Origin of the sequence: Pseudodesulfovibrio cashew, from assembly GCF_009762795.1 — a bacterium.
Lineage (GTDB): Bacteria > Desulfobacterota > Desulfovibrionia > Desulfovibrionales > Desulfovibrionaceae > Pseudodesulfovibrio > Pseudodesulfovibrio cashew.
In genome coordinates, this window is sequence record NZ_CP046400.1 from 2,079,517 (window position 1) to 2,137,187 (window position 57,671).

General features: G+C 61.9%; 48 protein-coding genes (2 of these 48 only partly in view). 29 read left to right on the top strand and 19 right to left on the bottom strand.

Features of this window, described 5'->3' with window-relative positions; all coding sequences use genetic code 11:
* The 3 genes in view from GM415_RS09275 to GM415_RS09285 are tightly spaced (at most 33 nt apart) and all read right to left on the bottom strand, a layout consistent with a single transcriptional unit that may run on beyond the window.
* On the bottom strand, positions 1-1,235 hold the 5' portion of the coding sequence (locus GM415_RS09275) for an SLC13 family permease (protein WP_158947528.1). It extends 616 nt beyond the left edge of the window; only the first 1,235 of its 1,851 coding nucleotides appear in the window; its start codon is at positions 1,233-1,235; its stop codon lies off the left edge, out of view.
* A 33-nt stretch (positions 1,236-1,268) separates the two neighbouring features.
* A complete protein-coding gene (locus GM415_RS09280; RefSeq protein WP_158947529.1) occupies positions 1,269-2,168 on the bottom strand; it encodes a response regulator in 900 nt (299 codons plus the stop codon).
* Positions 2,169-2,186: 18 nt separating this feature from the next.
* Positions 2,187-2,624, bottom strand: a complete 438-nt coding sequence (locus GM415_RS09285) for a response regulator (RefSeq protein WP_158947530.1) — start codon at positions 2,622-2,624, stop codon at positions 2,187-2,189.
* Between the two features lie 346 nt (positions 2,625-2,970).
* Here GM415_RS09285 and GM415_RS09290 point away from each other — a divergent pair, with 346 nt between their 5' ends.
* Positions 2,971-6,000, top strand: coding sequence for a hypothetical protein (locus GM415_RS09290; RefSeq protein ID WP_158947531.1), 3,030 nt, complete (start codon positions 2,971-2,973; stop codon positions 5,998-6,000).
* A 4-nt stretch (positions 6,001-6,004) separates the two neighbouring features.
* Here the strand turns inward: GM415_RS09290 and GM415_RS09295 are convergent, their stop codons facing one another.
* Positions 6,005-7,696, bottom strand: a complete 1,692-nt coding sequence (locus tag GM415_RS09295) for a sensor histidine kinase (protein ID WP_158947532.1) — start codon at positions 7,694-7,696, stop codon at positions 6,005-6,007.
* A 227-nt stretch (positions 7,697-7,923) separates the two neighbouring features.
* Here GM415_RS09295 and GM415_RS09300 point away from each other — a divergent pair, with 227 nt between their 5' ends.
* Complete coding sequence (locus GM415_RS09300) at positions 7,924-10,446, top strand: sigma 54-interacting transcriptional regulator (protein WP_158947533.1); 2,523 nt, start codon at positions 7,924-7,926, stop codon at positions 10,444-10,446.
* Between the two features lie 21 nt (positions 10,447-10,467).
* Here the strand turns inward: GM415_RS09300 and GM415_RS09305 are convergent, their stop codons facing one another.
* Together GM415_RS09305 and GM415_RS09310 are read right to left on the bottom strand one after the other, a co-directional pair.
* The gene (locus tag GM415_RS09305) at positions 10,468-12,252 is read right to left on the bottom strand and encodes a HAMP domain-containing sensor histidine kinase (protein WP_158947534.1); all 1,785 of its coding nucleotides are present in this window, start codon (positions 12,250-12,252) and stop codon (positions 10,468-10,470) included.
* 4 nt (positions 12,253-12,256) lie between these two features.
* On the bottom strand, positions 12,257-13,324 hold the full coding sequence (locus GM415_RS09310) for an ABC transporter substrate-binding protein (RefSeq protein WP_158947535.1): 1,068 nt from the start codon (positions 13,322-13,324) through the stop codon (positions 12,257-12,259).
* Positions 13,325-13,539: 215 nt separating this feature from the next.
* Here GM415_RS09310 and ybaK point away from each other — a divergent pair, with 215 nt between their 5' ends.
* Both ybaK and GM415_RS09320 read left to right on the top strand, forming a co-directional pair.
* Positions 13,540-14,007: a Cys-tRNA(Pro) deacylase gene (gene ybaK, locus GM415_RS09315; protein ID WP_158947536.1), complete on the top strand. Its 468-nt coding sequence runs from the start codon at positions 13,540-13,542 to the stop codon at positions 14,005-14,007.
* 126 nt (positions 14,008-14,133) lie between these two features.
* Positions 14,134-14,439: a TIGR03905 family TSCPD domain-containing protein gene (locus GM415_RS09320; RefSeq protein ID WP_158947537.1), complete on the top strand. Its 306-nt coding sequence runs from the start codon at positions 14,134-14,136 to the stop codon at positions 14,437-14,439.
* Positions 14,440-14,528: 89 nt separating this feature from the next.
* Here GM415_RS09320 and GM415_RS09325 read toward each other — a convergent pair whose 3' ends face one another.
* The 3 genes from GM415_RS09325 to GM415_RS09335 all read right to left on the bottom strand — a co-directional run bounded on the left by GM415_RS09325 (position 14,529) and on the right by GM415_RS09335 (position 18,032).
* Positions 14,529-15,413: an Lcl C-terminal domain-containing protein gene (locus tag GM415_RS09325; protein WP_158947538.1), complete on the bottom strand. Its 885-nt coding sequence runs from the start codon at positions 15,411-15,413 to the stop codon at positions 14,529-14,531.
* 85 nt (positions 15,414-15,498) lie between these two features.
* Entirely contained in the window at positions 15,499-16,374 is an 876-nt protein-coding gene (locus tag GM415_RS09330; RefSeq protein ID WP_158947539.1) for an alpha/beta hydrolase, read from the bottom strand.
* Between the two features lie 143 nt (positions 16,375-16,517).
* Positions 16,518-18,032, bottom strand: coding sequence for a catalase (locus GM415_RS09335; RefSeq protein WP_158947540.1), 1,515 nt, complete (start codon positions 18,030-18,032; stop codon positions 16,518-16,520).
* A 199-nt stretch (positions 18,033-18,231) separates the two neighbouring features.
* On the opposite strand from GM415_RS09335, the gene GM415_RS09340 reads away from it, so the two are divergent.
* Positions 18,232-19,293, top strand: coding sequence for a mechanosensitive ion channel family protein (locus GM415_RS09340; protein WP_158947541.1), 1,062 nt, complete (start codon positions 18,232-18,234; stop codon positions 19,291-19,293).
* Here the strand turns inward: GM415_RS09340 and GM415_RS09345 are convergent.
* Positions 19,277-20,305, bottom strand: coding sequence for a TIGR00341 family protein (locus GM415_RS09345; protein WP_158947542.1), 1,029 nt, complete (start codon positions 20,303-20,305; stop codon positions 19,277-19,279). The two genes, GM415_RS09340 and GM415_RS09345, sit on opposite strands and share 17 nt — an antisense overlap.
* A gap of 156 nt (positions 20,306-20,461) precedes the next feature.
* On the opposite strand from GM415_RS09345, the gene GM415_RS09350 reads away from it, so the two are divergent.
* The 5 genes from GM415_RS09350 (at position 20,462) to GM415_RS09370 (ending at position 27,800) form a co-directional block, all read left to right on the top strand.
* Positions 20,462-21,757: a glycosyltransferase family 9 protein gene (locus GM415_RS09350; RefSeq protein ID WP_158947543.1), complete on the top strand. Its 1,296-nt coding sequence runs from the start codon at positions 20,462-20,464 to the stop codon at positions 21,755-21,757.
* Positions 21,754-22,683: a glycosyltransferase family 2 protein gene (locus GM415_RS09355; RefSeq protein WP_158947544.1), complete on the top strand. Its 930-nt coding sequence runs from the start codon at positions 21,754-21,756 to the stop codon at positions 22,681-22,683. The genes GM415_RS09350 and GM415_RS09355 overlap by 4 nt, the downstream gene beginning before the upstream one ends.
* Positions 22,684-22,933: 250 nt before the next feature.
* Complete coding sequence (locus GM415_RS09360) at positions 22,934-23,617, top strand: CerR family C-terminal domain-containing protein (RefSeq protein WP_242012218.1); 684 nt, start codon at positions 22,934-22,936, stop codon at positions 23,615-23,617.
* Positions 23,617-24,705 carry an efflux RND transporter periplasmic adaptor subunit gene (locus GM415_RS09365; RefSeq protein ID WP_158947546.1) on the top strand — a complete coding sequence of 363 codons (1,089 nt, stop codon included), beginning with the start codon at positions 23,617-23,619 and terminating at the stop codon, positions 24,703-24,705. The genes GM415_RS09360 and GM415_RS09365 overlap by 1 nt, the downstream gene beginning before the upstream one ends.
* A 2-nt stretch (positions 24,706-24,707) precedes the next feature.
* Positions 24,708-27,800, top strand: a complete 3,093-nt coding sequence (locus GM415_RS09370) for an efflux RND transporter permease subunit (protein ID WP_158947547.1) — start codon at positions 24,708-24,710, stop codon at positions 27,798-27,800.
* 388 nt (positions 27,801-28,188) lie between these two features.
* On the opposite strand, the gene GM415_RS09375 is transcribed toward GM415_RS09370, so the two are convergent.
* Genes GM415_RS09375 through GM415_RS09385 form a run of 3 tightly spaced genes read right to left on the bottom strand, consistent with a single transcriptional unit; the run spans position 28,189 to position 30,368 of the window.
* Positions 28,189-29,043 carry a hypothetical protein gene (locus GM415_RS09375; RefSeq protein WP_158947548.1) on the bottom strand — a complete coding sequence of 285 codons (855 nt, stop codon included), beginning with the start codon at positions 29,041-29,043 and terminating at the stop codon, positions 28,189-28,191.
* A gap of 15 nt (positions 29,044-29,058) precedes the next feature.
* Positions 29,059-29,256 (bottom strand): hypothetical protein, encoded by a 198-nt coding sequence (locus GM415_RS09380; RefSeq protein WP_158947549.1) that lies wholly within the window; start codon positions 29,254-29,256, stop codon positions 29,059-29,061.
* Between the two features lie 14 nt (positions 29,257-29,270).
* Complete coding sequence (locus tag GM415_RS09385; protein ID WP_158947550.1) at positions 29,271-30,368, bottom strand: LeuA family protein; 1,098 nt, start codon at positions 30,366-30,368, stop codon at positions 29,271-29,273.
* A gap of 321 nt (positions 30,369-30,689) precedes the next feature.
* Between GM415_RS09385 and nifH the strand changes: the two genes are divergently transcribed.
* From nifH to GM415_RS09440, 11 genes are all read left to right on the top strand, one after another.
* Positions 30,690-31,517 (top strand): nitrogenase iron protein, encoded by an 828-nt coding sequence (gene nifH / locus GM415_RS09390; protein WP_158947551.1) that lies wholly within the window; start codon positions 30,690-30,692, stop codon positions 31,515-31,517.
* Positions 31,518-31,565: 48 nt separating this feature from the next.
* A complete protein-coding gene (locus GM415_RS09395) occupies positions 31,566-31,919 on the top strand; it encodes a P-II family nitrogen regulator (protein WP_158947552.1) in 354 nt (117 codons plus the stop codon).
* Positions 31,919-32,293, top strand: a complete 375-nt coding sequence (locus tag GM415_RS09400) for a P-II family nitrogen regulator (RefSeq protein WP_158947553.1) — start codon at positions 31,919-31,921, stop codon at positions 32,291-32,293. The genes GM415_RS09395 and GM415_RS09400 overlap by 1 nt, the downstream gene beginning before the upstream one ends.
* 25 nt (positions 32,294-32,318) lie before the next feature.
* Positions 32,319-33,956, top strand: a complete 1,638-nt coding sequence (gene nifD, locus GM415_RS09405; protein WP_158947554.1) for a nitrogenase molybdenum-iron protein alpha chain — start codon at positions 32,319-32,321, stop codon at positions 33,954-33,956.
* Positions 33,957-33,975: 19 nt separating this feature from the next.
* Positions 33,976-35,349 carry a nitrogenase molybdenum-iron protein subunit beta gene (nifK, locus tag GM415_RS09410; RefSeq protein WP_158947555.1) on the top strand — a complete coding sequence of 458 codons (1,374 nt, stop codon included), beginning with the start codon at positions 33,976-33,978 and terminating at the stop codon, positions 35,347-35,349.
* A gap of 73 nt (positions 35,350-35,422) precedes the next feature.
* Positions 35,423-36,598 (top strand): radical SAM protein, encoded by a 1,176-nt coding sequence (locus tag GM415_RS09415; protein ID WP_158947556.1) that lies wholly within the window; start codon positions 35,423-35,425, stop codon positions 36,596-36,598.
* Positions 36,599-36,628: 30 nt separating this feature from the next.
* The gene (locus tag GM415_RS09420; RefSeq protein WP_158947557.1) at positions 36,629-36,928 is read left to right on the top strand and encodes a (2Fe-2S) ferredoxin domain-containing protein; all 300 of its coding nucleotides are present in this window, start codon (positions 36,629-36,631) and stop codon (positions 36,926-36,928) included.
* A gap of 409 nt (positions 36,929-37,337) precedes the next feature.
* Positions 37,338-38,723, top strand: coding sequence for a nitrogenase iron-molybdenum cofactor biosynthesis protein NifE (gene nifE / locus GM415_RS09425; RefSeq protein ID WP_158947558.1), 1,386 nt, complete (start codon positions 37,338-37,340; stop codon positions 38,721-38,723).
* Complete coding sequence (locus tag GM415_RS09430; RefSeq protein ID WP_158947559.1) at positions 38,716-40,092, top strand: nitrogenase component 1; 1,377 nt, start codon at positions 38,716-38,718, stop codon at positions 40,090-40,092. Before nifE ends, GM415_RS09430 begins: the two co-directional genes overlap by 8 nt.
* Before the next feature lie 41 nt (positions 40,093-40,133).
* Positions 40,134-41,408 carry a radical SAM protein gene (locus tag GM415_RS09435; RefSeq protein ID WP_158947560.1) on the top strand — a complete coding sequence of 425 codons (1,275 nt, stop codon included), beginning with the start codon at positions 40,134-40,136 and terminating at the stop codon, positions 41,406-41,408.
* Positions 41,409-41,560: 152 nt separating this feature from the next.
* Positions 41,561-41,806, top strand: coding sequence for a hypothetical protein (locus tag GM415_RS09440; protein ID WP_158947561.1), 246 nt, complete (start codon positions 41,561-41,563; stop codon positions 41,804-41,806).
* A 73-nt stretch (positions 41,807-41,879) separates the two neighbouring features.
* On the opposite strand, the gene GM415_RS09445 is transcribed toward GM415_RS09440, so the two are convergent.
* Positions 41,880-42,113 (bottom strand): hypothetical protein, encoded by a 234-nt coding sequence (locus tag GM415_RS09445; protein ID WP_158947562.1) that lies wholly within the window; start codon positions 42,111-42,113, stop codon positions 41,880-41,882.
* Positions 42,114-42,303: 190 nt separating this feature from the next.
* Entirely contained in the window at positions 42,304-44,385 is a 2,082-nt protein-coding gene (locus GM415_RS09450; protein ID WP_158947563.1) for a molybdopterin-dependent oxidoreductase, read from the bottom strand.
* A 264-nt stretch (positions 44,386-44,649) separates the two neighbouring features.
* Between GM415_RS09450 and GM415_RS09455 the strand changes: the two genes are divergently transcribed.
* The 3 genes from GM415_RS09455 (at position 44,650) to GM415_RS09465 (ending at position 46,966) form a co-directional block, all read left to right on the top strand.
* Complete coding sequence (locus tag GM415_RS09455) at positions 44,650-45,099, top strand: 4Fe-4S dicluster domain-containing protein (protein ID WP_158947564.1); 450 nt, start codon at positions 44,650-44,652, stop codon at positions 45,097-45,099.
* A gap of 74 nt (positions 45,100-45,173) precedes the next feature.
* A complete protein-coding gene (locus tag GM415_RS09460) occupies positions 45,174-46,301 on the top strand; it encodes a sulfite exporter TauE/SafE family protein (RefSeq protein WP_158947565.1) in 1,128 nt (375 codons plus the stop codon).
* A gap of 71 nt (positions 46,302-46,372) precedes the next feature.
* Entirely contained in the window at positions 46,373-46,966 is a 594-nt protein-coding gene (locus GM415_RS09465; RefSeq protein WP_158947566.1) for a hypothetical protein, read from the top strand.
* 332 nt (positions 46,967-47,298) lie between these two features.
* On the opposite strand, the gene GM415_RS09470 is transcribed toward GM415_RS09465, so the two are convergent.
* Positions 47,299-47,811 carry a PH domain-containing protein gene (locus tag GM415_RS09470; RefSeq protein ID WP_158947567.1) on the bottom strand — a complete coding sequence of 171 codons (513 nt, stop codon included), beginning with the start codon at positions 47,809-47,811 and terminating at the stop codon, positions 47,299-47,301.
* A gap of 150 nt (positions 47,812-47,961) precedes the next feature.
* On the opposite strand from GM415_RS09470, the gene GM415_RS09475 reads away from it, so the two are divergent.
* Genes GM415_RS09475 through GM415_RS09495 form a run of 5 tightly spaced genes read left to right on the top strand, consistent with a single transcriptional unit; the run spans position 47,962 to position 54,945 of the window.
* Entirely contained in the window at positions 47,962-48,912 is a 951-nt protein-coding gene (locus GM415_RS09475; protein ID WP_158947568.1) for a phosphate/phosphite/phosphonate ABC transporter substrate-binding protein, read from the top strand.
* A gap of 8 nt (positions 48,913-48,920) precedes the next feature.
* Positions 48,921-51,014 (top strand): ATP-binding protein, encoded by a 2,094-nt coding sequence (locus GM415_RS09480; RefSeq protein ID WP_158947569.1) that lies wholly within the window; start codon positions 48,921-48,923, stop codon positions 51,012-51,014.
* A 9-nt stretch (positions 51,015-51,023) separates the two neighbouring features.
* Positions 51,024-51,383: a response regulator gene (locus tag GM415_RS09485; protein ID WP_158947570.1), complete on the top strand. Its 360-nt coding sequence runs from the start codon at positions 51,024-51,026 to the stop codon at positions 51,381-51,383.
* A gap of 39 nt (positions 51,384-51,422) precedes the next feature.
* A complete protein-coding gene (locus GM415_RS09490) occupies positions 51,423-53,885 on the top strand; it encodes a PEP/pyruvate-binding domain-containing protein (protein WP_158947572.1) in 2,463 nt (820 codons plus the stop codon).
* Positions 53,863-54,945 (top strand): protein-tyrosine phosphatase family protein, encoded by a 1,083-nt coding sequence (locus GM415_RS09495; protein ID WP_158947574.1) that lies wholly within the window; start codon positions 53,863-53,865, stop codon positions 54,943-54,945. The genes GM415_RS09490 and GM415_RS09495 overlap by 23 nt, the downstream gene beginning before the upstream one ends.
* A 36-nt stretch (positions 54,946-54,981) precedes the next feature.
* On the opposite strand, the gene GM415_RS09500 is transcribed toward GM415_RS09495, so the two are convergent.
* From GM415_RS09500 to GM415_RS09510, 3 genes are all read right to left on the bottom strand, one after another.
* The gene (locus tag GM415_RS09500; RefSeq protein WP_158947576.1) at positions 54,982-56,331 is read right to left on the bottom strand and encodes a glycerate kinase type-2 family protein; all 1,350 of its coding nucleotides are present in this window, start codon (positions 56,329-56,331) and stop codon (positions 54,982-54,984) included.
* Between the two features lie 120 nt (positions 56,332-56,451).
* A complete protein-coding gene (locus GM415_RS09505) occupies positions 56,452-57,435 on the bottom strand; it encodes a 2-hydroxyacid dehydrogenase (RefSeq protein WP_158947578.1) in 984 nt (327 codons plus the stop codon).
* 4 nt (positions 57,436-57,439) lie between these two features.
* A protein-coding gene (locus GM415_RS09510) for an MGMT family protein (RefSeq protein WP_158947580.1) crosses the window boundary here: on the bottom strand, positions 57,440-57,671 show its 3' portion. It continues 119 nt past the right edge of the window; 232 of the gene's 351 nt are visible here — the last part of the coding sequence; the start codon falls outside the window, past its right edge; its stop codon occupies positions 57,440-57,442.

Below are 57,671 nucleotides of genomic sequence, written 5' to 3' on the forward strand. Positions count from 1 at the left end.
CAGCCGAAGACCATGACGACGAAGATGATCATGGCCCAGATCTGGTGCTTGTTCCACTTGCCCATCTTGCCGATCTCCCCTTCCAGGTGGCGCATTGCCGGGGCCAGGGAGGTGATTTTCGGCTTGAAGATCATGTTGGTGACCACCCAGGTCAGGGGGATCATCATGATGACGAAGGGCATGCAGTAGCCGATCCACTGGGCGTAGCCGATGTCCATGCCGAACATGTCGCTTAGGTAGGTCATCATGATGACGTTGCGCGCGCCGCCCGAGGGAGCGCCCGGTCCGCCGATGTTGCAGGCCATGGCGATGGTGATCATCAGCATCTTGGCCAGCTCCTTGTCCTCGGGCACCTCGTTGGTCAGGCTGTTCTGGTAGAGCAGCATGCCGATGGGCAGGAACATGGCGGCCAGGGCGTGGTCGGAGATGAACGCGGCCAGCGGGCTGATGACGATGAAGAAGATCAGGGTGATCCAGCGCACGTTGGGCACGGCCAGTTTCTTGAACATGAGCAGACACATGCGCTTGTCCACGCCGGTCTTGACGAAGGCGGCGGCGAACATGAGCGAACCCATGATGAACCAGCAGGCGTCGGACCAGTATAGCCCGGCCACTTCGGTCCGGCCGACCACGCCGCTGAAGACGAGGATCAGGCCGATGGAGAAGGCCACGCCGGGCAGGGGCATGCATTCGGTCATGAAGCAGAAGACCACGAAGACCACCAGGGCGATGGCCACCTTGATCTTCCACATGCCCGCGTCGGCGCTCTTCTGGTCGCCCTTGGACAGGTCGTCATACCGGAGCCCCTTCATCCGCAGGTCGAAGGCGCTCTTCATGGTCTTCAGGTAGGTCTCTGCCGAGACGTTGTCCCTGATGTTGTCGTAAGCCCGCTGGAAGTTGGCTGAATCCACCGGGATCTTATATTTTTTCGCCCACTTGGCGTTACGCTTCATGAAGCGTTCCTTGGTCAGGGCGCCCATGCGCATGTTCTGTTCCATCATGCGCGCGGTCAGGATCTGCCACTGGTCGCAATCGGCGCTCTTCTTGGCGAAGAGCTCCTGGCACAGGTAGTTGATGACGATCTTGGGTCCCACCGAATACTGCATGCCCACGGTCTTCATGCCCTGGGGCGTGGGCAGCATCAGGATCACCGTGAATATTACCACCGGGATGATGAGCAGTTTCCAGTTGACGAACTTGTCGTAACCGGTCGCTTTCTTTTTTTCTTGAGCCATGTGTAACCTCTGCGTGTTGGACTTCCGTTAAATTCAGCTGGCCGAGATGATCTTGGCGATCTCGTAGAAGAGTTCCTGTTCCCGCACGATGCCGACGTCCGTGCCGTTGGCGCGGACGAGCATGCGCCTGGCCGGGAGCGTGACCATGGTGTTGGCCGCGTCCATGAGGTTGGCGTTGGCGTCGATCTCGTGGATGGTGTCGGACATGAGGTCCCTGACGGGCTTGCGCATGATTTCCTTGACCCGGGAGGTGAACAGCCCCTGCCAGAACATGGCGGAGTATTGGAGGCTGTCGGCCATGGACGGCTTGGGTGCGGAGAGGTAGTCGGGCCGGACCGCGTCGATGAGGTCCAGGGGGCTGAGCAGGCCCGCCACGCTGCCGTCGGTGCGGGTGACCACCACCGAGCGGTGCCCGGTGTCCATGAGCCTGTCCGTGGCCAGCAGGTGACGCATGGCCTTTTCCAGGGCCTTGATGGCGTCCTTGACCGTGCTGTCCAGGGGGATCTGGGTGTACCGCTCCAGCGGAATCATGATGTCGGCCACCAGCTTCTCGACGTAGGCGGCCTTGGTGGCGTAGTCGTGGGCGTCCTGTATCTTGGCGCCGAGCAGGTCCACGTCGCACGGCTTGGCGAGGTAGTCGAACGCGCCTGTCTCGTAGGCTTTCTTCGCGCCGGGGACGTCGCCGTGCCCGGTCAGCATGATCACCGGCAGGTCCGGGTGCTTGGCCTTGATGAGCTTGAGGGTGTCGTGCCCGTCCAGTCCGCCCATCTTGACGTCAAGGATGACGACGTCCGGCCCTTCGCCCAGTTTGTCCAGCGCCTCTTCCCCGCTGGCCGCCAGGATCGTGTCGAATCCCTTTCTGGCCAGTATTTTCGCGGTAGTGGTGCGGAAGCGTTCCTCATCGTCTACCATGAGGACCTTGATTTTAACCATTTCAACCTCCTTGAGTTGCTATCGCTGTTGTCTCCGTCCGCCGGCGGCTTCGGCCATGCGTGCAGAGCGGATCTTTTGTTTCTGGAGCGTGACCTTGGCAAAGGCCTCTTCCGCCTTGCCCAGGAAATCCTTCATGCTCACGGGCTTGATGAGATAGTCCAGTGCGCCGAGCTTGAGCCCTTCCACTGCCGTCTCCATGGTCGCGTGTCCGGTGAGGATGATGACTTCGATGAGCGGGTAGGTTTTCTTGATGCGCTGGAGTGTCTCCATGCCGTCCATGCCGGGCATCTTGAGATCCAGGAAAACCACGTGCACCTCGTTGGCATCGAGCACCTCCAGAGCTTCCCGCCCCGATGAGGCCGTCAGCGCCTGAATGCCGATCTTTTCGAAGAGTTTTTTCGTGGTGCTGAGCAACCGCTCCTCATCGTCCACCAGAAGTATTTTCAACTGTTCCATGGTCTCACCGTTTGTTGGATCTGCGGTTTATCGATCTGTTGTCGAACTCGACTTAGCAACCGGTGTGCCAAAGTTAATTCATTGATTTAATGGGATATATTCTTGCAAATTGCTATGCGTGATCTGTTTGCCAGATTCAATATCGGGCAAAGGAAGCGCCTCGAAGCGACGTTCGGGGGGCGTGTGTAGCGGGCGACCTCAAGGCGGAACTGATTGGTGGCAAAGGGTTTATGGGCCGGAGCGCGGGAAAGGCATGCGGGCGCATGATACGGGGCATGCTTGTTGCTTGACGTTCATACACTTGGGTCCAATTGCGCGAATGCGCACAGCATTGAGGAGAAATGCCTTGTCCCTGCCATCCCTTTATTACGACGAGAATGATTACAGGCTGCTCGAGATTCTGGGCGATGTCTTCAACCGGGGAGTGGACCGCTCCCATTTCAAGACCATCCTGATGCCGTACCTGCGGCCCCACGGGATCAAGGAACTGGCCGCGGATCGTGGTCTGCGCATGGCCTATGCCATCCTCCAGCTGCTGGAGTCGCTGAAGTCGAATCAGGCCTCGGATAGACTCAAGGCGCTCATCTCCCTGCGTGACGAGACCCTGACCGCGGCGCGCGGGGCGATGCGCAACAATCGGGCAAGGGTGCTGGTCCAGATAATGAAGGAATTGATCCGGGCCGAGGGCGACAGCCGCAGGCAACTGGAGCTGGCCCACGACTTTCGCCGGGCCGCAGCCGGAAAGGTGGGATTCCTGCGGAAGCAACTCGAGAAATATCACCTGCTCGAGATGCCCGAGGAGTGGAACCAGGTCACCTTCGACGACAGGGTGCACGACGCCAACAGCAAGGGGCGGAAGACGCCGGCACATCTGGTCATGGACGCGTGGATCAAGGGTATCCGCTTTCTCACGGTGGTCTATTATGATGTCATGGACCCGGCAGTGGCCGGGGAGTTGTTCGCGGCGGGCCGGATTCTCGGCGTGACCGTCAGGCTGGGTATCGAATACCGTGCCTTGTTCCGGGGACGGTTCGTGAAGGTCGTCTGGTGTCCCGGAGGGTTGCGGGATGAAAGCGACGTGGAGGCCTTCTTTCGGCAGCAGGGGGTCAGCCGATTGATGAAGTTGGGCAGGGAGGTCCGCGCCTACCGCAGCCGGTACGTGCACGCCGTCATCGCCAACTTCAATGGTCGTCACCGGGAGGCCGTGCTCCGGGAATTCGGGGTCGAATTACCGCCCGTGGACCGCGCGGCCTTTGCCCGGTCGGCTGGGGAGGGTGAGCCTACCCTGCAGCAACTGGGTGATTATATTCACCGTTCGGCAATGCCTCTCTTCCGCAAACGGGTGGAGGAGCTACGGCGGGAGTATGCTCAGGCTGATGTGTCGGCACGTGAGGGCATCGCCATGATGGTGGAGTCTTTGGACGCACTGGACGCGGACGCCCTCATCGAACGTTATCTCGCTCCGGCTGAGAACCGGAATATGCCTGATCCTGACGCGCCGCACGGGGGCGATGATCCCGAACTGCTGAGGCTGTCGCCTTCGGAGTTGACCGCCAGGCTGCGTTCGGCCTGCCACTCCAGCCAACTGACGCTCATCCTCTCCGGGCTTCAGTTGGAAGACGTGCTGGAAATCCTGCTCGAATGCGAGGGACGGATCACCCATCTCGAGGTCTTTAACATCAAGAATTTTACCCGGCTTCAGGCGCAGCGGCGCAGGCCGTTCAGCGTCCTGCAACAGGCGCTGAACGAACAGAACGCGGTGTTGCTCAAGCGTCTGATCCGGCAATGCATGGACCGTCTGCGCAGGGAGGAAACTCCCGGGCATTTCGAACGGTTGCGTTCCCTTGAACGGGTCCTCGTCCGGTTCGACGACCTGCTAGGCCATTACAAGCGAGTGACGCTCAGGACGCGGATCGGCAGCGGGTCCACAGGACGGGCCTCGCGCACCCACGGCATGGGATTCGCCGTGGTCGACACGCTGCCCCCGCGCGCCCAGCGGGAGGTCCGGCTGGAGCGGGCCGAGGACCGAGTTCCGGTGGAGGGCGTTGTGGTCAGGTCCCTGGAATTCGGCCCTTTGAGGGCGGGAACCGGACTGGCCGGGGCCGCATCGCGGCTGTTCTGCCGCCTGCCCTGGGGGCGCAACCTGGCGTGTCGCCCGCGCACGCGCTGGCATGTGGGCGGCTACCGGGTGACCGGCGAAGAGGGCGGCAACGTCGTCGCGCTGGGCGGCGTGAGCCGGGACGGCAACGGGTTTCGCCTTGCCGGGAACGGCACTGCGCGCCGTACGCGTCCGTCGCCGGAGCGGATCAATTCGAGCCTGAAAAACGCGTTCAAGGTGGCCTGCGGCTTCGTTCCTGCCTTTCTGACCTTCTACTTCACCAAGGAGTGGTGGGTGCTGGCCTATCTCGGTGGGGTCATCTGGTTTGCCATAACCGGTCTTCGCAACGTCATTCAGTCCGTGCTCGGTGGCGGGGGGTTGCGACGGTCGCCCTATCTGGCCTGGAACGACTACGTCAACTGGGAGCGCATCGCCGATTCATTGCTGTACACCGGCTTCTCCGTGCCCCTGCTCGACTGGCTATGCAAATCGGTGTTGCTGGACTCGACGCTGGGCGTCACCGTGGCCACCAGCCCGCTGTTGCTTTATACGGTCATGGCCCTGACCAACGGGGTCTACATCTCGAGCCACAATCTGTTTCGGGGGTTGCCCCGGGAAGTTGCGGCGGGGAATTTCTTCCGCAGCGTCCTCTCCATTCCCGTGGCCATGCTTTTGAGCGCACTGCTGGGAACGGTCCTGGGAGCCGCCGGTGTGGCGGACGTGGCCGCCGTGCTCCAGCTCTGGGCCGCGGTCATTTCCAAGCTTTCGTCGGACTGCGTTGCGGGCGTCATCGAGGGGCTGGCCGACCGGCGGTACAACATCGCCATGCGCCGCTGGGACTATGCCGAAAAGATCAAGCAGGTCTTCGAGGTCTTTTCCCGTCTGGAAATAGCCTTCCCGACCATGGACATGGTCTGTGTCCTGAACAAGCCGCAAAAGTTTCTTGACCTGTCGCGTGAGTGCGGTGTGGACCTCGTGCCCGAGGTCATCGCCAACGCCCTGGATCTCTTGTATATCAGAACCTACAAGCCCCGCGCCCGCGAGGCCCTGCGTCAGGCCCTGGCCGCCATGACCGGCGACGAGGCGGCGGTGTTTGTCGCCTCGCAGCAGATCCTCGCCCGGGAGCGGCGCGTGGCTACCTTGTTCGTGAACGGGTTGGTGGGCCGCAATTTCTCCGGCGCGCTTTCATTCTATCTTCTGAACTATCGAACCTACCTCAAGGATCTCGAGAAGATGGCCATGGTTGCCGACCGGGAGCGGTTGGAGGAAGTCGTTTAGCGCTCTAGCCTTCTGCCGTCCGGGTGCGCAGCCCGGGGATGAGAATGGTGAACGTGCTGCCTTCCCCCTTGCGGCTCTCAACCGAGAGCTCGCCGCCCAGGGAGTCGATGATGCTGTGGCAGACGGAGAGCCCCAGTCCGGTTCCCTTTCCCGGCGCCTTGGTGGTGAAGAAGGGCAGGAATATCTTGCTCATGCTCTCCCTGCTCATGCCGCTTCCGTTGTCGGTTACAGTGATGACCGCGTTGTCGCGTTCGTCCCGTCCGGCGGCGACGCTGATGACCCCACCGCTTGCTCCATGGCGGTCCACCACTGCGTGGATGGCGTTGTTCAGGAGATTGATCATGACCTGCTGCAACTGGCCCGGGTCCGCCTCGACCATGGGCGTCGCCGCGTCCACCTCGCAGCGCAGGTCGATGCCGTGCACCGTGGCCTTGTTTTCCACCATGGCGCCCACCTTGGGCAGGTATCCCGCGAGGTCGATGGGTTGCAGCTGCGGAGCGTCCTGACGGCCGAAGCGGAGTATCTCCCGAGTGATGGCGGCGCACCGGCTTATTTGCAGCTGGAGCTGTTCCGCTATCTCGTTCAGTTCGGTAAATGATGCTTCGTCACCTTTGCCTTCGCCGATATCCCGGACCGTCAGCTCGAGAAGGGCCAGTTCGGTCTTCATGATCTGGAGCGGGTTGTTGATCTCATGGGCGAATCCAGCGGCCATCTCCCCGAGTTCGGCCAGCCGGGCGGCCTGGAGCAACTGCGCTTCAAGCTTGCCCACGGTTTCGGCCTGTTCGTGGAGAGTATCGGACAGCTTGCGGCTGACCACGAAGGCGAGGACCAGGATGACGCCCCCGCCACAGAGCAGGACCAGCAGCACCGTGTAGGCGGCCAGGGCCGTGGAGTGAAAGGCCTCTTCTTCCTTCTGGCGGACAATGAGCCGCCACTTGCCGTCGTTGAGCAAGTTGGAGGCATAGAGATAGCTGTTTTCACCGTCCTGGCCGGTGAAGGTCATGAGTCCTCCGGATTGTGTCGGGTAATGCTTCGTATCCCGTTCCAGCAGTGCGCCGCCGGACCTCCGCCGGGTCTGGAACCGTCCCTCGGTGTTGATGATGTATGCCTCGCCCGAGTCGCCTATGCTCACGTCGTCCACCATGGCTCCGAACACGTCGGAGTCGATGGTGGCCCGCAGGACCCAGGCCTGTGAACCGACGCGCCGGGCCACGGCCACCACCAGATGCGGGATGTTGCGGTAGCCGAGGAAAACGTCGCTGACGAAATAGCCGTTTTTCAGGGTTTCCCGATACCATTCGGCGGTGGCGTAGTCCCTGCCTGCCAGGGCGTAGGGCCCGTTGTAGGCGGCCTGTTTGCCTGACGGGGCGATGAGTCCCGCGTCCTTGAAGACGCCGCCGTCCCCGGGAAGCATGGCTTGGAGCGTCTTCTTGGAGGTGTTCTCGGTCAGCAGCTCCGCCGGGATTCGGTTCAGGACTGCTTCCAGATCGCTCTGCCGTTCCCGGAGAAAGGCGTGAATGAGCTTCTTGTGGTCCACGGCCACGCGGGAAATGGCCGACACCGCCGAGCGTCTGGCCGTATCCGCGAAGAAATAGAACCCGAGAGCGGCAGAGAGTATCAGCGGCACCGCAGGGACCAGGAGCATGCTCGAAAAGAGCAGACGGTGGATCTTGCGAAACAGGGTTGCCTTGTCCATGGAGGCTCTGCCAGATTCTTTTGCGCGGTTTGTCATAATAAATTCTTTTTTTATAATATTTTATAAAATCACGCAAAACTTATGTGCAAGACTGCGTGTCCGTGTTGTGTTTAGCAAGCCGCATGCCGGAAAAGGTTTGACAAAGGGGTTGCGCGGCGATAACCGCACAATATGGGCGGGTTTTCGGAGCGCCTCGTTCCGGTCCCGGTCCGCATAAGGAGAATGCCATGGCCGCTACGATCCCGCCGGAAGAATCCAAACGCTCCGAAAGGTTCCGTGCCGTTCCTACGCTAATGCGTAAACTTGGTCTGCGGGGCCGGTTCCTGTTAGCTCTCCTGCCGTCCATCGTGGCCGTTTTGCTGCTGACCGGCTATGCTTCCTATACTGTTTCCGAGGAATATCTCGACATCGCCCTGCGCCGCTCCGTGTCCGCGAACACCTTGGCCGTGGCCCATGAGATGGAAGGGTTTCTGGAGGACTGCCGGACGGAGCTGCTGTTCTTCGCCCAGGGGACAATGGATCGGGCGTCGCTGCGCGCTCGCTTCAGTAAGCGCCTGGCCGCCGGAAATACCTCCTGCTTCGAACTGGGGTTTGTCCCGGCCTCGGGCGGAGAGGCGGTCCTGCTTGTCCGGCAGGGTGAAATCGTCCGCGAGGTTGCCGGAAGCGATCTGGGCAAGGTTCGGCCTTCCCCCTTTGCCGAACTCGACCGGCTTGGCTCTGTCAAGGCGGGACAGGTGACCGTGTCCGAAGTGCAGGAGGTCTCCTACCCCATGCCTTCGGACTCTGCGGCCAACCGGTATGAGGACGCCCGCATCATTCGTTTCTACACCGCGTTTCCCGGAGACGGGCAGTCGCCTCCGGGCCTGCTGTTCCTGTCGGTTCGGGCCTCGGCCTTCAGGAACATTCTTTCCTGGTACAACTCGGAGCAGTCGCCCCTCTGGTCCTTCCCCCGGAGCGATGAGCTGCGCTTCAGCTATTTTCTGAACCGGGAAGGATGGATCCTGTTCCAGTCCGAGGATTACGCCAAGCCGGACGGCAAACTGACCACCTATTTCGCCAGGGAGGACTTCAGCGGCGCGCTGGGCAAGGCCGGACACCCGGCTGCCTTCCTGCCCAACCGCAACAATCTGCGCTACTGGCAGGCGGTGGAGGACCTGCGCGCGGGCAGGCAGGGGCTGCGCCTGATCGCCGATACCCATGGCGGCTCGTCTGAGGTGGACTCCTTCTTTTTCAGCTATGCGCCGGTTGCCTTCCGCGCCGACCCGTCCTCCAAACCGGAGGTTTACGGCGGCGTGGTCCTGGTGGACCGAAGCCAACTGCCTGCCATCGCCGGGTACAAGAGCCTGGACGTCATGCTCCTGGTCACCCTGGCGGGCATCCTCGTCATCTCCCTGTTGGTCTACTGGTTCGGACGCATCCTGACCAAGCCCATCCGGGTCCTGGCGGCAGAGGTCAACTCCCTGAGCTCCCTGGAGGACATGGAGGAGATTCATCTTCCCTACAGCGGGTATGACATCACCACGCTCCAGAACTCCATCAACAACATCATCCGTCGGGTCAGGCGGCAGGTGGTGGAGATCCAGGCCAAGGACGAGGCGATCCTCAACGTCAACAAGCGCGAGCGCGCCCCGCTGGAACGTGAGCGGGAGGCTCTGGCCGAGGTGGAACTCAGCCGCATCCCGGAGATTGTGGGCACCGGCTCGGCCATCTCCGCCATGAAGGTAAATATCCTCAAGGCCGCCCAGGTGGACGTGGACGTGCTCATCACCGGCGAGACCGGCACGGGCAAGCAATTGGTGGCCGAGGCCGTGCACGGCCACAGCAACCGGGCCGAGAGGCCGTTCATCTCCATCAACTGCGGCGCGCTCGACGAGAACCTGCTGCTCGACGCGCTCTTCGGGCACGTCAAGGGCGCGTTTTCCGAGGCCAGGGAAGACCGCAACGGCGCGTTTGTTGAGGCAGACGGCGGTACTCTGTTCCTCGATGAGATCCAGTCCGCCTCGCCCAAGGTTCAGCAGTCGCTGCTGCGGGCTCTGGCTTCGCGCAAGATCAAGCCCCTGGGCAGCGACCGTGAAGTTGCCGTGGACGTGCGCATCATCGCCGCTACCAACGTGGACATCCCTTCGCTCATCGAGCGCAAGTCCTTCCGCGAGGACCTCTATTACCGCCTCAAGGTGGTCTCCATTGCCACGCCACCCCTGCGGGAGCATCGGGAAAACGTCGCGCTGCTGAGCGTCTACTACCTCAAGCAGGCCGAAGCCCTGGCCGGTCGGGAACACCTCGACCTGAGCAAGGGCGCATTGGCCAAGCTGATCGGCTACGATTGGCCCGGCAATGTTCGTGAGCTGGTCAATTGCATCACCCGCGCCGCCGTCATGGCGGAAACGGACGTGATCCAGCCGGAGGAGATCCGTTTGGAAAACGAGTTGTATTCCGATGCCGCTATCCCCGTTGTCCGGTCTTCCCTGCCGGAAAGCGGCGGCGAGCCATCGGTCAGGGAGACCCAGGAGGTGCGGGACGAGCCCGTTTCAGGGGGGGACGAAGCGGAGATGAACGAGCGCCAGCGGGAGGCCTGGGCGATTCTCAGAGAACGGGATACGGTGACTCGCAGGGAGTACCAGGAGTTGGTCGGCGGCGGCCTTCCTTCGCGCACCGCCATTTACGACTTGCAGGATTTCGTCAAACGCGGCCTGCTGGTCAAACGGGGCAAGGGACCGTCCACCCGCTACGTGGTGGCTGGCCGGAAGTAGTTTTCTCTACCTCGTCCCGGGTTATTCGGGAAGGGGGATGGCGAAAGAGAAGGTGCTTCCCTTGCCCGGCTCGCTTTCCAGCCAGATGCGACCGCCGTGGGCCTCGATGATGTTCTTGCAGATGGGAAGCCCGAGGCCTGTCCCCTGGGGCTTGTCGGTCAGGGTCTCCCTGCGCTGGTGGAAGCGTTCGAAGACCAGGGCCTGCTCCTCCTCGGGAATGCCGATCCCCGTATCACGGATACTGACGATGGCCTCGCCGCCGTCCCTGTATGTCGTGCAGACGACCTCGCCTCCGGCCTCGGTGAACTTGATGGCGTTGGAGAGGAAGTTGATCACGACCTGCATCAGCTTGTCATAATCCCCCTTGATCAGGGGAAGCCCCTTCTTCACCACCAGGCGGTAGTCCAGGTCCTTGTCTATGAACAGGCTGGTGCAGGCGGCAAGGGATTGGCGGAGGAGTTCCTCAACGTCCACCGGCCTCATGTTCCATTCGAACGCGCCGGACTCGAGCTTGGCCAGATCCAGGACGTCGTTGATGAGGTCGGTCAGTCGAGTGCCCTCGGAGATGATGATGTCGAAATTATTCTCGATTTGCCTGACCACCTTGAGGGGGGCGTCCTCCCCTTCGCCGATGCGCGGGTAGATGTGGTCGGCCAGGCGCTTGCGATTCATCTTGGTGAAGCCGAGCACCGAGGTCATGGGCGTGCGCAGCTCATGGGAGACCACTGAGAGAAAGTCCGTCTTGACCTTTTCGGCCCGCTCGGCCTTGGCTCTGGCTTCATTCTGGGATTTGACCATGTCGAAAAAGGATCGGTAGAGCGCGGCGACTTCGTTCCTTTTGGCGGTCTTGGTATCGAACTTGGGGTTGTTTTCGGCATAACCCTTTATCCGGATGGAGTCCGCGTTGCGGGCCAGTTCCCGGATAGGCTGCACCACCTGGACCGAGAGGAAACGGCTGAACGCCGCCATGCATATGAGGATCATGACCAGGCTGGCGAAAAAGGTGACGTTGACCAATTGGAAGGGATGCTCGGCCTGCTGCATGCTTCTGACCAGTTCTCCTTCGAGCGCCAAACCTTCGCTGTCCTGCACGAGTGGGAACTTCGTGGTCATGAATTTCTGCTTCCCGCCATTCTGAAGGGTCAGGGCAAGCTCATGCCTTCCTGCAGGAGCGCCCAGACGGGCATAATCGGTTCGCCTGAGCCAACTGGAGATGGACGTGGGGCGGCCCGAATGCCAGATGGCCATGCCCACGTCATATTCCTGATTGATTCGCTTGAAAACCCTCGCACCGGGGAAAGCGGAAAGGGCCACCAGGTAACCAACCGTCTCTTCATGCTGTCGAATGGGGTTGACGAAGATCACGGACAGGGTCTGGTCCCACGGCAGGAAGGAGGCCGGTCGGGAGGCATCCACCGGGGGGAGCAATATGCTTTCTCCAGCCTTTGACGAGGCCACGTTCCTTCCGTTGTTATCCAGCAGCCAGAGACAGTCGAACGGGCTATCCTCCTGCTGCTTGTCGAGCAGGGTGCGTGCCTGGGCCGGGAGATTGAGGTCGAGGACCACTCTGAGCGCATTCTCCTGGGCCAACTGGTGAGCCTGTCCCTTCTTGGCTTCGTAGTCGCTTTCCACCAGCCCGGCCACATAGCTGGCCATTTTATCCAGGTCGTCGTCGAGGATTTTCTTGACCTGCGACTTGGTGACGGTGACGAACAGGAACGCAATGGCCAGGCACAGGATGATTGTCACGCCAAGTCCCAGCATGAGCTGGTTGCGGAGGGAAACGGAAGGGATGTGTTTGTTCATGGGCTTACTTCAGCAGCTCCATTTCCTTGTAGATCGTATCCGACGCCAGCAGGATGTCCTCGGGGATCGTTATGCCGAGCATGTTGGCCCGGGCCAGGTTGAACACGATGGCGTAATTCGGCGCGTCAACGATGGGAAGATCCCCTGCCGGGGTGCCGTTCAGGATGGAGCTGACCTGGGCTCCCGCTACCTTGCCCATGTATTCGAAGTCAACCGAGACGCCTCCGAACAGGCCTAGTCGGCAGAACCCGTAATTGACCGGGATCTCGGGTTTGACCGAATGCTCGATGGTCCATTTGAAAATCTCGTTGGCCGTGGCGCGCTTTCCTCCGTCATCCAGTGTCATGGCCACCGGATAGATTGCCTGGACTTCCGGATCGTCGTTGAGTTCGAGGATCAGCTTTTTGTATTCATCAAAATTCCTCGTCGTGCGGACATCCCACTCGCAGGGCAAGCCTTCCGCCGATTCAATTTCCAGCTGGCGCGTGATGCCCTTGCCGGTGGGGGATACGTCCGTGATGGCCACGACCTTCTTCAGGCCCTTGAGGACCGTGGCGGCCACCGTCAGGGCGCGTTTGAGGTGGAGTTTTTCATAGACGCCGGTGACGTTGCGGCCGGGGTGCTTCCGTGAGTCCATGAAATGCCTGATCTTGTCATATGCCTCGGGCTGGCCGTTAAGGCCGCTGAAGACCACGCTGACGTCCTTGCGGCCCACGAGCTTCAGGCCCACATGGCGAAAGGCGTTGTCGTCCAGGGTGACGACCACTTTCGGGTGGAGTTTTTCGATCTCGACCATGGCCAGACGGCCTTGTTCCGCGATGGCCTGAGGGGAGGTGTGGGTGCGCTTCGTGTCCATGTAATAGGACCGAATGGTCACCTTGTCCGGATAGAGGCCGTGGGCCTTCAGGGTCGAGATCACGCCGTCTGCCTGCGGCTTGCCGCAGACATGGTCCTGCTCATAGCTGTGGACTATGTAGACCAGAGGTGTACTCGCCCAGGCGGTTGAAACGGAAAGGGCAGCAAGGACCAATAGAGTCGGGATCAGGTAGGACAAACGGAACCATGTACGCAAAAGGATACCTCCATCATTCTTTGTGACAATCTTGTTACGTTTTAATAGAGACGGTCAATGATAAATGGGTAATGCAACGCCGTTTTCGTTTAGCCTCGCCCTATTGGGACGGTGTGGGGAGCAGGGCCATGGACAAGCTGGGCATGGAAGTATACCACTGACCGGTCCCTTCCGGCATTGCGCCGGGCGGGAGGTCTTTATGAGAGGAGAGAGACATGACACCGGCAATCAAGGCGGCAAAAAAAGCCAAAATCGATTTTACCGTGCGTGAGTACGAGCATGATCCCGCAGCGGAATCCTATGGTGTCGAGGCCGCCGAAAAACTGGGCGTGGCCCCGGTCCGGGTGTTCAAGACCCTGGTGGCCGATTGCGGAGGAAACCGGCTGGCCGTGGCCGTGGTGCCTGTCATGCAGCGGCTCGACCTCAAGCTGCTGGCCAAGGCCGTGGGAGTGAAGAAAGCGGCAATGGCCGAGGTGAAGACCGTGGAGCGGGTGACCGGCTATGTGGTCGGCGGTGTCAGCCCTCTTGGCCAGAAGAAGAGGCTGGATACCGTCATCGATGCTTCGGCCGAAGACCTGGAGACCGTATTCGTCAGCGCCGGACGCCGTGGGCTGGACATCGAGCTTTCGCCGCAGGATCTGGCGCGGCTGACCCGTGGCGGCTTCGCCCCCGTGGCGCGATAAATCTCACGTCGGAGTCGCGGGTGCACAACATTGACACTCGCGCCATACTGTTTCATGTAAGCCCCTTCGCCTGACCCGAACGGCCCGCCAGGCGGAAGACCGCAAACCGAAACCAGAGAGTGTTCCATGGATTTGAATGAATTGACCATGCAGCCCTTGGCCCCGCTTCACACCCAGCAGCCCGGCAGCGGCTATTTCGCTCCCAAGGGCGTCTGTTCCAAAGCCATCCGTTTTCGTGTCGAGGCCGGAATTCTGCACGACGTGGTGTTCCAGGGCGGATGCGACGGCAATCTCAAGGGTATCGGCATGTTGGTGGAAGGTATGCCCGTGGCCGAGGTCGTCGAGCGGCTCGGCGGCATCAACTGCGGCAGCCGTCCCACCTCCTGCCCGGACCAGCTGGCCCAGGCTCTTCTTCCCTATCTCGAGGACTAGGCTCCCGCGCGGAATGCGCCGTCCTTGAAGACCAGGCCCGGCAAACGTTAGTCTGCCGGGCCTGTTTCTTTTCAAATGTGTTTCTCGCTCTACGTCTCATCCTGATTGCGTACGGCCCAGACAGAAAAGTCGCGGTTGGGCTTGTAGCCAACGCCCACGGCCCCCTTGTGGTAATAGAGGCAGTAGGCCCAGTCCGCATCCAGCCCGCTGTCCGTGGCGGACCAGTACGCCTCGCGCACGCCGGTAAATGGGTGGCCCGCAGGCAGGGCGGGGTCTGACCGGGAACAGTCCGTCAGGGATTCCAGCTCCATGATTTCCGGCAGCCTCCATCGCTGCCCCAGAGCGTTCACTATCTGTTCCGCCTGCTCGCGGCTGACGAGGCCTGATGCGAGGTCCGCGTTCCGGGTCCACTCCAGTCCGGTCATGATGTCGAGGGTCCCGCTTTGGGTTACACGGAATCGGGGCTCGGGCCAGGGGGCACCCATGCGCAACTCGCCGTCCTGGCCGGTGCCGTTGCAGAGAATGAGCTCGCCCGAGCCGCCGAAGCAGGCGGTCTGTCCGGTGGCGAACAGCCCCTCGGACGTGCCGCGTACGGGCCAAACCAGGGAGTCCTCGTCCTTTTTCCCGTAAAACATTCGCCCGCCGAGCATCTGCACGCGCCAGGCATAGGCCGGGGCCTTGGCCGAGGTGGTGGCGGTCCAGTACCATCCCTGCCAGACCTCCTCGAAGGGGTGCCCCGGCGGCAGGGCCGGACCGCTGGCGGCGTGGTCGATGAGGGAATAGAGCTCGCGCCTGTTGGGCAGCCGCCAGTCGTCGTGCCCTAGGGCTTGCTTCCGGTTCATCTCCCTTACGAATTCGAAGGCCTCGCGCCAGGGCAGTCCGGTCACGGAGAGTTGCGCCCGCGCGGGCCAGACAAGGCCGGTCCTGCGGTCCTCCACCAGGTCCCCGTTTCGTTGAAATCGGTTGTCGGTCATTGTTCGCCGCCTCCAAAATCCAAGTCTAACACCGTGTTGCGGTCATGTCGATGTGAGGTGCGGTCGACATGGCGTCGGTGGGGGATCAGGAACCTTGCAGGCATGTTTCCATGAAGGCGGCAAGTATGCGGGTGAAGGGTGCATCCGGGTCGTTCAGGTCCCGGAAGCTGGTGAAGTGGTTGCGGGCCTCCTGGATGACCAGTTCGGCCCGGTTGCCTCCGGCTCGCCATGCTTCCGCGTATGCCTCTGCCTGTCGCTTGAACTCGGAGGACTCCTCATCGCCGACGGAGACGAGCATGGGCGGGCCGTCATGGGGGATGTTGCGCAGTGGACTCTGGCCCTCCACCGTGGCCGCGTCGAGTTGCAGCACCGGCTGCAGCCAGGAGTGGCGCAACGGAGCCAGGTCGAAGAGGCCGCTGATGGGGATCACGCCCTTGATCGCGTTGCGCGGCATGCCGTGTTCCCGCTCCCAGTCCGTGGCCGCGAGCATTCCGGCCTGCTGTCCTCCGGCCGAGTGGCCGCAGGCGAATATCCTGTCGGGCGAGCCGTTGTACTCTGCGATGCGTGCGTGGACCCAGGCCGTGGCCGCGCGGGTCTGGCGGGTGATTTCCGGGATGTCCACCGAAGGGCACAGGGAATAGTCGGGGATGACCACGGTCACGCCTCTGGCCGCCAGTCCCTTCGCCACCAGGCTGAAATCCTTGCTGCTCATGCTGCGCCAGTAGCCGCCGTGAATGAAGATCAGCACAGGCGCGTTTGGGCTTTCGGCTGGGAAGATGTCCAGGGTCTCGTCGGCTCCGGCGCCATAGGGGATATCGGGCTCGTAGCGCAGGGAGCCGCGTGCCTCGGCGTTGGCCTTGGCGTCGAAGTCGATATACGGCTTCAGGTCGGCGACCATGCCCACCGCGTTGTATTCCCGGTCTATTTCAGCCTGGCTTGTGAACTCGCCGTAGAGCGCCATGTCCTTCTCCCCGATTTTGCCGTGTATTTTGGAAAAATACGTGCATACCTTGTGCGCACGTGACTGCTCAAGGAAAAGTTGGCGTGCATAAAGAGAAAGGGCCGTCCAAGGACGGCCCTTTGTTGTTACCGTATTATTAGTCACTATTTGACCGGAGTGGCCGCCACCCGTTCCTCTTGGGACATGGCCGCCAACCGCTTGACCTCGCCGAGGTCCAGCCCGAGCCCTTGGGCCACGCGGGCACCGTAGTCCTCGTGGGCCAGATGGAAGAGGGCGCACTGCCGAAGCTGGATCGGCTTGGGAATATCCTTCATGCTGCCCAGGATGTTGTTGACTAGGTTGGTCCGATCCTGTTCGGTCATGACCACGCTGAACAGGGTGCCGGGCTGGGCGAAGTCGCTGTTGGGGTGGGTGTACTCGTGCCGACCGCCCGGGCCGTCCAGGGGGATGTCCGGCTCAACGGACACGCCGTCCGGTGCCGGGCCGTGGAAGCTGTTGGGCCAGTAGTTGGGACCGCCACCCCCGTTGGCGTCGACGCGCATGAAGCCATCTCGCTGGTAACTGTTTTCCTTGGCGTTCTTGGCCTGGTTTACCGGGATCAGGTGGTAGTTGGGCCCAAGCCGGTGGAGATGGGTGTCGTGATAGGAGAAGAGCCGTCCCTGGAGCATCTTGTCGGGCGAGACCCCGATGCCGGGCACCAGGTTGCTCGGGTTGAAGGCGGCCTGCTCCACTTCGGCGAAGTAGTTCTCCGGGTTGCGGTCGAGCACCAGCTTGCCCACGGTGATGGGCGGGACCTCCTTGTGCGGCCAGACCTTGGTGATGTCGAAGATGTCCCACGGGAAATCCTTGGCCTGTTCCGGGGTCATGATCTGCATCTCCAGGGTCCAGGACGGGTAATCCCCGGCCTCGATGGCGTCGTACAGGTCGCGGGTGGCGTGATCCGGGTCGGCGCTACGCATGGCGTCCGCTTCCGGGCCGGTCAGGTTTTTGATGCCCTGGTCGGTCTTGAAGTGGTACTGGACCCAGAAATACTCGCCTTTGTCATTATACCATTTATAGGTGTGGCTGGAGTAGCCGTTCATGTGTCGATAGGTTGCCGGGGTGCCCCGGTCGGAGAAGAGGACCGTCACCTGATGCAGGGACTCCGGGGTCAGGGACCAGAAGTCCCAGGCCATGGTGGGACTCTTGAGATTGGTGGCCGGGTCGCGTTTCTGGGTGTGGATGAAGTCGGGAAACTTGAGCGGGTCGCGGATGAAGAAGACCGGGGTGTTGTTGCCGGTCATGTCGTAGTTGCCTTCCTCGGTGTAGAACTTGATGGCGAAGCCGCGCGGATCGCGTTCGGCGTCGGCACTGCCTTTTTCGCCGCCCACGGTGGAGAAGCGGGCAAAGACCTCGGTCTTCTTGCCGACCTTCGAGAGGAAGGCCGCTTTCGTGTACTTGGTTACGTCGGCGGTGACCTCGAAATAGCCGTAGGCCCCTGCACCCTTGGCGTGAACCACGCGTTCCGGGATGCGCTCCCGGTCGAAGTGGGCCAGTTTCTCCAACAGATGGACGTCCTGCATCAGTGCCGGGCCGCGGGGGCCGGCAGTGGCGGTGTTCAGGTCGTTGCCCACAGGGCAGCCGAATGCGCCGGTCATCGTTTTTTTCTTGTCAGCCATGGGGATTCTCCCGGATGTTGAGTTGTGCCGCCCGGTTGGATCTGAGGGGACGGGCCTGCGTCAAAGAGTTGGAGCCACACTAGCATAAACCAGGAATCATTTCCACCAGAGTCGTCCGTATTTTCGCCGGTCGGCATGGGGCGCGATTTTGTGCTAGAAGGAGAAATCACCCCTTCGAACCAACGGCGTGGAGGAAACGATGCCCATTGATTCTCTAGGTTGGCTTGTCCGTACAGGGCTTGTCTTTGTTCTTGTCCTGTCCTTTTTGTTTGCCCTGCATCGCCTGAGAAAAGGGCGGGCCGGATGGCGGTCCCTGTGGGTGGAGCTTGAGGCGTCCCGGGGCAGGAGCATTGTCCGCCTCTCGGCGGCGGCCCTGATCTGCCTGTCGGTGAGCATTCTCATGCCCTTTGCCCGGCTGGAGACGCAGTATGCCTCGCTGGCAGCGTCCCTGCTCGGAGTGGCCTGGGTTGCCGTGGCGGCCTGGGCGCTGACCGTGGGCGTCTCGGTCACGGTTTTCGTCCTGCTCAGAAAGTACGACCTGGAGAGTCCGGACAACCTTCAGGCGAGGCGGATGCACACCCGGATCAAGGTCCTGCAACGCATCTTGGTGGTCATCATCTGGATCGCGGCCATCGCGGGGATGCTGATGCAGTTCGAGCGGTTCCGAGCCTTGGGCACCACGCTGTTGGCCTCGGCCGGAGTGCTCAGCATCGTCCTCGGCCTCTCGGCGCAGAAGACCTTCGGCGCGGTCATTGCGGGCGTGCAGATCGCCCTGTCACAGCCCATCAACCTCGACGACGTGGTCATAGTGGAAGGGGAGTGGGGCAGGATCGAGGAGATCACCTTCACCTACGTGGTGGTCAAGATATGGGACCAGCGCCGCCTGGTGCTGCCCGTCTCCTACTTTCTGGAAAAGCCCTTTCAGAACTGGACCCGGAAGACGGCGGCCATCACCGGCACCGTGTTCCTGCATGTGGACTACACCACGCCGTTGGCCCCCCTGCGCGAGGAACTCACGCGTTTATGCGAGGCGGCCGGTCCGCTTTGGGACGGCAAGACGTGCGTGCTCCAGGTCACCGAGGCCGGTCCCGAGACCATCACCCTGCGCGCCCTGGCCGGTGCGCCGGATGCGTCGAGCGCCTGGGACCTGCGGTGCATGATTCGCGAGGGGCTGATCGATTTCCTGAAGGCGAACCACCCCGAGTGCCTGCCCCGGCGGAGGCTGGTCATGGAGGGGGGCGGCCTCAGGGACGATTCCTGAAGAGCATCAACGCGACCAGGGCCGCCAGCAGCACGGTCCAGATGGCGGCGGAGCGAAAGATCGCGCTTTTGGCCCGTTCCTTGTCCCACCAGGAGAGGGGCAGGATGCCCTGGACCAGGAAGGTGACGACCCCGGCGAGATTGAGGCAGATGACGTTGGTCAGGAAGAGCAGCGCGGCCCCGCCCGCTTCCTGGTAGAGGCCCGCGCCGAGGAACAGTCCGCTGGCCGTGAGCGGCGGCAGCAGGGAGAGGGCGACCATAACTCCCACCAGCGAGGTGGGCACGCCGAGGGTAAAGGAGATGATGCCCGCGGCCCCGGAGACAATGGCCAAAATGATATCCGAATACTCGGTCACGCTCCGCGCCGCCAGTTCGCCGTTCATCTGCTCCAGCCCGAAGGCCATGCCCGCGCCTGCCGCGATCACGAAGCAGAGCAGGACGCCCACGGTCAGGGTTTTGAGCGCCTCCAGGCTGAGCTTGGAGTCAGCCAGGGTGGTGGCCAGGGAGAGTCCCACATTGGGGCCGAGAAGTGGAGCCAGGACCATGGCCCCGATGATGATGGCCACGTTGTCGCGCATCAGCCCGATGACCGCCACCAGCGAGGCGAAGATGACGAGCATGACATAGTTGGACGAGAGCAGCGTGGTGTCCAGCACGTCCGCGTAGAGTTCCTCGCGGCTGATCCGGTTGTGCGCCTTGGTCTTCTCCTCGGGAAAGGCGGCCTTGTCCTTCTCCTCCTTGCGGGAGAGGTCGTCCAGGCGGGGCAGGGTAGCCTCGGCCGGGTAGACCACGATGCGGTATTTTTCGGTCCAGGCGAAGAGCTGTTCGAGCTTGTCCAGGACATCTTCCGATTCCTGTACCTGAAGCACGATGCGAAAGGAGAGGGATTCCCCGTCGTCCAGGGGCGTGGCCCAGAAAACGTAGCCTTCATCCGGGCGTTGCGACTCCAGGGACTTGGCCACTTCCTCCTTGTCCTCGCGGGGGGTGACTATTTCTATGACGCGCAGGGCCATGCGCTGCTCCTTTTCTCTGATTGCGGTCCGAAAACAGGTGAGTGGAGGCGAGTGTAGCCTATCGGCCGGGCAAAGACCATGGGGAAAGGGCTCGAACCCGGCCCTCCCTTGCGCCAACCATTTGAATAATCCGCCGATTGCGGGTATTGAGGGGTGGTGAAAAACCGCATTCCCCATAGCGCCGACAGGCTGGCTGTCCTGCCCGAGCCCGGTTTTACCGTCGATCAGGTGGCCCGGTTGGGCGGCGATCTTTCAGGCCTCGTCCTGCTTTGTCATGAGCGTGACCGGGAGAGCCTGGCCTTGTCGGGCGCAACGCTGATCACCTACGGCGGCATGCATTTCTGCCCTTCACGCCGTGACCTGGAGGAGTTCCGTCCGCTGGCGGAGCGGTTTGACGCCTGCACCCTGGTCCACCGTTTTCCGGCCCGGAGTCCCAACCATTTTTCGACCGCGCTCAGGCTCCTCGGCTTCCGTCGGGTGGAGGAGCTCCTGCCCGACGGACAACATCGCACCTCGCCGCAGGGACCGGTTTCCGCAGGGACACCCGAGTCCCTGCTCTTCTCGTTCTGCGGCGGTATAGGTAATGCCGTGCTCGCCTCGTCCGTGGCGGCCAGCGCGGCACGACATGGGGTGCGCACCCTGTTCTGCCCGGTGGCGGACATCACCGGCACTTCCCTGGCCCCGCTGTTTGACCCGCCGCCGGAGGGCGTCACCCTGGTAGCGCCCGAGGATATCGGCACTGCGCAGGCCGAGGTCTCCCTGAACGTGGAGTGTCACGACCTGCTCGGGCCCGAAGATTTCTGCCATAACCCCTACCGTCTCGGCGCGCCGGGGCACGGGCCCGCTTTCCTGGCCGACTTCGTGCGTAACGTCACCGGACTGGACACGGACCTCTCGGCCACCTTTGTGGGCGGGCTGAACGCGTCCATTCCGGAGCGCCTGCAGGGCAGGGTGGTGGTCTGTCCCGGTTCCAAGCCGGGCTGGGATTCCAAGCGTTGGCCGCACATGAACGAGCTGCTTCGGCGGTTGGACAATCCCGTGGTACTCTGCCGGGAACCGGACCTGGAGGCGTACGGGACCCTGCCGTTTCTGGAGCCCATATCCGGGGACGACGCCGAGTTCGTCACTGATTTCGATCTGCCTCGTGTGGCGGTGCTGCTCCGTTCGGCAAAGATGGTGGTCGCCAATGACTGCGGCCTGGCCCACGTGGCCGCGGCCACGGGAACGCCGACCCTGTTCCTGTTCGGGCCGTCCTCCCTGGAGCAGAATCTCCATCCGCGCGGCAACGTCCTCAACCTGGCCCTGGACCTGGACTGCCGTCCCTGCCAGGGCAAGACGCAAGGCCCGGGGCGGCTCGCCCCCAACGACTATCACTGCGACATCGGCTTCGCCTGCCTGCGCGACCTGAGCGTGGACAAGGTGCTCGAAGCCATGGAGAGGTTGCGGCCATGACCAGCCTGCTTTCACCCGGACGGCTCATCGTCCTCATCCCGTGCTACAACTGCGAGGCGTTCATCGGCCCGTGCCTGGATTCTCTTCTGGCCCAGACCCATGCGGACTGGACCGCCGTGGTGGCGGATGACTGCTCCACGGACGGTACCCGCCAGGTCATCGAAGGCTACTCCGACCCGCGCATCGTGCCGAGCTTCGGGGCGGAGCGGCGGTACCTCATGGGCAACATCGTGGCCAACCTGCGGGCCCTGGATTTGCAGCCCTCGGACGTGGTGGCCGTGCTGGACGGCGACGACATGCTCAAGCCCGAGGCCCTGCCCGAGGTCTGGGCCGCGCACCGGGCCGGGTACGATCTGGTCTGGACAGACGAGGAACTGCTCGGGGCCGAGGGCCACTCCATCGGCGGGCCACTCAAGCCCAACCTGCCCGTGCGCAGGCAGGAGTGGTGCGTCTCCCACGTCCGTTCCTTCAAGGGCTACCTCTTCACCCTCATGGATGACGCAGACTTCCGGGACGAAGGCGGGCGCTATTTCCGCGCCGCCGGAGACCTCTCCCTCTATCTGCCCATGGCCGAGCTGGCCGGGATCGGTAAGACCCGGTTCATCGACAGACAGCTTTACGTCTACCGTGTGCACGACAACTGCAACTTCAAGGTCAAACGCCAGGAGCAGCTGGACAACAACTGGCTGATTCGCTCCCGCACGCCTTACGAGCCCCAGACCGAGTTCTTTGATGTGGTTGTGGACGCGGATGGCCTGGAGAAAGCGGCCATTCGTCCCACCGCTCAGGCATTGGAGACCCGTTACCCGGCACCTCTGACCATCTGCCTGCGTCATCGCATCGCCCGGTCCGAGGAGGATTCCTGGCGCGCCTACCACAACCTCTGGGTTGGAGGGCGAGTCTACCTCAAGAAAGAGCTGGCCTGATCCGATCGGGCCTTTCTCCCTTCTTCGCTCGTTATTGAATTCTCCCGGCCTCGGGACGGCTCGTTTCCCAACTCCCATCGTCCCCGCAATCATGTGAAATTTACGATTTTTCGGAACGGAATTGCACGCAGTTTCGGCTATGAAAACATATTGAACAAACGTTTGACATAGAGTTGGAACGGGCTTATCTAGTCGGCGTGACGATATCGAGTATCGCCACGACAAATGTCGGATGCTTATGAGGGGAGTCATGTCTAACAAAGCAAAACCATTGAGTAAAAAAGCCCAGGGCGAGGAGACTCGCGCCACGCTTATTCAGACCGGGTCGCGTTTGTTCGCGATCAACGGCTACCACGGCGTGTCCATGCGCACTCTGGCTGCGGAGGCGGGAGTCAATCTGGCCACAGTGAGCTACCATTTCGGCGGCAAGGCCGGGCTGTACGAGGCCATTCTGCGCCAGCTCATAGCTGTCCGTGACGAGTTTTTTCCGTCGGATGACGCCGTCCGGGAGCGGGCGGCCAAGTGCCCTGACAGCGTACAGGCCAAGCAGGGGCTGGTCCGTTGGTTTGTCAACGCCTTGGTCCACGGAATCCTGGGCGGCGGGGAGCATTTCTGGTCCCTGTATCTGATCACCCGGGAGCTGGCCCAGCCCTCGGAATTGTATCCCATGCTGGAAAAGCATTTCTTCGATCCTTCCTTCAACGCCCTGCACGCCCTGGTTTCAACGGTGCTGCCCGAGGAAGCCGACCATGAGGAGCGCGTCATCTGCGTTCACGGTCTCATCGGTATGATCCTCAAGTTTCTGGAAGGGCAGACCATCATTCTTCAACGACTCGGCTGGAACAATTATCAAGGGCGCGGCGTGGAAAAGGTCGCCCAAGTCCTTTCAAAACGCGCTCAAGGCTTTCTCGGCCTGCCCATGGAGGCAATATAATGAAATTTCTGATACCCGTGACTCTGCTTCTGTGCCTCCTGCTGGCATCCTGCAACGATGCGCCCAAGGACGTGGTGGTCCCTGTCCGTCCGGTCAAGACCACGGTGGTGGATTCCTCCGGCCTGGGACGGCGCTGGACTTTTTCGGGAACGGCCGAGGACGCCCTGGAGACGGATCTCTCCTTCCGGGTGGCCGGAAAGATCGTTTATTTCCCCGGCGACCAGATCGGACGCCGCTTCGCCGAGGGCGAGGTCATCGCCAAGCTTGATCCTTCGGACTTCGAGCTGGCGCTAAGGCAGGCCAGGGCCAATCTGGAGCAGGTGCGGGCCAACTACACCCGTGCCGAGGCCGACATGCGCCGCAACAGCGAACTCTTCAAGCGCAACGTCATCTCGCGTGGCGAGCTGGACCAGATCCAGGCGGACTTCAAGTCCTATGAAGCCCAGCTCTCGGCCACGTCCAAGCAGTTGGACATCTCCCGCAAGCAGCTTTCCTACACCACCCTGCACGCGCCTTTCGACGGCTGGATCGGCAGGGTGCAGACCAACATCCACCAGAATGTCAGCGCGGGCCAGCCCGTGGTCTCCTTCAGCGCGGGGCGTCAGATGAAGATGTACATCGCGGTGCCCGACACCCTCATATCCGAGGTGCACGAAGGCGATCCCGTGGAGGTCCGCTTCGACGCGCTCCCCGGCCATAACATGCACGGGAAGATCATGGAGGTCAGTGTGGATACCACCACCGGTTCCTCCTATCCGGTCAAGGTCCACCTCGAAAATGAGAAGCAGCTAGTCAAGGGCGGCATGTCGGGCTACGTCAGCTTCCTCGGCAAGGCCGAAGGCGGCCCGGTTTGCTACCTGCCCCCGGTGTCCGTGGTCGGCGAGTCCGACGGCACTCGCGCAGTCTGGGTCGTGGACACCGAGACCTCCACCGTCAAGCGCCGTTCCGTGGTGGTCGGCAAGCTCACCTCACTGGGGCTTGAGATCCTCGGCGGAGTGAAGCAGGGCGACGTGGTGGTCACCCGCGGCGTGCATCATCTCAAGGACGGGCTCAAGGTCCGCTACTCCCGAAACGGGACGGAGGGCTAACCGTGAATCTCGCCAAATGGTGCATCGAAAACAATCGCACCGCCCTGGTCCTGTTCCTGATCATCGCTCTGGGCGGGGTCATGACCTTCATCAGCATCCCCAAGGACGAGGACCCGGATTTCACCATCCGTACCGCCCTGGTGACCACGGTCTTCCCGGGCGCCCCTCCGCAGCGGGTCGAGGAGCTGGTAACGGACAAGCTCGAGGAGAGCATCCGTGAGATGAGCGAGGTCAAGGTGGTCAAGTCCCAGTCCATGTCGAACCTGTCCATCATCGAGGTGGAGTTTCTCGATTCCATCAAGAACATGACTCCCATCTGGCAGAAGCTGCGCAACAAGGTGGACGACGCCGCGCCGTCCCTGCCGCCCGAAGCGCAGACGCCCATGGTCAATGACGAGTTCGGCGATGTGTTCGGCATTCTCATCGCCATCACCGGCGACGGGTACACATACCGCGAGCTCAAGGACGCGGCGGACGACATGCGCGACCAACTGCTCAAGATCGATGGCGTGGGCAAGGTTGAGCGTTGGGGCGTTCAGGCCGAGCGCATCTATGTGGATTTTACCAACTCGCGCATGGCGGCCTCCAATATCTCTCCCTTTGCCCTGGCCCAGGTCATCGACCGCCAGAACACCATCCAGCCCTCGGGCTCCAGCAGGGTGGGCAGCGAGCGCATCGTCATCGAGCCCTCCGGCGAATTCAACTCCGTGGACGACATTTATTCCCTGGCCATCCGTCCCGAGGGTGAAAAGAGTTCGGTCCGGTTGGCCGACGTTACCAACATCACCCGGGGGTTCGCGGACCCGGCTTCGACCATGGCCCGCTACAACGGCCAGCCCTGCCTCATGCTCGCCCTGTCCATGGCCGACGGAGGCAATATCACCGAATTGGGTGAGCGCGTGACTCAGCGGCTGAACGAGCTGAGGGCGAACATGTACATCGGCCTGGACGCCGATGTGGTGGTCTTCCAGCCCGACTACGTCAATGAAGCCATCTCCAATTTCATGATCAACCTCCTCGAATCGTTTCTCTTCGTGGTGGTGGTTATCCTGGCTTTCGCCGGGCTCAGGACCGGCCTGATCGCCGGTTCCCTGGTGCCCATGGCCATGCTCGGCTGTATCGGGCTCATGCCGTATTTCAACGTGGGGCTCCAGCGCATCTCCATCGCCTCGCTGATCATTTCGTTGGGTATCCTCGTGGACAACGGCGTGGTCGTGTCCGAGGCCATCCTGGTCCGTCTGGCCTCCGGCGAGGACCGGCTCAAGGCCGTGACCCATGCCGTGAGCGAGCTGTGGATGCCGCTTCTGGCCGCGTCCCTGACCACCGTCTTCGCCTTCCTGCCCATTCCCCTGGCGGAGAAACCGGTCGGCGAATTCTGTCAATCCCTGTTCATCGTCGTCTCCCTGACCCTGATCTGCTCCTGGGGGCTGTCCATGTCCATGGTCCCCATGATGTGCTACTACGTGCTCAAGCCCAAGATCAGCATCCCGACCTATGCCGGGCGGCTTTATCGGTCCTACCGGGGCCTGCTCCTGTTCAGCCTGCGCAATCGGACCGTATTTCTGGGCGGTGTCCTGGTCATGTGCGTCGTGGCCATGTGGGCCTTCCAATTCGTGCCCAAGATGTTCTTCCCGCCCAACGAGCGCGCCCAGTTCACCATCGATTTCTGGCAGCCTTACGGCACGGACATCGCCGCTACCAAGGATAGGACGGCCAAGCTGGAGCAGTTCCTGCTGGCCGACGAGGAAGTTGTCAGCGTGGGCACCTTTGTGGGCCACGGCGGTCCGCGCTGGTACCTGCCGCTCAATCTGGAGCAGATGAACAACAACCTCGCCACCCTTATCGTCAACACCAAGGATATCCCCTCCGTGGACCGGGTCATCGAGCGGACCGAAGCAGCCCTTGAGGAACATTTTCCCGACGCGGACTGCAGCCTCAAGAAGTTGATGAACGGTCCGCCCGTGGGCGCCAAGCTCCAGATCCGCCTTTCCGGGCCGGACATCGAGACGCTGTATTCCCTGCGCGACAAGATCGCGGCCATCGTGGACGAGCAGCACGGCATCACCCGTGTTTGGGACGATTGGGGCCAGTGGACCAAGAAAATGCTGGTGGACGTGGACCAGGACAAGGCGCGCGAGGCCGGGATCACCAGTTTCGACGTGGCCGTTTCCCTTCAGACTGCCATGAGCGGTCTCCAGGCTTCCAGTTATCGCGAGGGCGACACCATCATTCCCATCATCCTGCGCAACGACGAGGGATTCCGCGAACACCTGGACAGGATCGACTCCCTGGATGTCTATGCCTATGAGACCGGCAAGTCCGTACCCCTGAGTCAGGTGGCCACCTCCCGGCTGGACTGGCAGCCCTCTGACATCCGTAGGCGCGACCAGACCCGGACCATGACCATCAAGGCCGACGTGGCCGACGGCTTCTTCGCCCTGTCCATTCTCAAGGACATCCGGCCCGAGATCGCCAAACTCATGAAGAGCCCTGACTGGCCGCTCGGCTACACCGTGGAGTACGGCGGCGAGTTCGAGAAGAGCCAGGAATCCCAGGAGGCCATCAATGCCAACATGCCCCTGGCCATGGGGCTGCTGGTCCTGGTGCTCGTCTTTCAGTTCAATTCAATCCGCCGCCCGCTCATCATCCTGCTGACGTTGCCGCCCATGATGGTCGGCATCAGCGCGGGCATGCTCGGCACCAACTCGCCCTTCGGGTTCATGCCCATGCTCGGCATGATTTCCCTGCTCGGCATCATCGTCAACAACGCCATCATGCTCATCGACCGCATCGAGATACAGCGCGGCCGGGGCATGGACATGGCCAATGCCATCGTGCTCTCGGCCATGGAGCGCGCCAGGCCCATCATCATGACCGCCACGACCACCATCATCGGCATGGTGCCGCTCTCCCTCCAGGGAGGCGAGATGTGGCGGCCCATGGCCAACCTGATCATGTCCGGCCTGGCCTTCGCCACGATCCTGACGCTGGTCCTCTGCCCGGTGCTCTATTCCCTGTTCTTCCGCCAGAGGTTCAATGATTACAAGTGGGACCCGGATGTCGTCCGGCAGGGTAGCGATATATCCGCGGCCTAGTCTGTTGCGTAAAGATCTTCCCCTCGCACCACGGTGCGAGGGGATTTTTTTTGACACGTGTGGTTAAGCCCATACGGCTGAAAGTAAGACACAGAGACGCCCATGGCGCCCCATCACAAGTTCGTCCCCCTCTCCCTTCCCGAATCAACATACTATACTGTATATAGTCGGCTCCTCGCCATGTTCGATGCGCACGTTGTATCCTGAGCGAAGAGGAAATGACGCACAGTCCTCTCCGAAGGAGAAACTCGGTTATTTCATTTGGTTATGAGAGCTTGGCTTTCGGGGCAGGACGGCAGAGGAGAGTCCCCTCAGCGAATATTACAAATAAAGCCCCCTCGCGGCCACGGGCGCGCGAGGGGGCTTTATGCTGCGAAGGCTACTTCCGTTACACGGAGCAGCGCATCATTTCGAGAGAGTTGGCCAGTTGCGGCAGGTAGGGCTCGGTAAAGAAGACGTGCTTTTCACGGGGCACGCGGGTTGGCGGCTGGTTGGCTTTGGTGCGGATGGCAACTTCGGGACCGTTGATGAACACGGTCATGGGCACGATCTCTTCTTCGGCCTCGCTGCACAGGCTTTCACGGGTCGCGGGGGTGAACACGCTTACTGCGCCGTCCGGATGAATCGCCTTGAGGCGGGTCAGGGTGGTGGTCACGCGCGTCACTTCGCCGTTCTTGTCGAAGACAAGAGAATTCTCGTCGCCGTTGACGCCCACTGCGTCCGGATCGAACGCGGTGATTACTCCGGCCGGAGTTTCCACGTGGGCCGGTTTGGCCGGTTCAACGGAGCTGACCTTGCCGTCAGGGGTGAAGCTGATGCCGATACGGACTTCCAGGAAGCCCACAGGGGTGGATACGGAAACGGTGTCGCCGGGCCAGAGGGTGACGGAGCGGAGCGCCTCGTTTTCATAGAAACTCAGGCTGATTATCCGGGCGGTTATAGACCCGATGGGAGTCTCGATGGTCACGGGTTCGGCCAGGGCGGCCTCGTCGTCCTGGCTCCAATAGCCCGAAAGTTTGCCGTTGAGCGGGAAAATTCGGTTGATGCCGCCGTTGGAGTGGAAGGTGATCAGCTCGGCGGGGATGTCGCCCACAGGGGTGGTGACGAGAGCCTGCTTTTCCAGCGGCAGGGATTTGACCGCGCCGGAGGCGTGGTAGGTAATAGGCAGGATTTCCTTCCTGCGCAGCTCGTTGTCGGTATGCTGGGGAATGAAGTTGCCGTATTTGGTGCTGATTTCTTTCATGATTGCCTCCTTGGCCTAGCGGGTTCGGGCTTTGGCGCGGCAACGTTGGTCACCGGTCAACAGGGGAAGGGCGAAGAGCAGGGCGGCAAGCAGCGAGGCAAGGCCAACGGTGCTTCCGTCGGATTTCAGGATGGACACGATGTCGTCGGCATAGGCCGAATTGGACATGAAACAGATCCAGCAGAAACTGTAGCCGAGCTTCTTGAACAGCATACTTCAGCGCCTCCTTAATTTCGCTTCGCCAGTTCGGCGAATTCCAGTGAAGTCAACGGACGTTCCAGTTCCCAGGCCAGCTTTCTTACTTCTGCGACCAGGGACGGGAGTTCTTGTGCCGGGCAATCAAGGCCGTTTTCGTCAAGGGCCTGCGCAACGGCTGCGCGCCCGCTTTTCCCGCCAACCGCGACAGTGCGGCGTGCGCCGACGGCGTCCGGGGAATAGGGCTCGAAAAGGGCCGGAGATTTGCTGAGAGCGTGGGCGTGGATGCCGGACTCACACGCAAAGATATCTTTCCCGGCAATGGGTTTTGTCCTCGGGACAGGTACCCCGGCAGCGTGAGACACCGTATGGCAGAGTTCACGAATCCCTTCAGTCTGATAACCATGGCTTTCCTCCTTGATGGCGAGATAGGCGGCAAGTTCTTCGGTGGCGGCGATGCCGGAGCGCTCTCCAATGCTCAGGACCGAGCAGTCGGCGTAATCGGCGCCCGCGGCCAGGGCGCTCACGGCGTTGCCCGTGGCCATGCCGAAGTCGTTGTGGCAGTGCACGGCCAGGTCGAGATCCAGCCGCGCGCGGAAGGTCTCAACGAGCCGGGCGGTTTCCCTGGGATTGAGCAGCCCCAGCGAGTCGGAGAGGCGGACGCGGGATGCGCCCATATCCCCGGCCAGCAGGGCCATGTTCAGGGCGAACTCCTCGTCGGCCCGTGAGATGTCTTCGAGACCTACGGAAATGTAGGGAATGCCGAGCAGGGTGGCGGTGAGCACGGTGCTCGCCAGGCGCTGGGCCAACCCTTCGCGGTCGGTGCGCAGCCTGCTGGCGATGTGGGCGTCGGAAACGGGTACGCCGATGTTCACGCGGTCCACGTTCAGGGCTGCGGCGGTGCGGATATCGGCTTCGCGGCAGGGAGACCAGACGCTGAGTCTGGTCCGGGCGGCCCGGGGTCTGATGCGCCGGATCAATTCTTCAAGTCCTTCCTGGCCAACCCAGCCCAGTTCAATCTCGTCCACGCCCAGCCTTACCAGGCCCAGGACGATCTCTTCTCTCTTATCTATAGAGAAGTAGGCTCCGAATAGCTGGGCTCCTTCCCTAAGTGTCGTATCGATCAGCATGTCGCCTCTCCGATTGGTGTTGTCTGTCGCCAATCCATTGAGCAGGAACAGTGCCAAAAGTGTTCGTTTTTATATCAAGCTGTATTTTATGAGCTTTTTGTGCCGATGTGGGTACTTCGAATCTACATACACTTTTGTAGGCTACAACAACATTGTGGCCTGTTCGCGTAGTAACCTACAATTGTGTAGGTAAATATTTTTCATTTTGTTTCCAAAATAATATAGCTATTCCGAGTGCTTAACAGTCTAGACAACGTTTGGCACGGCCTTTGCCATAGGGAGAAATCATCAACGCAAGAAAACCCCATGGAGGAGAAAAACATGCGGAAAGTAGCTATCTACGGAAAGGGCGGAATCGGAAAGTCCACTACCACTCAGAACACTGTCGCCGGTCTGGCGGAAATGGGACGTAAAGTCATGGTCGTCGGTTGCGACCCCAAGGCTGACTCCACCCGTCTTCTGCTCGGCGGCCTGGCTCAGAAGTCCGTTCTCGACACCCTTCGTGAAGAAGGCGAGGACGTGGAACTGGAAGATATCCGCAAGCCCGGTTACGGCGGCACCTGGTGTGTTGAGTCCGGTGGTCCGGAGCCCGGCGTCGGTTGTGCCGGTCGCGGCATCATCACTTCCATCAACATGCTGGAGTCCCTGGGCGCCTACGAAGAGTCCGAAGGCCTCGACTACGCCTTCTACGACGTCCTCGGCGATGTTGTCTGCGGTGGCTTCGCCATGCCGATTCGTGACGGCAAGGCCCAGGAAATCTACATCGTCTGCTCCGGCGAGATGATGGCCATGTACGCTGCCAACAACATCTGCAAGGGCATCATGAAGTACGCCGAATCCGGCGGCGTCCGTCTCGGCGGCCTCATCTGCAACTCCCGTAACACCGACCGCGAAGCCGATCTCATTACCGAGCTGGCCAGCAAGCTGGGCACCCAGATGATCTACTTCGTCCCCCGTGACAACGACGTGCAGCGCGCCGAGATCAACCGCAAGACCGTCATTGAATGGGACGGCTCCGTGCCCCAGGCCGACCAGTACCGTGGTCTCGCCAAGGCCATCGACGAGAACGAAATGTTCGTCATTCCTAACCCGCTGGAGATCGAAGACCTGGAACAGTTGCTCCTCGACTACGGCATCATGGAAGCCTAATCGGCAAATCAATTACCAATAAACCAAGCAAGATAGGAGATAGGAAAAATGATGATCATGGTTCGAGCGATTGTACGGCCCGAGAAAGCGGACGACGTTTTGGCCGCCCTGATGGACAACGGCTTTCCCGCCGTCACCAAGTACTCCGTGGCCGGTCGCGGCAAGCAGCGCGGCATCAAGATCGGTGAGGTCACTTACGATGAAATCCCCAAGACCATGCTCATGAGCGTCGTCAACGCAGCCGACAAGGACTTCGTCATCGCCACCATCATGGACGCTGCCCGCTCCGGCACCAAGGGTGCTTTCGGCGACGGCAAGATCTTCGTCACTGAAGTCGAAGACGTCTACACCATCAGCTCCGGCGTCAAGGAAACCGCCGCAGCCAGCGAGGAGGCCGCGTAATGAAGGAAGTCATCGCAGTTGTGCGCATGAACATGATGAACCAGACCAAGGCCGCTTTGACCAAGGCAGGCGTCGACGCCTTCTTCGTCCACGAAGCACAGGGCCGAGGCAAGGGGTTCGTCAATGCCGCAGTCGTCGAAGGCGCGGAGTCCGGCTACGAAGAAGCCGCCTCGGTCCTCGGTGAAAAAGGCAAGCTCTATCCCAAGCGCATGGTTACCGTCGTTGTCCCCAGCGACATGGTCGAGGACGTGGTGGAAGCCATCACCGAAGTCAACCAGACCGGCAAGCCCGGCGACGGCAAGATTTTTGTCCTCCCCATAGGTGACGCTGTCCGCGTCAGAACCTCTGAAACCGGTGAAAAGGCCATCGCCTAGGCCGTCGAAGAAGGAGAGAAAATACATGGCCAAGACGAAAAAGGTTGTGCAGTTCATGCCCACCGATATCAAGGAAGAGCTTCTCGCGAAGTATCCTCCGAAGGTGGCGAGAAAGCGCGCCAAGCAGATAATGATCAACGAAGCCACGGAAAGCGAGGCGCCGCCGGAAATTCTGGCCAACGTCCGCACCATCCCCGGCATCATCACCATGCGCGGTTGCACCTACGCGGGCTGCAAGGGCGTTATCATGGGCCCCACCCGCGACATCGTGAACATCACCCACGGCCCCATCGGCTGCGGATTCTACTCCTGGCTTACCCGCCGCAACCAGACCGACGCCGGCGAAGACGGTGAGAACTACATGCCCTACTGTTTCTCCACGGACATGCAGGACTCCGACATCATCTTCGGCGGTGAGAAGAAGCTCGCGGCCGCCATCCAGGAAGCCTACGACCTCTTCCACCCCAAGGGCATCTGCGTCTTCGCAACCTGCCCGGTGGGTCTCATCGGTGATGACATTCACGCCGTGTGCAAGAAGAAAAAGGCCGAGTTCGGCGACTGCAACGTCTTCGCCTTCTCCTGTGAAGGCTACAAGGGCGTGTCCCAGTCCGCCGGTCACCACATCGCCAACAACCAGGTCTTCACCCACCTCGTGGGCGAAAACACCGAGCCCCGCACTGAGGAATACAAGATCAACCTCCTCGGCGAGTACAACATCGGCGGTGACGGTTTCGAGATCGACCGCATCCTCAAGAAGTGCGGCATCACCAACCTCGCCACCTTCTCCGGCAACTCCTCTTACGATCAGTTCGCCTCCGCCCAGCACGCCGACCTGAGCTGCGTCATGTGCCACCGTTCCATCAACTACGTGGCCGACATGCTCGAGACCAAGTACGGCATCCCGTGGATCAAGGTGAACTTCATCGGCGCCGCTTCCACCGCCAAGTCCCTGCGCAAGATCGGCCAGTACTTCGGCGACAAGAAGCTCATCGACCGCATCGAGGAAGTCATCGCCGAGGAAATGCCGGAAGTTGAGGCTGTTGCCGCCGACGTGCGTCCGCGCACCGAAGGCAAGACCGCCATGCTGTTCGTCGGTGGTTCCCGCGCTCACCACTATCAGGACCTCTTCTCCGAAATGGGCATGAAGACCCTGTCCGCCGGTTACGAGTTCGCTCACCGCGACGACTACGAAGGCCGCCAGGTCATCCCGAACCTGACCGTCGACGCCGACTCCCGCAACATTGAGGAAATCGATGTCGAGGCCGATCCGGAACTCTACTCCCCGCGCAAGAAGCCCGAGGAGATCAAGGCCCTGGAAGACGCCGGTTACCAGTTCAAGCACTACGAGGGCATGAACGACCAGATGGACAAGGGCACCATCATCATCGATGACCTCAACCAGTACGAGGCCGAGAAGCTGGTGGAACTGCTCAAGCCGGACATCTTCTGCGCCGGTATCAAGGAGAAGTTCTCCATCCAGAAGTCCGGCGTTCCCATGAAGCAGCTGCACAGCTACGACTCCGGCGGCCCCTATGCCGGGTTCAAGGGCGCGATCAACTTCTACAAGGAAATCGACCGCCTCGTGAACTCCAAGGTGTGGTCCTACATGAAGGCCCCCTGGCAGGAAAACCCCGAACTGACCGGCACGTTCGTGTGGGAATAAACTAGGGAGATATAAGATAATGTTACTCAGACATACCCCCACTGAAGTCAAGGAGCGCAAGGCGCTCATGATCAACCCGGCCAAGACGTGCCAGCCCATCGGCGCCATGTACGCGGCCCTCGGTATCCACGGATGCCTGCCGCACTCCCACGGCTCCCAGGGCTGCTGCGCCTACCACCGGTCCGCGCTGACCCGCCACTACAAGGAGCCCATCTCCGCGGCGACCAGCTCGTTCACTGAAGGCGCTTCCGTCTTCGGCGGCCAGGCCAACCTGCTGCAGGCCATCAACAACATCTTCACGGTCTACGACCCGGAAGTGATCGCCGTGCACACCACCTGCCTGTCCGAGACCATCGGCGACGATCTGCCCCAGATCTTCGACAAGGCCATCAAGACCGGCAAGGTGCCCGAGGGCAAGACCGTTCTCGGTTGCCCCACTCCGAGCTACGTCGGCTCCCACGTCACCGGGTTCTCCAACATGGTCAAGGCCATGGCCCAGCTGGCCGAGCCCTCCGGCAAGAAGTCCGGCAAGGTCAACGTCATCCCCGGTTGGGTCGAGCCCTGCGACATGGCCGAGATCAAGCGCCTGGCCGGACTGGTCGGCGTGGACATCACCCTGTTCCCGGACACCTCCGGCGTCCTCGACGCCCCCCTGACCGGCGAATACAAGATGTTCCCCGACGGCGGCGTGACCATTCCGGAGCTCAAGGCCTGCGGCGACGCCGTCGGCACCCTGGCCCTCGGTGAATGGTGTTCCGCCGACGCAGCCCGCTGGCTCGACTCCAAGTGCAAGGTACCTTGCTCCGTCCTGGACATGCCCTTCGGTCTCGCTGCCACCGACCGCTTCATCGACGTGCTGCGCACCGTGGCCGGTGTCTCCGTGCCCGACTCGGTCGCCGTCGAACGCGGCCAGCTCGTGGACATGATCTCCGACATGCACCAGTACTTCTACGGCAAGCGCGTGGCCCTCTACGGCGATCCGGACCAGCTCATCTCCATGGTCGAGTTCCTGCTCACCCTGGACATGATCCCCGCCTACGTCGTCACCGGCACCCCGGGCAAGAAGTTCGAGCGCCGCATCAAGGAGCTGTGCGCGGACAAGCCCTTCGAGGTGAAGGTCAAGGCCAAGGGCGACATGTTCCTGATGCACCAGTGGATCAAGAACGAGCCTGTGGACCTGCTTATCGGCAATACTTACGGCAAGTACATCTCCCGCGACGAGGACATCCCGCTTCTGCGGTGGGGCTTCCCCATCCTTGATCGCCAGGGTCATCAGTACTTCCCGACAGTTGGCTACAAGGGCGGCCTCCGGTTGCTCGAAAAGATGTTGACGCTGTTCCTCGATCGCAAGGACCGCGACGATTCTGAACAGACTTTCGAGCTCGTCCTGTAGTTACCCCTCCCCCGGGGTGGAGACCTTCCCCCTCCATCCCGGGGTCAACCTCAACCCTAGAAGGCAGCCATCCATGACTACCCCTCTTTCCGAATACGCCTCGCATCCCTGCTTCGGGATGGCTTCCCGTCAGACCGTGGGCAGGCTGCATCTGCCCGTGGCTCCTCGCGCCAACGCCATGATTCGGTTCGGCAACGGCAAGGCCCAGTCCGAGCCTGCCATGATGCCCGAGGAGGCTGTCGGCTGGATGGAACAGACCCTGGGGGAAGGCGTCGAAGTGGGCATTGTGGGCATCTCCGGCCCCGGCGACCCCATGGCCGTGCCCGAGCCGACCATCCGCACGCTGCGCATGGTGCGCGACAAGCACCCCGATATTTCCCTGTGCCTGACCACCATCGGTCTGGGCGCCGATCTTTACGCTCCCGAGCTGGCCGAACTGGGCGTGTCCCATGTCACCCTGCTGGTTGACGCCGTCACCCCGGCCGTGGCCGAGACGCTCTACGCCTGGATTCGTCCCGGCAGGAAGACCGTGCCTCTGGGCGACTCCGCCAAGGTGCTCGTCGAGGAACAGGCCAAAGCTGTGGCCGCGTTCAAGCAGGCCGGCATCACCGTCAAGATCAACACCACCGTCTACCCCGGCTACAACGCCGATCATGTGGAGGATATCGCCTCCGCCATGGCCGGGCTGGGCGCCGACATCATGGCCGTTGTGCCTTACTGGCCCGGCGAAGATGAGGATGAATTTCCCGCCAAGCCCGACATGGAGCTGCTCGCCGAGGTTCGCGACAAGGCCGCCCGGCACATCAGCCTCATGCCCGCCTGGGAAGAGTGCGGCGAAGGTTTGGTCGGTCGCAAGACGCCCGACGCGAAGGAGGCCGCGACCATGGCCCTGCCCAAGCCGACCAAGGACCGCCCCAATGTTGCCGCGGTCAGCTCCAACGGCATGGACGTCGACCTGCACTTGGGCCACGCCGTCAAGATTCTCGTCTACGGCCCCCGCGAGGACGGGCTCAACTGCCTGCTGGAGACGCGCGAGGCCCCTGAACCCGGTTCCGGCTCCTCCCGCTGGGAAACGCTGGCGGAGCTGCTGTCCGACTGCTTTGTCCTGCTGACGGCCAGCGCGGGCCAGAATCCCCGTGAAATTTTGAGCCGCAGTGGTCTGAACGTAATGATCACCGACGGCGAGATATCCTCTACCGTGGACGTCCTCTACGGTGGCGGCAGGAAAGGCAAAAAGTGCAAGAAGTAGAGCAACAAATCACAAGAGGAGAACGAGACAATGGCTACACCCGGTAAAATGATCATCTGCTGTCAGTCCTTCCGCGCCGCGGGAGATCCCAAGGGCATCTGTCACAAGCAGACCGACGGCTTTCTGCAGTACATCGAGGAAGAAATTCTGGATCGCGGTCTGGACGCACTGGTCGTGGCCACCACCTGCCTGAAGCAGTGTGAGAGCGGCCCCATCATGGTTATCCAGCCCGATAACTACTGGTACAAGGGCGTGGATTCCGAAGAAGCCATCGACGAGATTCTGGACGCCCTGGAAGAAGGCGAACAGTGCGCGGATTACGCGCTCTAGAGAGTTGAGAGAGTCCGATGCCTGATGCCGTCGTCACCCGCCTCGCCTCGCACGCGGACCCTGCCGGTCCCGCAGGACCTTCCTTAGTGGAAGGGCACCTGAGCGGTCCGGAAATGCTGAACAATGGTCGGGGACGCCTCCTGGCCGCCAGCGGGATCGCAATCGGCGTGTGCGTGGAGCGGTTGACGATGTTTACGGCAAAAGGCGGTCCCGCCGTTCTCGCCGAGGGCGGTAACGCCCGGAAAGGGCGGCGGGACCAGGGCATTGGAATGGGAATACGGCTTGCCGCCGGGAGCGCCGTGAGGGTGGCGCATCCCCATGCGGACCCAGCCCGGGGGACGGCCCGGGAACATTGTTCGAGAAACCTGCATTAACCGGCTAACGCTTCCAACTCATCAGGGGAAGAAAAATGAGTACGACCATACTTGAAGAAAGAAAGGATCAGATCCACCGGACCGGCGAAGGCGCCATCGACATCGCCTGCAACCGCGAGTCCCTGGCGGGCGCGGTCAGCCAGAGGGCCTGTGTCTTCTGCGGCTCCCGCGTGGTCCTGTATCCCATCGCCGACGCCCTGCACCTGGTGCACGGCCCCATCGGCTGCGCCGTCTACACCTGGGACATCCGGGGCTCGCTCTCCAGCGGACCGGAAATCCACAGGCTCTCCTTTTCCACCGACCTCCAGGAGACCGACGTCATCTTCGGCGGCGAGAAGAAGCTCGAAGCCGCGTTGGACGAGCTCATCGACCGGCACGATCCCGAGGCGGCATTCGTCTACTCCACCTGCATCGTGGGCCTGATCGGCGACGACCTGGAGGCCGTCTGCCGCAAGATGTCCGAGAAGAAGGGTATCCCGGTGCTGCCGGTCATGTCCGAAGGATTCAAGGGCAGCAAGCGGGCCGGCTACGAGGCCGCGTGCAACGCCATGTTCCGTCTGATCGGCACGGGCTCCACTGAAGACATTTCTCCTGTTTCCGTCAACATCTTCGGTGACTTCAACCTCGCCGGAGAGATCTGGATCATCCGCGAGTATTTCGAGAAGATGGGCGTTCAGGTCGTGGCCAACGTCACTGGCGATGGCCGCGTCAACGACATCGCTCGTTGTCACGGCGCAGGTCTGAACCTGGTCCAGTGCTCCGGCGCCACCCTGCATCTCGCCCAGCTGATGGAAGACAAGTTCGGCATTCCCTTCGAGCGGGTCTCCTACCTCGGCATCGAGGACATGGCCGACTCCCTGTACAAGGTCGCCGACTTCTTCAAGGACAAGGACCCGGGCATCGTGGAGCGGACCCAGAAGCTGGTCAAGGAGGAGCTGGAAAAGCTCATCCCGGAGCTGGCCCGGTACCGCCGCGACCTGGAAGGCAAGAAGGTCGCCATGTACGTGGGCGGTTCGTTCAAGGCTTTCTCCCTGGTCAAGGCTTTTCGTCACCTCGGCATGCAGGTCGTCCTGGTCGGCTCCCAGACCGGCACCAAGGAAGACTACGCCGAGCTGGCCCAGATCACCGATCCCGGCACGGTCATCATCGACGACGCCAACCCTCTGGAACTCTCCCACTTCATCAAGGAGTTGGACGTGGACGTGTTCGTGGGCGGGGTCAAGGAACGGCCCATCGCCTTCAAGCTCGGCGTGGGATTCTGCGACCACAACCATGAGCGCAAGGAGGCCCTGGAAGGCTTCAAGGGCATGCTCAACTTCGCCCGCGAGATCCATTCCTCGGCCATGTCCCCGGTCTGGCAGTTCGCGCCCCGCCGCGCGAGCCGCATCGCCGCAGCCAAGAAGGAGGCCGTCAATGAGTAACAAGACCAAGACCACCGCACGTCCGAATTACGTTTCGACCACCAACGCCTGCAAGCTGTGTACGCCGCTGGGCGCCTCCCTGGCCTTCCGCGGCGTGGAGGGAGCCATTCCGTTCCTGCACGGCTCCCAGGGCTGCGCAACCTACATGCGCCGCTACATCATCTCGCATTTCCGCGAGCCTGTGGACATCGCCTCTTCTGCTCTGGGTGAAAAGAACGCCATTTACGGCGGCGGCCCGAACCTGAAGAAGGGCATCCTCAATGTCATGAAGAAGTACGAGCCGGCTCTCGTGGGCGTGGCCACCACCTGCCTGACCGAGACCATCGGCGACGACGTCCCCATGAACATCAAGGAGTTCCGCGCGGAATTCGGCGAGGACCTCGACCTGCCCGAGCTGGTGCAGGTGTCCACCCCCAGCTACAACGGCACCCACACCGACGGCTGGCACGGCGCGGTCCGCTCCCTGGTCGAGCAGCTCTGCACCACCAAGGCGGACGCCGCCCATCGGGTGAATATCCTGCCCAACATGATTTCCTGTGAGGACGTCCGGCACCTGAAGGACATCTGCCGCGACTTCGGCATCGATGCCACCATCCTGCCCGACATCTCTGAGACCCTGGATGGCCCGTCCCTGGAAGACTACGTCAAGATTCCCTCCGGCGGCACGCCTATCGAGGGCATCAAGACCATGTCCGGCTCCAAGGGAACCATCGAATTCGGCCGATGCCTGCCCAAGGAAACGGGCGGCTCGTCCCTGGAAGCCGCTTTCGGTGTGAAGAACCACCGCATCGGCCTGCCCATGGGGCTGAGGGAATCCGACCGGCTCTTCGAGGCCCTGGAAGATATCTCCGGCACCCCCATGCCCCGGCGCTACGAGCTGGAGCGGGGTCGCCTGGTGGACGCCTACGTGGACGGCCACAAGTACATTTTCGGCAAGCGCGCAGTGGTTTACGGCGAGGAGGACCTCGTTGTCGGCCTGTGCGCCTTCCTGGCCGAGATCGGCGTGGACGTGGTCCTGGCCGGCACCGGCGCGCGCAACAAGGGGCTGGATGAAGCTATCGCCGCCGTTACCAACGGCGTTGCCCGCATTGCTCCGGAAGTGCGCGAGGGCGTGGACTTCCATGACATCGCGGCCGAGGCCGAGACCCTGGCACCGGACATCCTCATCGGCCACTCCAAGGGTTACCGCTACGCAAAGGCGTGGGGCGTGCCGCTCGTTCGCGTCGGTTTCCCCATCCACGACCGCTTCGGCGGCCAGCGCACCCGGCACATCGGGTACGGCGGAACGCTGAACCTGTTCGACCGCGTGGTCAACGCCTTTATCGAAAAGAAGCAGGCCGATTCCTCCATCGGCTACGGATACATCTAGGATTCAACTCGACGCTGAGACGAAAGATAAGGAGAGCAGTCATGACCAAGAAGGATACCACCAAGCACCCCTGTTTCAACAAGGCGGAAGCCGGTTCCTGTGGCCGCGTACACCTGCCGGTGGCGCCCAAGTGCAACATCCAGTGCAACTACTGCAACCGCAAGTACGACTGCGTGAACGAATCCCGGCCCGGCGTGACCAGCGGCGTTCTCAAGCCGTTCCAGGCCGCCGAGTACATGGACAAGGTCCTTGAGAAGGAGCCTCGCATCACCGTGGCAGGCATCGCCGGTCCCGGCGATCCCTTTGCCAACCCGGCCGAGACGCTGGAAACCATGCGCCTGCTTAACAAGAAGCACCCCCATCTCCTGTTCTGTCTGTCCAGCAACGGCATGGGCATCCTGCCCTACCTGGACGACATCGCCGAGCTGGGCGTGTCTCACGTGACCATCACCATCTCTGCCGTGGATCCCAAGATCGGCGCCAAGATCTACTCCTGGGTCAAGGACGGCAAGGTCGTCTACCGGGGCGAGCAGGGTGCCAAGATTCTCCTGGAGCGCCAGTTGGCCGCCATCAAGGGCCTCAAGGAGCGGGGCATCACGGTCAAGATCAATTCCATCGTCATCCCCGGCATCAACGACGACCACATCGTCGAGGTCGCCAAGGTCTGCTCCGAGCTGGGCGCGGACATTCAGAACATGATCCCGCTCAAGCCGACGCAGGACACACCCTTTGCCGAGCTGCCCGAGCCCGGCAGGGAGACCGTGCTGCCTCTGCGCAAGGAAGCGGGCGAATACATCGAGCAGATGACCCACTGCAAGCGTTGCCGCGCCGATGCGGTCGGCCTGCTGAGCGACGACCAGTCCGTGGCCCTGTGCGGGACCCTCCAGGCGTGCTCCAAGCTCAAGCCTCTGGAAGTCGAGATGGCCAAGCCTTACGTGGCCGTGGCCACCCGTGAGGGCATGCTCGTCAACCAGCATCTGGGCGAGGCCAAGTCCTTCCAGATCTGGGGCGAGGCCGAGACCGGCGGCTTCCGCATGGTCGAGGAGCGGCCCGCACCGCAGGCCGGTTGCGGTCCCCAGCGCTGGTCCGAACTGGCCAAGACCCTGCATGACTGTCGCGCCGTGCTCTGCGCGGCCATGGGCGAGACTCCCAAGATGCTGCTCGAAGAGCACGGCATCCAGGGACACGTGGTGGACGGCTTCATCGAGGATGCACTCCGGTTCGTCTTCGAGGGTGGCGACATCAACGCGCTCAAGGTTCGCAGGAGCGGCATCGGTTCCGCTGGTTGCGCCGGTGGCGGCGGGGGATGTGGCTAGATCGAATTGCCGAATAACTGAGAACAGGTCAAACCCGGAGCGTATGTTTCAGTGCGTGCGGGTTTGACTTTTTTTTCCGGGCCGCTTTGCCCGTTTTCGGGAGATGCGGTGTCGGGTCCATGGGTTCGTTAACCTTCAACGGAGAAGATAATATGAACAAGGCTACGTTGGAAAAAGTGTTCGAGTACGCATCCAAGCCGGTGCAGGGGACCATGTCCCGCAAACTGCGCAAGGACATCAAGATTCAGGTCAACGAAGGTGAAGTGTACGCGGACGCCACCCTGTTCCTCGGTGAGGAATTCGTCCGCGTCACCTGTGTGGCGGACGGCGCTTCCGTCAATACCTACTATGACTGGGAAAGGATCGCCTCTGTGCGGACCATCGGCCCCGTTGAATAGCACTCACTGAAACGCGCAAAGAGCGAGGCCCGCATCGATGTTCGATGCGGGCCTCTTTTTCCGGTTGCTCTTATCAGTAGTGACGCCATGCGCCTGGGGCTTCCCTGTAATACTGGTCCATGTATTCGCTGATCCCAATGCGCACTTCGTTGTCGGTTTCGGTGCGGATGACGTTCAGGGCTGGATCAAGCCCCACGTCCAAGGCTATGTTTTTCAAGTGGTGCTGGACCTGGTCCGCCCGCAGTTGCAGGGCTTCATCCTCATGGAAACGGTCCCTGGGGAACCGTGCCGCAGTGATGTAGGTCATGGCTCCTCCTTTGGGTTGCACCTTGCTTTCAGTTTCAATGAACAGATATGCATATATTATAATCATGAATGGTGTGTTGGCAAGGACCAGACGGGCGCTCTTTCCGTGGCGGAGCGCAAAGAGAGAGGCCCGCATCGGGGAATGCGGGCCTCTCTCGTTTGGGGGTTGGTAAGGAGTTCGGTGTAATGTTCTATGCTTTGGCAACGGTGACGAAGTGTTCCTGCATGGCAATGGCGCCGCCACCCTTGTCGTACTTCTTGATGCCCTTGGGCATGAGCTCGTTGTCGGCGATGCCGTGGCCCTTGGCGCGGGACTCACAGGGCAGGGTGTGCCCGAATCCGTGGACCAGGAAGACCGCGTCCGGATGGACGAAGTCGGTGACAAAGGCCGTGGTGTCGGCTGAGTAGCCGTTGTTGGAGACCGAGACCCTGTCGCCGGTTTCGATGCCCAGCCCCTTGGCCTTTTCGGTGTTGATCCACAGCTTGTTCTCGGGCATGCGCTCGAAGAGCAGGGCGTTGTTGACCGTGTGTCCCTGGGTGTGCAGGGCGCAACGGCCGAAGGTGATGCGGAACTTGTCCTCGGGCGGGAATTCCGGGGAGACGTAGGGCTTGAGGGAGAGCAGGCCGTCGGCCTCGAGCTTCTCGTCGATGACTTGAATCTTGCCGGACGGGGTCTTGAAGGAGCCGTCGGTCACGGGCTTGTAGACCGCTTCTGAGGCCAGGGCCACGCTGCCGGTCTCGGCGAAGTCCTCGATGGAGTAGCCGGTGCCTTCGAGCTGGAACTTCCAGATGTCTTCGATGTTCTCGTAGACCAGGTCGTCCAGGCCGAAGCGCTTGGCCAGTCCGGAGTAGATTTCCCAGATGGCCTTGGTGTCGTAAATCGGTTCCATGGCCCGTTTGCGCATGACAAAGGAGGGCTTGGGGCCGTTCTTGGTCATGATGGTGTCGTCGCGCTCCAGGTAGGGAGAGATGGGCAGGACCACGTCGGCGTACCAGGCTGTGTCGGACCAGGAGAAGGTCACGGCCACGAGCAGGTCGAGGTTGTCCCACAGTGATTTGACGTCGGCCACGTCCGGGAAGGCCATGAGGGGGTCATGCCGCTGGGCGATGTACGCCTTGATGGGGTAGGGCTCACCGGTGACGATGGCCTCGTAGGCCAGGTTCACCAGGCCAGGGCCGGCGTCATAGTGCTTGCGGCCTTCCATCCACCCCACGCCGTCCACGCGCTTGCCTTCGGGCTTGGGGTAAAGGTTCATGAAGGACTGCAGACCCTTGGCGCCGACATCGCCGGGCTTGCCCATGAAGGGCAGGCCGCCCTTGGCCCCGATGGAGCCGAGCAGGGCGTTGATCAGGTAAATAGTCCGGGTCATGTAGAAGGAGTCCGCGTAGCGGGCGGTCATCCAGCCGGGGTGCCAGATCACGGACGGGGCGGCTTCAGCCAGCTCGCGGCAGAACGCCTTGAGCGCCTCGGCGGACACGCCGGTCTCCCTTTCGGCCCACTCCGGGGTGTATTCCTGGACGAAGTCCTTGAGGGTGTCCAGCCCATCGATCCAGTCGGCAACGAATTTCTTGTCGTACAGCTCTTCATTAATAAGGACATGGATGACGGCCAGGTTGAAGGCGTAGTCAGTTCCGGGGCGGATCATGAAGAAATTGTCCGCCTTGGTGGCGGGCACGTTGGCGCGGATGTCGATGACGGTCAGCTTGGCGCCCTTGTCCAGGGCGTTGAGTGCGTTGTTGCACTCGGCCACGTTGATGGCTTCCATGATGTTGCGCTGCTGGAGCACGATGTGCTTGCAGTTGCCGAGGTCGTAGGAGACGCCCTTGCGGCCGAAGCCGAACACGGAGAGGGCCGCGTTCTGCACGTTGCGTGCGCAGGCCGAGTCGTGGTTGTTGTAGTTGGCCGTGCCGATGCCGCGCAGGAAGGCGCGGTAGAAATCGCGGAAGGGGCCGCCTCGGTCGGAGAAAAGCACGGCATCCTTGCCGTATTCCTTCTGCACGGCCTTGAGCTTGTCGGCCACGTAGTCGAGGGCCTCGTCCCAGGAAACCTGTTTCCACTTGCCCTCGCCGCGCTCGCCTTGGCGGATCATGGGATACTGAGGGCGTTCCTCATCAAAGGTCAGGGCGGTGCCTGCCGCGCCACGCGGACAGAGCGACCCCTTGAGGGATTTGGCTCCCTCGATGTAGCGGGCCTTGCCGTCCTCTACCTCCACCTTGATGGGGCAGCGCACGGAGCACATGCCGCAGATGCTGTTTACATATTCCTTACTCATCGGCTCCTCCTCGGGGGAAATTTCGCGCATTTCTTAACGTAGGTCGGACGCTAGCAACGCGTGTCAATCATCTGCAACCATAACCCGGCTTGTGAAACATGTCACATTATTTTCTTTTATTTTTTTCCAAAAGGGGTTGATTTTTTAAATTTATATGAGAAATTTGTCACAAGCCGGACTCCCGTTGACCGAGGATGTTTTTTTCTTCAAACCGGGACTTAACGTAAGAACTGTGCGCATAAATTCGAGCCAGAGGTGAAAAAGATGGCCATTTACAAGATCAAGTTCGACAAGAAACGGTGCATTGCCTGCGACGCCTGTCTCGTTCACTGCAAGGTGAAGAACCAGGTGCCCACCGGGATCAGTCTCAACCGCCTCATCGCGGAGGGACCCATCGCCGACAAGGACGGAAAGCCCACGGCAAAGCTCAAGTACGAGAACTGCAAGCACTGCAAGAAGCCCCAGTGCGTGCCCGCCTGTCCCAACGAGGCGCTCTATGTGCGCGATGATGGGCTTGTGCTTCTCGATCTGGACAAATGTGATGGCTGCAAGGCCTGCATCGAGGCCTGCCCCTGGAGCATTCCGGTCTTCAATGAGGCGACCGGCAAGATCATGAAATGCGACTATTGCGTGGACCGGGTGGATGCCGGCGGCACCCCGGCCTGCGTCACCGGATGCACGACCCACGCGCTGGAGTTCGTGCGGCCGGAGTAAATATGGCGTCTACCGTGCGGCCCGTGGCCAATCGGTGATTTTTCAGGGAAACAACACTACTACGAGGAGGCAACGTGTCCCGTTCCAACAAAACTCTCCTGATGCTGGCCTTGGTCGCGGCAGTCTGCTTCATGGCAGCGCCCGCCATGGCCGATCGTCTGGCTGACGCAATCGCCGAAGCCCAGCCCCAGGGTGAACCCGGTTACCTCGGTATCCCGGGCGGCCCCCAGCTCAACATCATCATCGGTCTGGTATGGGCCGTGTGGGTAGGCTGGATCTTCTCCACCGTCGGCGCGTTCGGCGGCATCATGGCCGGTGTCGGTCACATCACCATTTACGGTCTGGGCGACTACGCCAAGTCGTTCAAGAAGACCATGAAGCTGAACAAGGTCGTCACCGACTCCATCCGCGTGTCCAACCAGTGGCTCGTCGGTTGTTCCGCCGCTCTGTCCTCCTTCAACTACTACAAGGCCGGCCGCCTGGTGCTGCCCCTGGGTATCGCCCTGGCCATCGGCTCCGTGGCCGGTTCCTGGCTCGTGCCCTGGCTGACCGCCGGTAAGATCTCCCTGAAGGCTTACCTCGGTTACTTCGGCCTCTTCGTCCTGTTCCTGGGCTGCTACCTCCTGTACGAGACCACCCCCAAGGGCCAGGCGAACAAAAAGGCTGCCAAGAAGGCCGCCGAGGCTTTCCAGAAGTCCGTCAAGGAACAGCAGGCCGGCGGCAACGTCGACATGGCTGAAATGGGCGTCAAGGTCCAGAAGTTCACCCCCACCGCCTGTGAGTTCAGCTTCTTCGGCGTTGAGTTCAGCTTCAACCCCCTGATCCCGGTCGTCGGCGGTTTCTTCATCGCTGCCATGGCCTCCTTCCTGGGTGTCGGCGGCGGCTTCCTGCTGGTGCCGTTCCTGACCTCCGTTGCCGGTCTGCCCATGTACCTGGTCGCCGGTACCTCCGCTCTGGCGGTCCTCATCGGCATGGTCAACTCCATCGCCTCCTACATGCTGCTCAAGCAGACCCCGGTCGAGTGGGGCCTGATCGGCGCCGAGCTCATCGGTATCGTCATCGGTTCCCTGATCGGACCCAAGACCTCCAAGTTCATCCCGGACAAGGTCCTGAAGTACATCTTCATCGTCCTCGCTGCCTACGTTGGTATCCGCTACACCACCAAGGGCTTCCTCGGTTACTCCGTGGTTCCCCCCTTCTAAGTCGCGAATCCGAAGCATGAAAACAGGGGCCGCCCGTTGTGGGCGGCCCCGTCAAACCAACAGGACAGACTATGACCGGCCAAATGGTATACGAATTTCTCGATCCCTGGATGATCTGGGCCTTCCGCCTGACGGACAATCCCTACGTGGGCTTCGCCATAGGCATCTTCTGGATCTGCCTCACCGCCACCATCATCGGCGAGCTGTGCATGGCCGGGGTCTATTTCCTCAATGCCAAGCATTTCGCCAAGATAAACCGGGACATGGTCAGTCATCACAACCTCTCCGTCCAGGCCATCGGCGTCAAGGACAAGGCCGCCTGGAAGGCCTGCAACTCCATCGCCAACGAGGCCTTCGGCAAAAATTTCTTCTCCCACATCGCGCTGTTCGCGTCCTCCCTCTGGGTGGTCCCGTTCGGCATCGGCTGGCTCTTCTACCGCTTCGGTCAGGTGGACTTCTCAGTGCCGTTCATCGGTGCGGTGGGCCCGGCCTTCATCTTCATCCCGGCCTACATCCTGACCCGCTACCTTTTTGAAAAGGCCAAGCCGTGGCTGCCGCTTTTCCGGTTCATCAAGCGGAAGATTCGCGAGAACGAAGGCGAGGACAACATGTTGCTGTTCTCGGACCTGGTCAAGCAAGACGAACCGGTTCCCGGCAACTCCTGATCAACGACACCAAGAGCCGCCCTCCGGGGCGGCTTTGTTCTTTGAAGCCTCGAAGGGCGTACGTCAAAAGGGCACGTGCTGCATCCATCGTTACGGCTGATCGATGCCGAACGCATGAACCTGTGGATCGCTGCTTTCCGCATCCAACCATCCTTGTCGAAAAGTGCAAGTTCTGAGGAACGGAGAGGAACGCAACGAGCCTCGACTGCCGGGTTTTACCTGCCCCGGGGCAAGGACCTAGCTGGTGGTGTCTGCATAACCGCAGGCTCCGGGCAATAAAAAAGCCGCCCGGAAGGGCGGCCTGTGGATTGCCGTTCAGGTTTGATCGGAGCCTAGCCCCGAATCTTCTCCACTTCCTCCATGAAGCCGGGCAGGTCGGCGGGGCCGAGCAGGTAGAAGCGCTCTTCGGTCTGAAAACAGAGCACGTCCGGCCGGTTGGAGACGATCACCGCCTCCCGGTTGTCCTTGACCAGGACAACGCCGGAGCGGTACCCGGCGAAGTGCATGAATTTCTTTGTCTTGGTGACCTTGAAGGCTTCGTCCGTGGCCAGGTTGGCGGGATAGGTCTTGACCACGGAGGCCCAGGGAATGACCGCGCTGGCAAAGGGCGGGGCGGCCAGGAGCACTCCTTCGTCGGCCACAGTGATGGAGGCGCGCTTGGGCGTGATGTAGAGCATGTACCAGTAGAAAACGGACAGCGGCCCGGCCACTGCGATGAGGCAGATGGCGGACCAGAGCAGCCCGGAGTTGAAGCACCAGGCAACAGCGGCCGCCACTGCGGCCACGAAGATGAGGAAGAGCGACAGAATCGTACTGCTCATGGGAACTTTGTATGTCTTCGCCACGTATTTCTCCTTGTTTTGGGTGCGTTGTTGCGCACAGGGACATACATACGGACTATGAAGCTCGTTGCCAAGGGATATAACGCCTTGGAGTGCATTGCGAAATGGGGTATCGTTGGAGACAACGCCCGGAAAGGGCGGTTTGGAGTGAGGATGCATGAACATGTGATCGCTTTCGCAGGGAGGCTGCGCGGTTTGGCGGCAGGATTCTGCTGCCTGCTACTGCTCGTCTCGCTGGCGGCCTGCGGGGACAGCGAGCCCGTAGTCAGGGTCGATCTCTCCAAGCGGGAGAAGATCACGGCTCCCCAACGCAAGGAGGCCATCACCTACGCCTACCTGCCCCAGTATTCGCACACCATCTCCTTCCAGCGGCACCGCGCGTTGCTGCAATACCTGCGGGAGACCACCGGCCTGCCCCTGCGACAGATCTTTCCCGACACCTTCGACGAGCACATCGCCATGGTCCAGCGCGGCGAGATAGACATCTCCTTTTCCAACCCGTTCGTTTACGTAAAGCTGGCCCGGTTCGGGGCCACGGCCTTTGCGCGTACGGTGGAGCCCTCCGGCCAACCCTATTTTCAGGGCCAGGTCATCTGCCGCACGGACAACCCGACCATCAGAACCATCGAGGACTGCCGCGGCAAGCGGTGGATCGCGGTGGACCCGCGTTCGGCAGGCGGCTATCTCTTTCCCCTCGGGCTTTTCTATGACCACGGGATCAGGCTGGGCGATTTCGCCGAGGTGGATTTCGCGCCCGGACCGGGCGGAAAGCAGGAGAAGGTGGTCCTGGCGGTCCATGCCGGGGCCTACGACATAGGCACCATTCGACGGGGCGCGCTCGACGTGGTGGCCGGAAAGATCGATCTCACCAACATCCGCATCCTGGCCGAAACCAGGCCTTTCCCCGGCTGGGTTTATGCCGCGCGAAAGGGGCTCGATCCAGACATAGTCTCCCGAATCGCCTCGGCCATGTTCGAACTGGACAAGCCGGGCGGCGGACATGAGGGCATCCTCGAAGCGGCGGGCATGCGCGGCATCCTGCCCGCCAAGGACGCCGACTACGACTCGGTCCGTGATCTGGCCGACAAACTGGGCTTCAAGTAGGGGTGGGCATGCGTCTGTTTTCACGCCTGAAGTTCCGCACCAAGCTCAACCTGGGCATCTCCGCCATCCTGATCATCATGGCGATTCTGCTCTTGCCGCTGGTGGGCAACATGACCTCCAACACGTTGGTGGAGGAGTCCAAGAAGCGCGGCTCGGCCCTGGCCGAATCCATGGCTTCCCAGGCGGTTGAGCCGCTTCTGGCCAAGGATTTCCTGCGGCTCAAGAACATGGTCGACGAGAAGATCGCCGTGGGCGATGTGGTCTACGTCTTTGTCCAGGACAACAACGGGCACGTGCTCGCGCATACTTTTCACGGGGGATTTCCCACCGACCTGATCCGGGCCAACTCCGTGGGCAACGGGCTCAAGGTGCACATCCAGCTTCTGGCCGACGGCATCGGCCGCATCTATGACTTCGCCTCGCCGGTGGCCGTGGACAACAACCGCATCGGCACCGTTCGAATCGGCCTCTCCAAGACGCGCATCGACGCCACGGTCAACCGGCAGTTGACCACCATGGCCATGCTGGTGGCCGGGGTGCTTTTCCTGGCCACCCTTCTGGGTACGCTTTTCGCTCGCCAGGTGGCCAACCGGTTGGCCGTACTGCGCGAGCACGCCGAGGCCATGCTCATGGGCAACCTGGACGCCCACTCCGGCCCGACCAGCGGTACCCACTGCTGGGAGAGGCAGCAGTGCGGATTGACCGTATGCCCGGCCTACGGCGAGACCAAGCGACGCTGCTGGTATATCGCCGGGACCATGTGCCCGGACTGCAAGGGCAAGGAGGTCCCCAAGAGCGGGATGTCCTCCTGCCAGAACTGCCGCGTCTATCGTGAGAGTGCCGGCGACGAGCTGCAGGACCTTGCCGAGACCTTCGACGTCATGGCCCTTTCCCTCAAGACGCACATCGAGGAGCTGCGCGACGCCGAGGCCAACCTTCGCGACCAGCAGCGCCTCACGCGCACCATTCTGGACGTGACCCCGGATCGCGTCTCCCTGGTGGATACCACCATGCGCTACCAGGGCGCGAACAAGAGCTTCGCCGAGCATGTGGGCATGAGCCTGGAAAAGATCGTTGGCAAGACCGACTTCGATTTCTTCGAGGAAAAGGTGGCCGAGGAGCGCCACCTGGCCGGACGCGACATCCTCCAGTCCGGGGAGCGGTTGGACACCCAGCAGATGGTCATGGACGGAGACAAGGAACGCTGGTTCCACGTGGTCTGCATCCCGGTCCATGGCGAGGACGGGCGGATCACCGGCCTGCTCCGCAACGAGCGCGACATAACGGACATCAAGGGATACGAGAAACAGCTCATCCAGGCCCAGAAGATGGAGTCGCTGGGTCTGTTGGCAGGTGGCGTGGCCCACGAGATCAATACGCCGCTGGGCATTATCCTCGGCTATTCCCAGCTCCTTCAGGAAGACGTGGAGGACGGCTCCCAGATCCAGCAGGACCTCGGAATCATCGAGAAGCAGACCCAGGTGTGCAAGAAGATCGTGGCGGACCTGCTCGGGTTCTCGCGCCAGTCCCATTCCGCCAAGCGGGAAATGTGCTTCAACAACTCGGTCATGGAGGCCGTCTCCCTGGTCCGGCATACCTTCGAGCTGGACAAGGTGGTGATCGTCACCGAGCTCGACGACCGGTATCCCATCATCTACGGCGACCCGGAGAAGCTCAAGCAGGTCTGGATCAATCTGCTCAACAACAGCCGCGACGCCATCGGCAAGAACGGCGTCATCCTTATCCGCACCAAACTGGATACCCCCAACGGCGTGGTCTCCCTCTGGCTGGCGGACAGCGGCATGGGCATAGACAAGGAAGACCTGAAGAACATTTTCGACCCGTTCTACTCCACCAAGCCGGTGGGCGTGGGAACGGGGCTCGGCCTGTCCGTATCCTTCGGCATCATAGAGGATCACGGCGGGCATATCTCTGCATCCAGCCCGGTTCCGGAGGAGATCAACTTTCCTGAGAACGAAGGATGCGAGTACGGCCCCGGCACCGTTTTCGAGGTGGTGCTGCCGTTGGATCACAGCGACGGCACCCCGACCAGATCCGTCGGGGATAATGAAATCAAGCCCAACGGGGACGATATCCCCTAAGGAGGAATCATGGCCAATATTATCGTTGTGGACGACATCTCGGACGCGGGCCTGCTGGTCAAACGCATTCTGGAAAGGAAGGGACACACGGTCAATGCCTTCACCGAGGAGGAGGATGCCCTGAAGTTTGCGGGAGGCAACCCCGTGGACCTCGCCATCCTGGACATCAAGCTGAAGAAGATGACCGGGGTGGAGGTGCTGGAGGAGCTCAAGAAGGTCAGCCCGGACATCAAGGCGATCATGCTCACCGGCTATCCCACCCTGGAGACCGCTCGGGAGTCGTTGCGACTGGGCGCTCAGGAGTATTGCGTCAAGCCCATCAACAAGGACGAACTGGAAACCAAGGTGGCGGAAGTCATCGGCGCCTAGGCGGATACGGCCCGCTCCCATCGGAACCAAGGAAGATTCATGCAGCTTACCCAGCTTTTCAAACACTGGTCCTATCAGGTCTTCGCCCCCGGCACGCTGCTGCGGCGCAAGTACGAGGCGTTCAAGTCCCTCCTCAAGCACGACGCCATCGCCCTGGAGCTCATCGCCGACCTGGAGGAGATGTTCTACGGCGAAACCCTGGCCGATCGGCAGCGGGCAAACCACCTGGCTGCCAGGCTCTCCGAGGCAGTAGGGACCATGGCAGGGCAGTTGGTGGAGATGAACCCTACCGGCTACATGGATCTGCCGGAGTATTTCCGCAAGATCGACTTCTACGTGCGCATGGCCCTGGAGCTGGACATGCCCGAGGTGGGGCCGCCGTATATCCTCTCTTTGGAGGACGCGGGGTCCTTCCCCAAGCTGGCCGGGGGCAAGGCGTCCAACCTGGGCCGCGCCGCCAACGTTGAAGGCATCCCGGTGCCCAAGGGGTTCGTGATTACCGCCAACGCCTACAACTATTTCATCGATTACAACGGGCTGAACGAGGACATCGAGGCGTGTCTGCGCCAGATGGTGGTAGGCGACCGGGACCTGCTGGCCCGGCTGACCCTGGAGGTGCAGGAGCTGATCATGTCGGGCGAGGTTCCCGAGGAGATCGCCCGGGGCATCCGCTTCGCGGTGTCCGAGATCATCGAGGGCGAAGACCTTATCGCCGTGCGCTCCAGCGCCCTTGCCGAGGACGGCGAAATTTCCTTTGCCGGTCAGTACGCCAGCGAGCTCAACGTGGAGCCCAACGACGTGCTGGAGGCGTACAAGCGGGTCATGGCGGGCAAGTACTGCCCTCGCGCCGTGTCCTACCGTATCGCCAACGGGCTGACCGACTCGGAGACGGCCATGGCCGTGCTGGTCCTGCCCATGGTGGACGCGGACAACGCGGGCGTGGTCTATTCCATGGACCCGGACTGCTGGGGCGGCAACTCCATCGGCATCTATGGTGTGCGCGGTCTTGGAGAGGGCTTGGTGGACGGCTCCATTTCACCGGCCAAGGCGACCCTGACACGGGGAGACACGCCCGTGCTCGACACGGATTGCACCCCGGATGCAGGCGGCCTGCCGAGCGAGGAGACGTTGTTGCAATTGGCCCGACACGCCATGACCCTGGAGGAGGCCTTTGGTTGTCCTCAGGACATCGAGTGGGCCGAGGACGTCACCGGCAAGCTCTATATTTTGCAGACCAGGCCGTTGCAACGGGAGCGCAAGGGTGCCGAGGTCCATCAGGACCCGGTGGGCGTGAAGCCATGGGCCGAAGGCCTGGAGCGGGCGTCTGCCGGGGTGGGCTGCGGCGAGGTCTACTACGCCCCCACGGGCGAGAAGATCGCCCGCATCCCCGAGGGCGCGGTGGTCATCACCCCGACCCTCAAGCCGTCCCTGCTCACCTTCATCAACAAGATGAGCGCGGTCATTTCCTCAACCGGCAGCCGGGCCAGCCACTTCGCGTCCGTGGCGCGGGAGATGGGCGTCCCGGTGCTGGTGGGTAAGCTAGACGAGGAGCTCGAACCGGGCGAGGTCGTCACCGTGGATGGCGCTTCTGGCATCATCTACATGGGGTGCGTCGAGTCCCTGCTGACCCGCGCCCGGGGCGGCAAGATCGCGCCCAGGCGCGTCGTCGAACAGTACGAAAAGGTTGTGCCGATCACGGTCCGCCTCAACCTGACCAACCCGGAGGCGGAAAACTTCACGCCCGAAGGGTGCAGGTCCATGCATGACGTGGTCCGCTTCTGCCACGAGAAGTCCGTGGGCGAGATGTTTTCCATCGTGGACAAGCGGGGGCGGGGCATGTACGCGGCCAAGCGGCTGAAGACCAACCTCCCCCTGGTCATGTATCTTCTCGACCTGGGAGACGGTCTCTTTTCCGGGAAGGAGAAGGAGAAGCTGGTCACCCCCCAGGACATCAAGAGCCGCCCCATGTGGGCGCTCTGGTACGGGCTCTCTGACGAGCGCGTGCAGTGGCCGAACAAACTGACGCACATGGACTGGGAGGAGTTCGACAAGGTGGCCGGAGGCATCTTCAGCTTCGACTCCAAGCTCCTGGCCAGCTACGGCCTCATCTCCGATGACTATCTCCACCTGATGATCCGCTTCGGCTACCACTTCTCGGTGGTGGACTCCATTTGCGGGCCGGATACAGGGGCCAACTACATCAATTTCCGTTTCAAGGGCGGCGGGGCCGGATTCGACCAACGCCTCCTGCGCCTGGAGTTCATTCGGCGCGTGCTGGAGCGCTACGGTTTCGAAACTTCGACCCGCGGGGACATGATCGACGCCAGATGCGCCCGCCTCGGGGAGAACGATACGCGTCGCCTCCTGGCCCGGCTTGGCTATCTCATGGCCATGACCCGGCTCATGGACATGCGCCTGGATGACGAGGAACAGGTGGAAGCGGAAGTGGAACGGTTCATTGCAGACGCGGAGAATCGGGATGTTCGGAAAGAAAGCATGTAAGGGACCGGTCTACCAGGTGACCTGGGTCACGGATCAGCTCGGCGTGGGGCAGGCTCCCATGAGCCACCCGCAGCTCGACGCCATCCGGGCTCAGGGTATCGACGCGATCCTCAACCTCTGCGGAGAATTCTGCGATCTGCATGACATCGAGGCGGATGCGGGTTTCGAGGTACATTACCTGCCCCTGGAAGACGAGGAGGCCCCCGGTCTCATCGAGCTGGAAAAGGCTCTGGAGTGGCTGGACGAGGCCATCTATCTGGGCAAGAAGGTGCTCATTCACTGTCGCCACGGCATCGGACGCACCGGCACCGTGCTCAATTCCTACCTGTTGCGGCGGGGCCTGGGCCACAAGCTGGCAGGCAAGGCCCTCAAGAAGCTGCGGAGCAAGCCCGCCAATTTCGTACAGTGGCGCACCGTGCGCAAGTACGGCAAGAAGTCGGGTCAGCTCACCGTGCGAGAGCCGAGCCTCGAGTTCAAGCGACTGGTGGACCTTTCGCCGTTCTTCAACGACTACAACGAGGTCGTGGAGCGGGTGGAGGAGTTCGTGGGCGAGCAGGGCGCGGGACACGCCTGCGGCCTGGACCACGACCAGTGCTGTCACACCCCGGTCCGCCTCTCGCTGGCCGAGGCGGTGCACATCAGCCACCGGATCAACATCGAGCTGACCAACGAAAAACGGATCGAGGTCATCGAGCGGGCCGTGGAGACGGCCCAGGCCGAACGAAAGACCGCATCGGCCATCGGCACCGAGGGAGAGAGCAGCGAATACTGCCTGTCCGAGGCGGGCGCGGTCTGTCCGTTGCTGGAAGAGGGCGTTTGCATGCTCTTTTCCCACCGCCCCATCCAGTGCCGGGTTTTCGGCCATGACCAGAGCATGGACGGCGAGTTGTGGTCCTCGCTGCTCACGCCCGCATTGGAAAAGATATCCTCGGAGATCTGGTTTGCCTACACGGGCTCTCTGGCCTCCTGTCTGCCGCTGTTCTCCCTGCCCGACGTGGTCTCAGGCAAGTTCATGGAGACCATCTTCAAGCTGATGATGGAGCAGGGGCTGGATTCCTGACCTCCCGCACTCCGCGCCGCCGGTCCTTCCGGGCGGCTATGCCGGGTCCACCAGGATGGCGACCACGTCCATGACGTTGGTCCGGGTCGGCCCGGTTCTGAGCAGGGTCCCCGCATTGTCGAAGAACGCGTAGGCGTTGTTGTCATTCAGGTATTCGCGTGCGGCCAGGGACTGCTCGTCAGAGCGGGCCACGGTGTCCGGCAGGACCAGCGCGCCGGCCGCGTCCGTGGGGCCGTCCGTGCCGTCGGTGCCGAGGCTCATGACGGCCACGCGCTCGCGGCAGTGCTGCATGCCCGAGAGCTCCACCACTGCGGCCAGGGCCAGTTCCTGGTTGCGTCCGCCCAGTCCCTTGCCCTTGATCGTTACCGTTGTCTCGCCTCCGGCCAGCAGGCAGACTGGCGGCTGTATGCCGTGTTTCCCTTCGCAGTATTCACCGGCCAGGCGAATGAGGTCTGCGGCCACTTCCCTGGCCTCGCCCTGCATGGCTCCATCAACCACGATCGGCGTGTAGCCCATCTCCCGCGCCGCTTCGGCCGCTCCGGCCACGGCCATGCCGTTGCCCGCGACGATGACGTTGCGCACCTTTTGGAAACACGGATCGTCCGCCTTGAGGGTCTCCGGGATGTCGCCCGAGCAGCCTCCGGCAATGACCTTGGTCACCTCATCCGGGGCCTTGCTGCACAGGGCGTATTTGTCCAGGGTGGCCTGGCAGTCAAGGAAGGTGGACGCGTCCGGCGCGGTGGGGCCGGAGCCGATGACGTCCAGGGCGTCACCCACCACGTCCGAGATGATCAGCGAGCAGACCGTGGCCGGTTCCAGCGCCTTGGCCAGCCGACCGCCCTTGAACAGGGAGAGGTGCTTGCGGATGGCGTTGATCTCGCCGATGTCCGCCCCGCACTCCAGCAGGCGGCGGGTGACGTCCTGCTTGATGCGCAGGGTGACCGGCGGGCAGGGGGCCGGGACCAGGGCGCTCGCCCCTCCCGAGAGCAGGCAGAAGACCAGGTCGCGCTCCGTGGCGCCCTTGGCCAGGGAGAGGAGCTCTCGCGCCGCGCGTTCCCCGGCCAGGTCCGGGACCGGATGGCCGGATTCGAGCACGCGCGTTCTGGTGAGGGGCAGGTCGTGGCCGTACTTGGTGGCGACAATGCCGCCGTGCAGATCGTCGCCGAGGAGGTCCTCCATGGTTTCGGCCATGGCCGCCGAGGCCTTGCCCGCGCCCAGGAGAAAGATGCGTTCGTATTGCTTGAGGTCGTAATCGCAGCCGTCCACGGTGAGGATGTCTCCCTTGCGGGAGACGGCCGCGCGGATGGCCGGGTCCGGTGCCACGGCCTCTATGGTCCTGTCCACGATGCGCATGAGCTGCGTCTTTTTTTCCAGGTAGGTTGTCATTGATATTCCGTTCGGGCGGTTTGTGGTTTTGAGGTGGTGAGATAACGGACACGCGCGAGGGAGCGGTGCGCCGGAGCGCTCCATTCCCTTTTTCCATAATATGCCGTGTCCCGAGTCTCGTCAGCCCTTGAAGAGCTCCGGGTTGAGGCAGGTCTCGGGTTGTTTACCCCTGAGCATAGCGGTCAGGTTGCGTGCGGCGAGAGTGGCCATGTCCGTGCGCGAAGAGATGGTGGCCGAGCCCACGTGCGGCAACACGATGACGTTGTCCAGCTCTGCCAGGCCCGGATCCATGGCGGGTTCGTTTTCGTAGACGTCCAGCCCGGCTCCTGCGATCTGACCGCTCTTCAGGGCGGCGGCCAGGTCTGCCTCCTTGATCACCGGCCCGCGCGCGGTGTTCACTATGTAGGCGGTCTCCTTCATGCGCGCAAAGGCCGAGGCGTCGAAGAGGTGCCTGGTGCCGTCCGTCAGCGGACAGTGCAGGGATATGAAATCGGATTCCTCCAGCAGACGGTCGAAGGTGACCAGCTCGGCGTTCAGTTCGTCTTCGAGCACCGCGTTGTGGCGGCCCGAGGAACTGGTATAGAGGACTTTCATGTTGAACCCGCGGGACATCAGGGCCATGGCCGTACCGATGCGCCCCGCGCCCACGATGCCCAGGGTCTTGCCCTTGACGTCGCCGCCGATGAACTGAAGCGGACCCCAGCCGGTCCACGCGCCCGAGCGCATGACCTTGTCCGTCTCCACTATGCGCCGGGCCACCCCGAAGAGCAGCGCCCAGGCAAGCTCCGCCGTGGCGTCGGTGAGCACGCCCGGGGTGTTGGAGACAGGGATTCCGCGCCGTGTGGCTTCGGCCACGTCGATGTTGTCGAAGCCCACCGCGTAGTTGGCGTACCCCTTCAGGCGGGCGGCCGCGTCGAAGAATTCCCCGTCGATCCTGTCGGAGAGCATGCCGATGACGCCATCGTAGGCGGCGGCTTTTTCGAGCAGCTCGGCGCGGGTGAGGGGAGCGTCTTCCGGGTTGATGTCCACTTCGGCCACTTCCGCCAGCAGGTCGAGTCCGGCCTGGGGAATCCGCCGGGTCACGTATACCGAATGGGGTTTCATATCATTATCCTTGTGGTTGGTCGTTGTTGCAGGGGGCGGCGTCCGCTTGCGGCCGCCACAGCCAGCGCTTCAGTTCCACGCGGTCCCGTTGGTCGAAGGTCACGCCCTCGGCCTCCAGCAGCTCCCGCTGGAGGTCGCCGCCGCGTTGGGCGGGGAGGCCGATGCTGCCGTCCTTGCGGATGACCCGGTGCCAGGGAAGGCCCTCCTTGCGCGAGGACGAATGGAGGATGCGGACG

Excerpts from the sequence above, each read along its gene's own strand:
- nifH (WP_158947551.1), top strand. The coding sequence starts at position 30,690 with ATGCGGAAAGTAGCTATCTACGGAAAGGGCGGAATCGGAAAGTCCACT.
- GM415_RS09355 (WP_158947544.1), top strand. The coding sequence starts at position 21,754 with ATGACCAGCCTGCTTTCACCCGGACGGCTCATCGTCCTCATCCCGTGC.
- GM415_RS09335 (WP_158947540.1), bottom strand. The coding sequence starts at position 18,032 with ATGGCTGACAAGAAAAAAACGATGACCGGCGCATTCGGCTGCCCTGTG.
- GM415_RS09420 (WP_158947557.1), top strand. The coding sequence starts at position 36,629 with ATGGCTACACCCGGTAAAATGATCATCTGCTGTCAGTCCTTCCGCGCC.
- GM415_RS09440 (WP_158947561.1), top strand. The coding sequence starts at position 41,561 with ATGAACAAGGCTACGTTGGAAAAAGTGTTCGAGTACGCATCCAAGCCG.
- GM415_RS09465 (WP_158947566.1), top strand. The coding sequence starts at position 46,373 with ATGACCGGCCAAATGGTATACGAATTTCTCGATCCCTGGATGATCTGG.
- nifE (WP_158947558.1), top strand. The coding sequence starts at position 37,338 with ATGAGTACGACCATACTTGAAGAAAGAAAGGATCAGATCCACCGGACC.
- GM415_RS09375 (WP_158947548.1), bottom strand. The coding sequence starts at position 29,043 with ATGAAAGAAATCAGCACCAAATACGGCAACTTCATTCCCCAGCATACC.
- GM415_RS09475 (WP_158947568.1), top strand. The coding sequence starts at position 47,962 with ATGCATGAACATGTGATCGCTTTCGCAGGGAGGCTGCGCGGTTTGGCG.
- GM415_RS09455 (WP_158947564.1), top strand. The coding sequence starts at position 44,650 with ATGGCCATTTACAAGATCAAGTTCGACAAGAAACGGTGCATTGCCTGC.
- GM415_RS09280 (WP_158947529.1), bottom strand. The coding sequence starts at position 2,168 with ATGGTTAAAATCAAGGTCCTCATGGTAGACGATGAGGAACGCTTCCGC.
- nifD (WP_158947554.1), top strand. The coding sequence starts at position 32,319 with ATGGCCAAGACGAAAAAGGTTGTGCAGTTCATGCCCACCGATATCAAG.
- GM415_RS09505 (WP_158947578.1), bottom strand. The coding sequence starts at position 57,435 with ATGAAACCCCATTCGGTATACGTGACCCGGCGGATTCCCCAGGCCGGA.
- GM415_RS09400 (WP_158947553.1), top strand. The coding sequence starts at position 31,919 with ATGAAGGAAGTCATCGCAGTTGTGCGCATGAACATGATGAACCAGACC.
- GM415_RS09450 (WP_158947563.1), bottom strand. The coding sequence starts at position 44,385 with ATGAGTAAGGAATATGTAAACAGCATCTGCGGCATGTGCTCCGTGCGC.
- GM415_RS09300 (WP_158947533.1), top strand. The coding sequence starts at position 7,924 with ATGGCCGCTACGATCCCGCCGGAAGAATCCAAACGCTCCGAAAGGTTC.
- GM415_RS09285 (WP_158947530.1), bottom strand. The coding sequence starts at position 2,624 with ATGGAACAGTTGAAAATACTTCTGGTGGACGATGAGGAGCGGTTGCTC.
- GM415_RS09325 (WP_158947538.1), bottom strand. The coding sequence starts at position 15,413 with ATGACCGACAACCGATTTCAACGAAACGGGGACCTGGTGGAGGACCGC.
- ybaK (WP_158947536.1), top strand. The coding sequence starts at position 13,540 with ATGACACCGGCAATCAAGGCGGCAAAAAAAGCCAAAATCGATTTTACC.
- GM415_RS09395 (WP_158947552.1), top strand. The coding sequence starts at position 31,566 with ATGATGATCATGGTTCGAGCGATTGTACGGCCCGAGAAAGCGGACGAC.
- GM415_RS09490 (WP_158947572.1), top strand. The coding sequence starts at position 51,423 with ATGCAGCTTACCCAGCTTTTCAAACACTGGTCCTATCAGGTCTTCGCC.
- GM415_RS09360 (WP_242012218.1), top strand. The coding sequence starts at position 22,934 with ATGTCTAACAAAGCAAAACCATTGAGTAAAAAAGCCCAGGGCGAGGAG.
- GM415_RS09430 (WP_158947559.1), top strand. The coding sequence starts at position 38,716 with ATGAGTAACAAGACCAAGACCACCGCACGTCCGAATTACGTTTCGACC.
- GM415_RS09385 (WP_158947550.1), bottom strand. The coding sequence starts at position 30,368 with ATGCTGATCGATACGACACTTAGGGAAGGAGCCCAGCTATTCGGAGCC.
- GM415_RS09340 (WP_158947541.1), top strand. The coding sequence starts at position 18,232 with ATGCCCATTGATTCTCTAGGTTGGCTTGTCCGTACAGGGCTTGTCTTT.
- nifK (WP_158947555.1), top strand. The coding sequence starts at position 33,976 with ATGTTACTCAGACATACCCCCACTGAAGTCAAGGAGCGCAAGGCGCTC.
- GM415_RS09435 (WP_158947560.1), top strand. The coding sequence starts at position 40,134 with ATGACCAAGAAGGATACCACCAAGCACCCCTGTTTCAACAAGGCGGAA.
- GM415_RS09495 (WP_158947574.1), top strand. The coding sequence starts at position 53,863 with ATGTTCGGAAAGAAAGCATGTAAGGGACCGGTCTACCAGGTGACCTGG.
- GM415_RS09330 (WP_158947539.1), bottom strand. The coding sequence starts at position 16,374 with ATGGCGCTCTACGGCGAGTTCACAAGCCAGGCTGAAATAGACCGGGAA.
- GM415_RS09415 (WP_158947556.1), top strand. The coding sequence starts at position 35,423 with ATGACTACCCCTCTTTCCGAATACGCCTCGCATCCCTGCTTCGGGATG.
- GM415_RS09480 (WP_158947569.1), top strand. The coding sequence starts at position 48,921 with ATGCGTCTGTTTTCACGCCTGAAGTTCCGCACCAAGCTCAACCTGGGC.
- GM415_RS09305 (WP_158947534.1), bottom strand. The coding sequence starts at position 12,252 with ATGAACAAACACATCCCTTCCGTTTCCCTCCGCAACCAGCTCATGCTG.
- GM415_RS09380 (WP_158947549.1), bottom strand. The coding sequence starts at position 29,256 with ATGCTGTTCAAGAAGCTCGGCTACAGTTTCTGCTGGATCTGTTTCATG.
- GM415_RS09500 (WP_158947576.1), bottom strand. The coding sequence starts at position 56,331 with ATGACAACCTACCTGGAAAAAAAGACGCAGCTCATGCGCATCGTGGAC.
- GM415_RS09445 (WP_158947562.1), bottom strand. The coding sequence starts at position 42,113 with ATGACCTACATCACTGCGGCACGGTTCCCCAGGGACCGTTTCCATGAG.
- GM415_RS09345 (WP_158947542.1), bottom strand. The coding sequence starts at position 20,305 with ATGGCCCTGCGCGTCATAGAAATAGTCACCCCCCGCGAGGACAAGGAG.
- GM415_RS09320 (WP_158947537.1), top strand. The coding sequence starts at position 14,134 with ATGGATTTGAATGAATTGACCATGCAGCCCTTGGCCCCGCTTCACACC.
- GM415_RS09295 (WP_158947532.1), bottom strand. The coding sequence starts at position 7,696 with ATGGACAAGGCAACCCTGTTTCGCAAGATCCACCGTCTGCTCTTTTCG.
- GM415_RS09485 (WP_158947570.1), top strand. The coding sequence starts at position 51,024 with ATGGCCAATATTATCGTTGTGGACGACATCTCGGACGCGGGCCTGCTG.
- GM415_RS09365 (WP_158947546.1), top strand. The coding sequence starts at position 23,617 with ATGAAATTTCTGATACCCGTGACTCTGCTTCTGTGCCTCCTGCTGGCA.